The sequence below is a fragment of the Streptomyces sp. NPDC051211 genome (assembly GCF_040689505.1).
GTDB lineage: Bacteria > Actinomycetota > Actinomycetes > Streptomycetales > Streptomycetaceae > Streptomyces.
This window is the reverse complement of the sequence record NZ_JBFBAV010000005.1, coordinates 169,945-227,615: the sequence shown is the minus strand read 5'-3', so window position 1 is coordinate 227,615 and position 57,671 is coordinate 169,945. Positions and strand designations below refer to the sequence as shown.

The 57,671-nt window shown below is 72.7% G+C and carries 46 protein-coding genes, 1 tRNA gene and 1 pseudogene (2 of these 48 only partly in view); 22 read left to right on the top strand and 26 right to left on the bottom strand.

The annotated features are described in order from the left end of the window. Both AB0447_RS08455 and AB0447_RS08450 read left to right on the top strand, forming a co-directional pair. Positions 1-179: the final stretch of a bifunctional 5,10-methylenetetrahydrofolate dehydrogenase/5,10-methenyltetrahydrofolate cyclohydrolase gene (locus AB0447_RS08455; RefSeq protein ID WP_366475769.1), read on the top strand. Its footprint begins 685 nt before the window's first position; 179 of the gene's 864 nt are visible here — the last part of the coding sequence; its start codon lies beyond the left edge, outside the window; its stop codon occupies positions 177-179. 192 nt (positions 180-371) lie between these two features. Further along, positions 372-788 carry a hypothetical protein gene (locus AB0447_RS08450; RefSeq protein ID WP_366475768.1) on the top strand — a complete coding sequence of 139 codons (417 nt, stop codon included), beginning with the start codon at positions 372-374 and terminating at the stop codon, positions 786-788. Here AB0447_RS08450 and AB0447_RS08445 read toward each other — a convergent pair. Both AB0447_RS08445 and AB0447_RS08440 read right to left on the bottom strand, forming a co-directional pair. Further along, entirely contained in the window at positions 774-1,565 is a 792-nt protein-coding gene (locus AB0447_RS08445; protein ID WP_366475767.1) for a helix-turn-helix transcriptional regulator, read from the bottom strand. The genes AB0447_RS08450 and AB0447_RS08445 overlap by 15 nt on opposite strands. Before the next feature lie 35 nt (positions 1,566-1,600). Next, complete coding sequence (locus AB0447_RS08440; protein WP_366475766.1) at positions 1,601-3,412, bottom strand: FAD-dependent oxidoreductase; 1,812 nt, start codon at positions 3,410-3,412, stop codon at positions 1,601-1,603. A 231-nt stretch (positions 3,413-3,643) separates the two neighbouring features. Here AB0447_RS08440 and AB0447_RS08435 point away from each other — a divergent pair, with 231 nt between their 5' ends. Continuing rightward, positions 3,644-3,949 carry a 4a-hydroxytetrahydrobiopterin dehydratase gene (locus AB0447_RS08435; RefSeq protein ID WP_366475765.1) on the top strand — a complete coding sequence of 102 codons (306 nt, stop codon included), beginning with the start codon at positions 3,644-3,646 and terminating at the stop codon, positions 3,947-3,949. Positions 3,950-3,960: 11 nt separating this feature from the next. Further along, positions 3,961-4,704 carry a class I SAM-dependent methyltransferase gene (locus AB0447_RS08430; protein WP_366475806.1) on the top strand — a complete coding sequence of 248 codons (744 nt, stop codon included), beginning with the start codon at positions 3,961-3,963 and terminating at the stop codon, positions 4,702-4,704. Between the two features lie 170 nt (positions 4,705-4,874). Here AB0447_RS08430 and AB0447_RS08425 read toward each other — a convergent pair whose 3' ends face one another. The 6 genes from AB0447_RS08425 to AB0447_RS08400 all read right to left on the bottom strand — a co-directional run bounded on the left by AB0447_RS08425 (position 4,875) and on the right by AB0447_RS08400 (position 13,247). Then, a complete protein-coding gene (locus AB0447_RS08425) occupies positions 4,875-5,306 on the bottom strand; it encodes an RICIN domain-containing protein (RefSeq protein ID WP_366475764.1) in 432 nt (143 codons plus the stop codon). A gap of 11 nt (positions 5,307-5,317) precedes the next feature. Next, entirely contained in the window at positions 5,318-6,166 is an 849-nt protein-coding gene (locus tag AB0447_RS08420) for an aldo/keto reductase (protein WP_366475805.1), read from the bottom strand. A gap of 165 nt (positions 6,167-6,331) precedes the next feature. After that, on the bottom strand, positions 6,332-7,084 hold the full coding sequence (locus AB0447_RS08415; RefSeq protein WP_366475763.1) for an ABC transporter ATP-binding protein: 753 nt from the start codon (positions 7,082-7,084) through the stop codon (positions 6,332-6,334). Further along, entirely contained in the window at positions 7,081-9,987 is a 2,907-nt protein-coding gene (locus AB0447_RS08410) for an ATP-binding cassette domain-containing protein (RefSeq protein ID WP_366475761.1), read from the bottom strand. The genes AB0447_RS08415 and AB0447_RS08410 overlap by 4 nt, the downstream gene beginning before the upstream one ends. Before the next feature lie 18 nt (positions 9,988-10,005). Further along, positions 10,006-11,277 (bottom strand): ABC transporter substrate-binding protein, encoded by a 1,272-nt coding sequence (locus AB0447_RS08405; RefSeq protein ID WP_366475760.1) that lies wholly within the window; start codon positions 11,275-11,277, stop codon positions 10,006-10,008. Positions 11,278-11,423: 146 nt separating this feature from the next. Beyond that, positions 11,424-13,247: a long-chain fatty acid--CoA ligase gene (locus AB0447_RS08400; protein ID WP_366475759.1), complete on the bottom strand. Its 1,824-nt coding sequence runs from the start codon at positions 13,245-13,247 to the stop codon at positions 11,424-11,426. A gap of 221 nt (positions 13,248-13,468) precedes the next feature. Between AB0447_RS08400 and AB0447_RS08395 the strand changes: the two genes are divergently transcribed. Continuing rightward, positions 13,469-14,515: a hypothetical protein gene (locus AB0447_RS08395; protein WP_366475758.1), complete on the top strand. Its 1,047-nt coding sequence runs from the start codon at positions 13,469-13,471 to the stop codon at positions 14,513-14,515. A 126-nt stretch (positions 14,516-14,641) separates the two neighbouring features. Here AB0447_RS08395 and AB0447_RS08390 read toward each other — a convergent pair whose 3' ends face one another. After that, positions 14,642-15,493 (bottom strand): LysR substrate-binding domain-containing protein, encoded by an 852-nt coding sequence (locus tag AB0447_RS08390; RefSeq protein WP_366475757.1) that lies wholly within the window; start codon positions 15,491-15,493, stop codon positions 14,642-14,644. Positions 15,494-15,628: 135 nt separating this feature from the next. Between AB0447_RS08390 and AB0447_RS08385 the strand changes: the two genes are divergently transcribed. The 3 genes from AB0447_RS08385 to AB0447_RS08375 all read left to right on the top strand — a co-directional run bounded on the left by AB0447_RS08385 (position 15,629) and on the right by AB0447_RS08375 (position 17,955). Further along, positions 15,629-16,786, top strand: coding sequence for a bile acid:sodium symporter family protein (locus AB0447_RS08385; protein ID WP_366475756.1), 1,158 nt, complete (start codon positions 15,629-15,631; stop codon positions 16,784-16,786). Further along, positions 16,786-17,223: a (2Fe-2S) ferredoxin domain-containing protein gene (locus tag AB0447_RS08380; RefSeq protein ID WP_366475755.1), complete on the top strand. Its 438-nt coding sequence runs from the start codon at positions 16,786-16,788 to the stop codon at positions 17,221-17,223. Before AB0447_RS08385 ends, AB0447_RS08380 begins: the two co-directional genes overlap by 1 nt. A gap of 159 nt (positions 17,224-17,382) precedes the next feature. Beyond that, complete coding sequence (locus AB0447_RS08375) at positions 17,383-17,955, top strand: CAP domain-containing protein (protein ID WP_366475754.1); 573 nt, start codon at positions 17,383-17,385, stop codon at positions 17,953-17,955. A gap of 1 nt (position 17,956) precedes the next feature. Here AB0447_RS08375 and fdhD read toward each other — a convergent pair whose 3' ends face one another. Next, positions 17,957-18,805, bottom strand: coding sequence for a formate dehydrogenase accessory sulfurtransferase FdhD (gene fdhD / locus AB0447_RS08370; RefSeq protein WP_366475753.1), 849 nt, complete (start codon positions 18,803-18,805; stop codon positions 17,957-17,959). A 253-nt stretch (positions 18,806-19,058) separates the two neighbouring features. On the opposite strand from fdhD, the gene AB0447_RS08365 reads away from it, so the two are divergent. Continuing rightward, the gene (locus AB0447_RS08365) at positions 19,059-20,006 is read left to right on the top strand and encodes a beta-ketoacyl-ACP synthase III (protein WP_366475752.1); all 948 of its coding nucleotides are present in this window, start codon (positions 19,059-19,061) and stop codon (positions 20,004-20,006) included. On the opposite strand, the gene AB0447_RS08360 is transcribed toward AB0447_RS08365, so the two are convergent. Then, a complete protein-coding gene (locus tag AB0447_RS08360; RefSeq protein WP_366475751.1) occupies positions 19,993-21,138 on the bottom strand; it encodes a low temperature requirement protein A in 1,146 nt (381 codons plus the stop codon). The genes AB0447_RS08365 and AB0447_RS08360 overlap by 14 nt on opposite strands. A gap of 116 nt (positions 21,139-21,254) precedes the next feature. Here AB0447_RS08360 and AB0447_RS08355 point away from each other — a divergent pair. Beyond that, a tRNA-Leu gene (locus AB0447_RS08355) sits at positions 21,255-21,339 on the top strand. A 70-nt stretch (positions 21,340-21,409) separates the two neighbouring features. On the opposite strand, the gene AB0447_RS08350 is transcribed toward AB0447_RS08355, so the two are convergent. The 3 genes from AB0447_RS08350 to AB0447_RS08340 all read right to left on the bottom strand — a co-directional run bounded on the left by AB0447_RS08350 (position 21,410) and on the right by AB0447_RS08340 (position 25,645). Further along, a complete protein-coding gene (locus AB0447_RS08350) occupies positions 21,410-23,065 on the bottom strand; it encodes an HEXXH motif domain-containing protein (protein ID WP_366475749.1) in 1,656 nt (551 codons plus the stop codon). Between the two features lie 253 nt (positions 23,066-23,318). Continuing rightward, the gene (locus AB0447_RS08345; RefSeq protein ID WP_366475748.1) at positions 23,319-24,467 is read right to left on the bottom strand and encodes a caspase family protein; all 1,149 of its coding nucleotides are present in this window, start codon (positions 24,465-24,467) and stop codon (positions 23,319-23,321) included. Further along, entirely contained in the window at positions 24,464-25,645 is a 1,182-nt protein-coding gene (locus tag AB0447_RS08340; protein ID WP_366475747.1) for a hypothetical protein, read from the bottom strand. The genes AB0447_RS08345 and AB0447_RS08340 overlap by 4 nt, the downstream gene beginning before the upstream one ends. A 97-nt stretch (positions 25,646-25,742) precedes the next feature. Between AB0447_RS08340 and AB0447_RS08335 the strand changes: the two genes are divergently transcribed. Then, the gene (locus AB0447_RS08335; RefSeq protein WP_366475746.1) at positions 25,743-27,059 is read left to right on the top strand and encodes a cation:proton antiporter; all 1,317 of its coding nucleotides are present in this window, start codon (positions 25,743-25,745) and stop codon (positions 27,057-27,059) included. A gap of 53 nt (positions 27,060-27,112) precedes the next feature. Here the strand turns inward: AB0447_RS08335 and fxsT are convergent, their stop codons facing one another. From fxsT to AB0447_RS08310, 5 genes are all read right to left on the bottom strand, one after another. Continuing rightward, positions 27,113-31,489, bottom strand: coding sequence for an FxSxx-COOH system tetratricopeptide repeat protein (gene fxsT / locus AB0447_RS08330; protein ID WP_366475745.1), 4,377 nt, complete (start codon positions 31,487-31,489; stop codon positions 27,113-27,115). Then, entirely contained in the window at positions 31,489-32,505 is a 1,017-nt protein-coding gene (locus tag AB0447_RS08325; RefSeq protein ID WP_366475744.1) for a MoxR family ATPase, read from the bottom strand. The genes fxsT and AB0447_RS08325 overlap by 1 nt, the downstream gene beginning before the upstream one ends. Next, positions 32,502-33,929 carry a hypothetical protein gene (locus AB0447_RS08320; RefSeq protein ID WP_366475804.1) on the bottom strand — a complete coding sequence of 476 codons (1,428 nt, stop codon included), beginning with the start codon at positions 33,927-33,929 and terminating at the stop codon, positions 32,502-32,504. The genes AB0447_RS08325 and AB0447_RS08320 overlap by 4 nt, the downstream gene beginning before the upstream one ends. Before the next feature lie 299 nt (positions 33,930-34,228). Beyond that, complete coding sequence (locus AB0447_RS08315) at positions 34,229-36,046, bottom strand: IclR family transcriptional regulator C-terminal domain-containing protein (RefSeq protein ID WP_366475743.1); 1,818 nt, start codon at positions 36,044-36,046, stop codon at positions 34,229-34,231. Then, positions 36,043-36,771, bottom strand: coding sequence for a sigma factor-like helix-turn-helix DNA-binding protein (locus AB0447_RS08310; RefSeq protein ID WP_366475742.1), 729 nt, complete (start codon positions 36,769-36,771; stop codon positions 36,043-36,045). The genes AB0447_RS08315 and AB0447_RS08310 overlap by 4 nt, the downstream gene beginning before the upstream one ends. A 313-nt stretch (positions 36,772-37,084) precedes the next feature. Between AB0447_RS08310 and metG the strand changes: the two genes are divergently transcribed. The 3 genes from metG to AB0447_RS08295 all read left to right on the top strand — a co-directional run bounded on the left by metG (position 37,085) and on the right by AB0447_RS08295 (position 41,079). Then, positions 37,085-38,803 (top strand): methionine--tRNA ligase, encoded by a 1,719-nt coding sequence (gene metG, locus AB0447_RS08305; protein ID WP_366475741.1) that lies wholly within the window; start codon positions 37,085-37,087, stop codon positions 38,801-38,803. A gap of 164 nt (positions 38,804-38,967) precedes the next feature. Beyond that, positions 38,968-40,239 carry a hypothetical protein gene (locus AB0447_RS08300; RefSeq protein WP_366475740.1) on the top strand — a complete coding sequence of 424 codons (1,272 nt, stop codon included), beginning with the start codon at positions 38,968-38,970 and terminating at the stop codon, positions 40,237-40,239. A 114-nt stretch (positions 40,240-40,353) separates the two neighbouring features. Next, positions 40,354-41,079, top strand: a complete 726-nt coding sequence (locus AB0447_RS08295) for an antibiotic biosynthesis monooxygenase (RefSeq protein WP_366475739.1) — start codon at positions 40,354-40,356, stop codon at positions 41,077-41,079. Positions 41,080-41,095: 16 nt separating this feature from the next. On the opposite strand, the gene AB0447_RS08290 is transcribed toward AB0447_RS08295, so the two are convergent. Together AB0447_RS08290 and AB0447_RS08285 are read right to left on the bottom strand one after the other, a co-directional pair. After that, complete coding sequence (locus AB0447_RS08290; protein WP_366475738.1) at positions 41,096-41,755, bottom strand: response regulator transcription factor; 660 nt, start codon at positions 41,753-41,755, stop codon at positions 41,096-41,098. Beyond that, positions 41,743-43,026: a sensor domain-containing protein gene (locus AB0447_RS08285; RefSeq protein ID WP_366475737.1), complete on the bottom strand. Its 1,284-nt coding sequence runs from the start codon at positions 43,024-43,026 to the stop codon at positions 41,743-41,745. The genes AB0447_RS08290 and AB0447_RS08285 overlap by 13 nt, the downstream gene beginning before the upstream one ends. 261 nt (positions 43,027-43,287) lie before the next feature. Here AB0447_RS08285 and AB0447_RS08280 point away from each other — a divergent pair, with 261 nt between their 5' ends. Then, a complete protein-coding gene (locus AB0447_RS08280; protein WP_366475736.1) occupies positions 43,288-43,929 on the top strand; it encodes a hypothetical protein in 642 nt (213 codons plus the stop codon). A gap of 29 nt (positions 43,930-43,958) precedes the next feature. Beyond that, a complete protein-coding gene (locus tag AB0447_RS08275) occupies positions 43,959-44,723 on the top strand; it encodes a hypothetical protein (RefSeq protein WP_366475735.1) in 765 nt (254 codons plus the stop codon). 30 nt (positions 44,724-44,753) lie between these two features. Here AB0447_RS08275 and AB0447_RS08270 read toward each other — a convergent pair whose 3' ends face one another. From AB0447_RS08270 to AB0447_RS08255, 4 genes are all read right to left on the bottom strand, one after another. Continuing rightward, the gene (locus tag AB0447_RS08270; RefSeq protein ID WP_366475734.1) at positions 44,754-46,166 is read right to left on the bottom strand and encodes a pyridine nucleotide-disulfide oxidoreductase; all 1,413 of its coding nucleotides are present in this window, start codon (positions 46,164-46,166) and stop codon (positions 44,754-44,756) included. Next, entirely contained in the window at positions 46,163-47,350 is a 1,188-nt protein-coding gene (locus AB0447_RS08265; RefSeq protein WP_366475733.1) for an MAB_1171c family putative transporter, read from the bottom strand. Before AB0447_RS08265 ends, AB0447_RS08270 begins: the two co-directional genes overlap by 4 nt. Continuing rightward, positions 47,347-47,904, bottom strand: a complete 558-nt coding sequence (locus AB0447_RS08260; RefSeq protein ID WP_366475732.1) for a toxin-antitoxin system, toxin component — start codon at positions 47,902-47,904, stop codon at positions 47,347-47,349. Before AB0447_RS08260 ends, AB0447_RS08265 begins: the two co-directional genes overlap by 4 nt. 65 nt (positions 47,905-47,969) lie before the next feature. Continuing rightward, complete coding sequence (locus tag AB0447_RS08255; RefSeq protein ID WP_366475731.1) at positions 47,970-48,644, bottom strand: helix-turn-helix transcriptional regulator; 675 nt, start codon at positions 48,642-48,644, stop codon at positions 47,970-47,972. A 218-nt stretch (positions 48,645-48,862) separates the two neighbouring features. Here AB0447_RS08255 and AB0447_RS08250 point away from each other — a divergent pair, with 218 nt between their 5' ends. The 6 genes and pseudogenes from AB0447_RS08250 to AB0447_RS08225 all read left to right on the top strand — a co-directional run bounded on the left by AB0447_RS08250 (position 48,863) and on the right by AB0447_RS08225 (position 56,009). After that, positions 48,863-49,861, top strand: a complete 999-nt coding sequence (locus AB0447_RS08250; protein ID WP_366475730.1) for a helix-turn-helix domain-containing protein — start codon at positions 48,863-48,865, stop codon at positions 49,859-49,861. A 90-nt stretch (positions 49,862-49,951) separates the two neighbouring features. After that, entirely contained in the window at positions 49,952-51,304 is a 1,353-nt protein-coding gene (locus tag AB0447_RS08245) for a 6-phospho-beta-glucosidase (RefSeq protein ID WP_366475728.1), read from the top strand. A 109-nt stretch (positions 51,305-51,413) separates the two neighbouring features. Continuing rightward, a complete protein-coding gene (locus AB0447_RS08240) occupies positions 51,414-53,510 on the top strand; it encodes an MDR family MFS transporter (RefSeq protein ID WP_366475727.1) in 2,097 nt (698 codons plus the stop codon). Between the two features lie 170 nt (positions 53,511-53,680). Then, on the top strand, positions 53,681-54,352 hold the full coding sequence (locus tag AB0447_RS08235) for a GPP34 family phosphoprotein (RefSeq protein WP_366475726.1): 672 nt from the start codon (positions 53,681-53,683) through the stop codon (positions 54,350-54,352). A 91-nt stretch (positions 54,353-54,443) separates the two neighbouring features. Then, positions 54,444-55,232: pseudogene (locus tag AB0447_RS08230) on the top strand (serine/threonine-protein kinase); the annotation flags it as partial. Positions 55,233-55,445: 213 nt separating this feature from the next. Next, a complete protein-coding gene (locus tag AB0447_RS08225) occupies positions 55,446-56,009 on the top strand; it encodes a TerD family protein (protein ID WP_366475803.1) in 564 nt (187 codons plus the stop codon). A 27-nt stretch (positions 56,010-56,036) separates the two neighbouring features. On the opposite strand, the gene AB0447_RS08220 is transcribed toward AB0447_RS08225, so the two are convergent. After that, positions 56,037-57,671, bottom strand: partial view of a prolyl oligopeptidase family serine peptidase gene (locus tag AB0447_RS08220; protein ID WP_366475725.1) — the 3' portion only. The gene runs 519 nt beyond the window's last position; only the last 1,635 of its 2,154 coding nucleotides appear in the window; the start codon falls outside the window, past its right edge — the gene reads right to left on this strand; the stop codon is at positions 56,037-56,039.

Below are 57,671 nucleotides of genomic sequence, written 5' to 3'. Positions count from 1 at the left end.
TGGTCCTCGACGCCGGCTACAACGAGGGCAACGTCGGCGACGTGCACTTCCCGTCGGCGGCCGAGCGCGCCTCGCTGATCACCCCGGTCCCGGGCGGCGTCGGCCCGATGACCATCGCCGTCCTCCTGGAACAGACGGTCACGGCAGCCGCCACCCAGGCGGGCCTCGACCTGTCCTGAGGCCTCCCCGGCCGGCGTGATCCGCGCCGGCCGCAGCACGCCCGAGGCCGCGGACGGCACGCATTACCCGGGAGGTAATCGACCCGCGGGCGAGGCGGCGACAGAGTGGGGGCATCGGGTTCCGGGGTGGCGCACTCCACTCCGGGGCCCGGGTCCTCGTCCCCGCTTCGACCTCGATGGAGGCTGGTTCCCATGTCCGCGACCCTGCTCGGCAGCATCGCCCGGACCACCGATCCGCAGACCGTGCTCCGCCGGTTCCTCGCCCTGGACGCCGTGGTGACCGGCGCCAACGGGCTCGCGTACGTCGCCTTCTCGGCGCCGCTCGGCCGGCTGCTCGGGGTCGGGCAGGGGCTCCTGCTCGGGCTGGGCGTCCTGCTCGCGGTGTACGGGGCCGCGGTCGGGTGGCTGGCCGCGCGGCGACAGCCGCCGGTGCTCGCGGTGCGGGCCGTGATCGAGACCAACTACGCCTGGGCCGCCCTGAGCCTGCTCGCCCTGCTGGTGTGGTTCTCGCCGACCGCCGCCGGGACCGCCTGGATCCCGGCACAGGCCCTCACCGTCGCCTCCTTCGCCGTGCTGCAGCAGCTGGCGCTGCGCTCAGTGAGCCAGTGAGCGCAGGTACTTCACCGTCGCCGGGTCGGCCGGGAGCATCGTCTCGATGGCCAGCTCGGCGACGGTCACGTCCATCGGCGTGTTGAAGGTGGCGATGGACGACACGAACGACAGCAGCTGCCCGTCGTGCTCGATGACCAGTGGCAGCGCGAAGTACGGCACCGGCTCCTCCGGCGCGGTGTCGCCCGGCCGGTCCGCCACCGGGTAGGCGGCGACCTCCTCGTACAGGGCGCGCAGCGGCTCCGACCGGGCCAGCGCGATCTGCCGCTCCATCTGGGCGAGCAGGTGTCCGCGCCACTCCTTGAGGTTGTGGATCCGCGGAGCCAGGCCCTCCGGGTGCAGGGTGATCCGCATGGCGTTCAGCGGCGGGGTCAGCAGGTGCTCCGGCAGCCCATCCAGCAGCATGGTGATGCCGCGGTTGGCGGCGACCACCGTGTACGTGCTGTCCACGACCAGCGCCGGGTACGGCTCGTAGCCGGTCAGCAGCCGTTCCAGCCCCTCCCGCAGGGTGCCCAGCGACGGGTCGTCCAGCGGGGTCTGGGCGTAGTGCGGGGCGTAACCGGCGGCCAGCAGCAGCGCGTTGCGCTCGCGCACCGGCACGTCGAGGCGGTCGGCGAGCCGCAGCACCATCTCCTCGCTCGGCCGGGACCGGCCCGTCTCGATGAAGCTGATGTGCCGGGAGGAGGAGTCGGCGCGGCCCGCCAGCTCCAGCTGGCTGATGCCGCGCCGCTCCCGCCAGGTGCGGAGCAGGGATCCGACGGAGCTCGTGGTGGTCATGCTCCCGACGGTAACCGAGGGGGGACGGGCGGGGCTCAGCCCAGGTCGAACACGTTCCGCAGGCCGAGACGGTAGCGCCACTGGTCGTGCCGCTTGAGCTCCTCGATCTCCGGCGCCCGGTACAGCTTCTTGACGGTGCACCGGGGCTCGGACGAACCGTCCCGGTCCAGCAGGGCGTTGACGGCGGCCCGCGCCGAGGCGTTCGCGCCCTCCATCGTCGCCAGGTCGATGTCGACGGCCACGAAGTCCCCGCTGAGGAAGAAGTTCGGGATGCGGGTGCCGGCCGACGGCCGGTGGTGGAAGGTGCCCGTGGGGTGGATCAACAGCTCGTCCTGGTTGGTGGGGTTCGGGGTGCCCAGCCCGTCCACGCCCGGATCCAGGAACCAGGAGTGCAGGGTGCTGTCGCGCAGCAGGGTCCGGCCGCTGTCGTTGAGCGAGGCCTTCAGCTGCGCCCACACCTCGCGGGCGACCTCGTCCCGGGTGCACTGCTTGGCCGTCTTGCCGTACAGGATCCCCGGCTTGTCCCACTCCGAGATGTCCACCGACAGGCAGTCCACGGCGGCGCCGTCGCCGTAGTCGGCGGGGAAGTCGCGGGCCGGCCAGTGCTCCGCCTGCTGGATCGCCGTCAACGACCAGGGCGAGTCGATGCAGTTGAGGTGGCCGTGGACCAGCGGGGCGCGCTCGGTCAGATAGAACTGGATGCCGGTCATCCAGTCGGTCTGCAGCTTGTCGCAGCGCCCCAGCATCGGATCGGCGGCCCGCAGGGCCGCGCCCCAGGTGCGGCGGGCGTGCTCGACCGGCAGGGCGGACACGTAGTGGTCGGCGGTGACCGTCTGCCGGGCCCCGGCCGGGTCCTCCACGGTGACCCCGCTGACCCGCCCGTCCCCGTACAGCACCTCGCGTACGGTCCAGCCGATCCGGAACTCCACGCCCAGGGAGCGCAGATGGGCCTCCCACGGGTCGATCCAGGCCTCGTTGGTGGGCAGGTTGAGGATCCGGTCCGGCGGGCCGTCCGCGCCCCGGCCCAGTGCGTTGAAGACGAAGGCCTCGCCGAGGGTGCCGACGGTCCGGGTGGAGGCTTCCTCGGCCTTGGTGGCCACGATGTTGCGGGTGACTCCGATGGCGAGGATCCGCTGGTACTCGGCGGACATCCGGCCCGCCCGGGTGAACTCCCACCAGGGGGTGCGCTCCCAGACCTCGTCGCGCCGCTCGTCGCAGCTGGTGAGGAAGACCAGGGCGCGGTCGACGAAGTACGCCGTCTCGTGCAGCGGCAGCCGCACCAGGGTCTGCAGGATGCCGGTCAGGGCGCGGCGGATCTCGTCCGGGGTGAGTACGGCCGGCGCGTGGTCCTGCCAGGGGATGGGGGCGCGCAGGTCCTCGCGGCCGCCGGCCCGGGCGAACATCATCTCGCGCGGGGCGACCAGGTTGTCCCACACGCCGTTGGCGTTGCCGGGGAAGGGGATGCGGCGCATCGTGTCCGGCAGGTTGTGGTAGATGCCGGGGATGAAGCGGAAGCCGTGCTCGGCGGGGAGCGGGCGGCGGCCGCCGCGGGCGCTGCCGGGTACGTCCATGCTGCGCGCCTTGCCGCCGAGGGCGCGGCGCTCGTACACGGTCACGGCGTAGCCGCGTTCGGCGAGTTCGTGGGCGGCGGTGAGTCCGGCCACGCCGCCGCCCAGTACGGCGACCCGGCGGGTGGCGCCGGTGCCGTCGGCCGACAGGGCCGTGGCGGCCGTGGCCGGTGCCGGTGCCGGCGCGGCGTCGGCCGGCCCGGCGGCGGCCAGGGCCCCCGCCGTTCCGGCTGCCGCGCCCGCCATGAACGTACGCCTGGAACTGCCTGTACGAGCCATTCCGTGCCCCCTCATTACCGCCGGTAACAGTCACGTCCGGCGCAGGAGCATAGGGGCGGCCCCCCTGTCGCGGAAGGCGCAGAAGCACCCGCCCGCACTATGGCGCGAAACCTTCCCTCCGCCGTGCGCTGTGGGAACCTTGACTGCACGTCACGGTCACGGACACGGTCATGGGTCGTGGTCGTGGTCGTGGTCACGGCCAGGGTTACGGTTACGGAGAAGGAGCCGCTGATGCCGAGTGAGCCGCTTTCGCAGAAGGAGATCGAGGACCGGTTGCGGGAACTCCCCGGCTGGGCCTTCGAGGACGACCGGATCATCCGTACCTACCGGCTGGGCACGCACTTCGCCGCCAGCGCCCTGGTCGCCCATATCGCTGCCGTCCAGGACGAGTTGGACCACCACTCCGACCTGACCCTCGGCTACAACACGGTCCGGCTGTCGGTGAACACCCACAGCGCGGGCGGCGCGGTCACCGAGACCGACTTCGAACTCGCTCAGCGGGTGGAGGGCATCGCGCCCGCCCACGGAGCGAGCTGACCGTGAAGCTGCTGGTCGACTACGACGCGGAGGCCGAGGCGTACGACGCGACGCGCGGCGGCCGCCCGCGCGCCGAGGCGGCCGCCCGCGCCGTCCTCGGCCTCCTCCCGCCGGACACCGCGACCCTGCTGGACCTGGGCTGCGGCACCGGCATCGTCACCACCCGGCTGACCCGGCCCGGCCTGCGGGTGTTCGGCCTGGACGCCTCGCCCGGCATGGCCCGGATGGCGGCCGGCCGCGGCGTCCCCGTCGCTCTGGCCTCGGCGGCCGCGCTGCCGCTCCCCGACGCGCGGGTGGACGCGGTCAGTGCGGTCTGGCTGCTGCACCTGCTGCGCGACCCCGGCGCGGTCGCGGCGGTGGTCGCCGAGGCGGGCCGCGTGCTGCGGCCGGGTGGAGTGTTCATCACCACCGTCGACAAGGACGCGGGGCACGACGTGGGCAGCGACGTCGACGAGGTGTTGGCCCCGCACCGGTGGGCCGGCGCGTCCGACGAGGCCGGGGCGGTCACGGCGTACGCGGCCGCGGCAGGGCTGCGGCCCTCCGGCCGGGCCCGCTTCCGCGGCCACGGCCAGGGCCGCACCCCCAGCGCGGTCGCGGCGGGCGTGCTGGCCGGCCGCTACGCCTCCCTGCTGGACCCGCACGGCACCGGTCCGACGGCGACGGAGGCCCTGGCGGCCCGTCTGAGAGCCCTCCCCGCCCCGGACACCCCGCGCGGCGAACCGACGTACGACCTGCGCGCCTTCACCCGGATCTGACCGGCCACAGGCCGCCGGACGCACCGACCGGGGCCCGGACCCCCGACCGGGGCCAGGACCCACCGACCGGGGCCAGGACCCACCGACCGGGGCCCGGCCGCACCGACCGGGGCCCGGCCGCACCGACCGGGGCCCGGCCGCCCCCACCGGGCCGGACCTCCCGACGGGTATCAGGCGGGCTGGAGGAGCCAGCCCTGGGAGGCGGCGTCGGTCTCCTCCCACTGGCGGGCGTACCCCTGCTCGTCCACGTCCAGCGGCAGCCCGCTGATGCACGCGATCAGCGAAACCACGCCGGGCGCGTCCAGGTGCTCCTCCAGCAGCCATTCCTGCGCGCCGAAGCCGTTCGCCTTCCACAGCTGGATCCGGGTGCCGCTCTCCGTGGCGGCACCCGCCACGTCCAGGCGTTTGCCGCTCAGCGCGTTCACGACGTGGCAGGTCCCCGCTCCCGGGTGCACCGGCACGATCTGCCACTGCTGCGCGCCCGGGACGGCCGGCGGGCCCTCCGGGCCCACCCGGACCCGCGTACCACTGCCCGTACGGCCGCCCTCAACTTCCAGTACCAGCCCGCTCGCCGCGTTCCGGAGCAGGTACACGCCCTCCACGCGCGTCCCCTTCAGACGTCGAAGACGGCCGGGTCGGGGCCGATCCGGCGGGCCGCCGAGCCGGTGCCCAGGGCGTCCAGCGCGGCCAGGTCCGTACCGTCCAGCTCGAAGCCGAAGACGTCCAGGTTCTCGCTGATCCGGGCCGGGGTCACGGACTTCGGGATCGCGATGACGCCCCGCTGCAGGTGCCAGCGCAGCACCACCTGCGCGGCGGACCGGCCGTGCTTCTCCGCCACGGCGGCGACCGCCGGCAGGGTCAGCAGTTCCTTGCCCTGGCCCAGCGGGGACCAGGCCTCGGTGGCGATGCCCAGTTCGGTGTGCACCGCGCGGAGTTCGGTCTGCGGGAACAGCGGGTGCAGCTCCACCTGGTTCACGGCCGGCACCAGCTCGCTCTCGGCACGCAGCCGGCGCAGATCGACCGGGCGGAAGTTCGACACGCCGACCGCCTTGGCCCGGCCGCTCGCGGCGATCTCCTCGAAGACCTTCCAGATGGCGAGGTAGTCCTCGCGCATCGGGCGCGGCCAGTGGATCAGGTACAGGTCCACGTAGTCCAGGCCCAGCTTCTCCAGCGAGGCGTCGAACTCGCGCAGCACGTTGTCGCGGTTCCACGTCTCGGACGGGCCGTTCCACAGCTTGGTGGTGACGAACAGCTCCTCGCGCGGCAGCCCCGAAGCGGCGACGGCCTTGCCGGTGCCCTTCTCGTTGCCGTAGATGGCAGCCGTGTCGATGCTGCGGTAGCCGGCCTCCAGCGCGGTTCCCACGGCCTGCTCGGCCTCGGCGTCCGGCACCTGCCAGACGCCGTAGCCGAGCTGCGGCATGAGCGTGCCGTTGTTGAGCTTGATCTTGGGGATCCCGGGGATGCCGGGGACCTGGTGGGCGTTGGCCTGAGTCACGTCTGGTCGTTCCCTCGCGGTCGGTGGGCGGTGGTCTGTGCCGTACTCCCGCCGACAACCGGCCGCAACACCGGCCTATTCCCGCAACGGCCGCCCCTCGCCCGGGCGGCACCTGCGACGGCAAGGCACCCTCTAGGGTGCGGAGCCCAGGTAGGCCTCACGCACCAGCGGGTCCGCGCGCACCGCCGCCGGCGGACCCTCCGCCAGCACCGTACCCAGGTCCAGGACCACCACCCGGCTGCACAGCTCCATCACGAAAGCCACGTTGTGCTCGACCAGCAGCACCGCACAGCCCTCCTCGGCCAGCCTCCGCACCACCGCCGCCAGCTGTTCCCGCTCCGGCGCGGACATCCCCGAGGCCGGCTCGTCCAGCAGCAGCACCCGCGGCGGGTCGGCGATGGCCCGCGCCAGTTCCACCATGCGCGCCCGGCCCACCGGCAGCCCGGCCGCGTACGTCCCACCCAGCGCGGAGAGCCCGCAGCCGGCCAGCACCTCCCCGGCCCGGGCGCGCCGCTCGCGTTCCCGGCGGCGCCGGTCCCGGATGCCGCCGCCCCGCCACTCCTGGGCGACGAGCAGCTGGTCGGCCACGCTGAGCTGGCCGAAGAGCTGCTGCCGCTGGAAGGTCCGGCGCATGCCGTGCCGGGCCCGCCAGACGGGGGAGCGGCGGGTGATGTCCGCCCCGTCCAGCAGCATCCGGCCCCGGTCCGGCCGCCGGATCCCGGACAGTACGTCGAACAGGGTGGTCTTGCCGGCCCCGTTGGGCCCGATCAGCCCGCACACCTCCCCGGCGCGGATGCCGACGGACACGTCGGTGAGTGCCCGGATCCCGCCGAACCGCACCCCGATCCCGGCCGCCTCCAGCACGTACGCACTGCTCTCGCTCATCGGGACATCCCCAGGTAGGCCTCGGTCAGCCGGTCCGTCTCCACCTCGGCGCGCGGGCCGCACCAGGTGACCCGGCCCTGGGCGAGGTAGGCGACGGTGTCGGCGATGCCGAGGATCTCCGCGGCCTTCTCCTCCACCAGCAGCAGTGCCGTCCCGGCGTCCCGGAGCTCGGTGAGCAGCACGTACACCTCGTCCACGATCCGCGGGGCCAGGCCGAGCGAGGGCTCGTCGGCGATGAGCACCTCGGGCGGGCGCTGGAGCAGCGGGGCGAGGGCGAGCATCTGCTGCTCACCGCCGGACAGCGACCCGGCGGGGACGCCGCGCCGCTCCGCGAGGCGGGGGAACCGGTCGTAGACGGCGGTGCGGGCGTCGGCATCGTGCAGGTACAGGGCGAGGTTCTCCTCGATGGTGAGGGCGGGGAAGATGCCGCGGCCCTCGGGTGCGAGGAGTACGCCGGCCCGGGCGCGGCTGACCGGCCCGTCGCGGGTGGCGTCCCGGCCGCCGATCCGCACGGTGCCCTCCGTGACCGGGAGGAGGCCGGCGGCGGTGCGGCAGGCGGTGCTCTTGCCGGCGCCGTTGGGGCCGAGCACCGCCAGGATCTCGCCGGGGCGCACCGCAAGGTCCACCCCGTGCAGAACGAGCCCCCCGTCGTACCCGGCACGCACCCCCCGCAACTCGAGCGCAGCCTCGCCGACACCCGGCGGCTGCGCGGGGCCTTCCCCCACCCCGCCCCTTCCCGAAACCGGGCTCTGCCCGGACCCGCGCCGCAAACGCCGGCGGGGCTGGGCGGGAACCGCCCGGCGGGCTGGATTGCCGTAGGCAACTCCAGCCCCGCCGGCGTTTGAGGCGCGGGGGTCCGGGGGCGGAGCCCCCGAAGGCGGGGTCCGGGGCGGAGCCCCGGTTACGGGAAGGGGCGGGGTGGGGGACGAGCCGCCCGCAGGGCCGCCCCCACCCCCGACAGCCGGCTCCGGGACGGGGCCGCGCTCCGCAGTGAGCGCCGCCCGCCGCCTGGCCCTTCGTACGGCCACCGCCGCGCAATACCCGTCCGGATCGTTCGCCAGCGCCAACCCCGCCAGCCCGAACAGGATCACCGGCAGGTGGGCCGACTCGGTCACGTAGTCGGCGAACAGCGTCGGCATCACCGCGAACACCAGCCCCGCCACCACTGCGTACTGCGGCCGCCGCACCCCCGCCGCGACCGCCACCGCCAGCCAGACCAGCCCGGTCATCGCGGTGAAGTCGGTCGCGGTGATGCGGGTGTTGTACGAGGCGTACAGCACGCCCCCGAATCCGGCCAGCCCGGCCGACACGGTGAACAGCAGCAGCTTCGTGCGCAGCACCGACACGCCCGAGGCCATCGCCGCGGCCGGAGCGGACCGTACGGCGAGCATGGCGCGGCCCGCCGGAGAGTGCCGCAGGGCGGTCAGGGCGGCCGCCACCGCGGCGGTGACCAGCACCAGCGCCACGCCCAGCGCCCGGTCGTCGCTCAGGTCCACCGGCCCGATCACCGGCCGCGGGATCACCCACCCCGAGTCGCCGTTGCGCAGCCAGCGCAGCTGGAACAGCACCTGGTCGGCGAGGAAGGCCAGCGCCAGGGTGGCCAGCGCGAGGCTGCGCCCGCCCAGCCGCAGCGCCGGCAGGGCGACCAGGGCGCCCAGCAGTGCGGCCGCGCAGGTGCCGACGGCGAGCGCGGCGACGAACGGCCAGCCCCGGCTCATCAGCAGCCCGGCGACCAGGGCCGCGCCCGTCACGAACGTGGCCTGGGCCAGCGACACCATCGCGCCGAGCCCGGTGACGACGGTGAAGGACATGAACACCAGGCCGATCGCGAGGCCTTGGGCGAGCAGCCCGCTCCAGAAGGGGGTGGTGACGGTGTAGAAGGCGGTGCACAGCAGGACTCCGCCCGCCGCCCACACCCCCCACCGCCGCCCCCACGACGCCGCGGCCAGATGGTCGAGCGGTGCTTCGTCGGCCGCCGCGGTGCCGGCCGCCCGCTGCCGCCGGGTGAGGACGAGCAGCCCGCCGAACAGGATGAGGAAGGGTACGGCGGTCCGGAACCCGGTGATCCCCTCGGCGAAGGTGGCGTACCCGGCGACCAGGTTCTGCAGCACCCCGAGGCCCAGCCCGCCCGCGAAGGCGAGCGGCACGGAGGCGAACCGCCCGATCACGGCCGCGGTGGCGGACACGAACAGGAACAGGGTGAAGTCGTGGGCGGAGAGCCCCAACAGCGGGGTGGCGAGTACACCCGCCAGCCCGGCCAGCCCCGACGCGATCATCCAGGCCAGCGAGGACAGCCGGTCCGCGCTGATCCCGCGCAGTTCGGTCAGGGAGCGGTTGTCGACGGCGGCCCGCAGCTGCAGCCCGAGCCGGGTGTGCCGGAGCAGCACCCACAGGGCGACGGCGACCACCGCCGTCACCACCCAGGTGATCAGCTGGTCGGAGTCGATGCCGACCCCGTCCGCGATCTGCCAGGACTTCGCCGGGCTGGGCCCCACCCCCGGCAGCCCGAACTGGTTCTCGGCGGGTTTCACGGGCGCGCCCGCCTCCGCCAGCAGCTCCACCAGCCACAGTCCGGCCGCCGGCAGGGCCACCAGCAGCCCGATGGTGGCCACGATCTGCGCCGTCTCGCCGACCCGCGCCAGCTTGCGGAACATCAGCCGGTCCAGCCCCCAGCCGAGGCCGGGGGCCAGTACGCACACCACCAGCAGGGCGGCCGGCACCGCCGGCCAGCCCAGCCCCGAGTGGAGTTCGTAGAAGGTGAGCGCGGACACGTACGCGGTGGCTCCGTGCGCGAAGTTGAACAGCCCGGACGCCGAGTACGACAGCACCAGCCCGGTCGCGAGCAGGGCGTACAGCGCGCCGGAGACCAGGCCGCTCAGCACGAAGACGAGCAGATCTCCCATGGGTGCGGACCCCTGCCCCTACTTGAAGGGGATGGGCTCGTGGCACTTGAAGGGGACGGAGACCTGGTACGCCCCGTTCTTCAGCACCACCAGCGCCCCGCAGCCGAAGCTGTCCTTCTGCCCCTTGGGCAGGCTCCGGTCGCCGACCAGGGTGCCGGTGTCGGAGAAGCCCTGCGCGGCGGCCTGGAAGGACTCCACGGTCAGTTCCTTGCCGGCCTTCTGGGCGATGGACAGGAACAGGTCGGCCGACATGTAGCCGGTCAGCATGTGCATGTTCAGCGGCACTTCCTTGCCGCCGGCCGCCGCCTTGATGTCGGCCTTGAACTGCGCCATCTTCGGGTTGTCGGACTCGAAGGGCTCGAACTGCAGCAGGACGTGGACCCCGTCCAGGGCCTGCTTGGTGGCGTCCTTGGCGAGCAGGCCCGGGTCGTAGTCGGTCGGATCGGACAGCACGCCCTTGAAGCCGGCCCGCTTGAGGGCGGTGAACAGGCCGATGTTGTTGGGCGTCTGCATGACCGAGATGACGGCGTCCGGTGCCTTGCCGCCGTTGCCGGAGAGGATGTCCTTCACGTACGCCGACCAGTCGCTGGGGACGGCGGTGGCGGGGACGCTCGCCTTGGCGTAGGCCACCGTGAAGCCGGCGCTGGCGAAGCCCTGCTGGAAGGTCCGGATGCCGAACTTGCCGGCGTCGCTGTCGTTGGCGATGACGGCGACGGACTTGCCCCGGGCGCCGCCGAGGACGGTGGCGATGCCTTCCGGCCAGGTCTGGTTGAGGGTGCCTCCGGGGGAGGGGACCAGGCAGCCGTTGAACCCGTAGATGTACTTGGGGCCGCAGAAGGACGGCAGGGTGCCCCAGCCGAAGGTGGGGACCTTCTCCTGCTCGAGGAAGTCGGCACCGGAGAAGGTGACGGAGCTCATCGGGGCGACCGCGAACACCTTGTCCTGCTGGACCAGTTTGCGGGCGGCCGCGTTGTTCTTTCCGGGGTCCTGGCCGTCGTCCTCCGCGCCCAGGTAGTCGATCTTCCGGCCGTGGACGCCGCCTTCGGCGTTGGCTCTCAGGTAGCGGGCCTTGGCGCCGAGGTCGGTGTCCTTCTTGCTGTAGCCGCTGCTGGTGGTCATGGACACGATTCCGCCGACCTTGATGGAGTCGGCGGTGATGCCGCGGGTGTTGCCGGCCGAGGGCTGCCCCGGCTTGCCGGGGCGGGTCCCGTTGTCGGAGGCGGAGTTGCAGGCGGAGACGAGGGCGAGCGCCGCCGCCGCGGCGGCCAGGGTGCGGATCGGTCGCAACATGTTCGGGTACCCCTCCGGTCGGAATTCCCGCATTCTGTGTGCGACCTGACGAACCGTCAAGAACTCGTGCAGTTGTAATTGACGGCACGTCAGATGATGGGTGGGGCGGGGGGACCGCTGCGGCGGGCCGGTGGAGCGGGGGTGCGTCAGGGCTGGTAGAGGGCGGCGATCTCGTGCGCGTACGCCTGCTCGATCGCCCGCCGCTTCAGCTTCAGCGAGGGCGTCAACAGCCCCCGCTCCTCGGTGAACTGCTCGGCCAGCACCCGGAACGAGCGGATCGACTCCGGCTGCGACACCCGGCTGTTGGCGGCCGTCACCGCCCGCCGCACCTCCGCCGACAGCTCCTCGTCCCGCACCAGCTCCGACGCGGCCATCTGCGGCCGCCCCCGCATCGACAGCCAGTGCGCCACCCCCTCCGGATCGAGGGTGACCAGAGCGGAGATGTACGGCCGGTCGTTCCCGACGAGCACGCACTGCGAGACCAGCGGATGCGACCGCACCCGCTCCTCCAGCGCACCGGGGGAGACGCTCTTGCCGTTGGAGGTCACCAGGATCTCCTTCTTCCGCCCGGTGATCGTGAGATAGCCGTCCTCGTCCAGCCGCCCCAGGTCCCCGGTGGCCAGCCAGCCCCCGCGCAACACCTCCTCCGTCGACCGCGGATCGTTGAGGTACCCGGCGAACACATGGCCGCCGTGCAGCCATATCTCCCCGTCCTCCGCGATGTGCACCGTACTGCCCGGGATCGGGCGCCCGACCGTCCCGTACTTCGTCGCTCCCGGCGGATTCGCCGTCGCCGCCGCGCACGACTCGGTCAGCCCGTACCCCTCGAACACGGTGATCCCGGCTCCGTCGAAGAACAACCCGAGCCGCCGGGACATCGCCGAGCCGCCCGACATCGCGTACCGGACCCGGCCGCCCAGCGCCTCGCGGACCTTCCCGTACACCAGCCGGTCGAACAGCTGGTGCTCCACCCGCAGCGCGGCCGAGGGCCCTGGCCCGGTGCCGAAGGCCTTCTGCTCGCGCGCCTCGGCGTACCGTACGGCGGCCTCCACCGCCCGGTCGAAGGGGCCGGTGCGGCCCTCCGCCTCCGCCTTGCGCCGGGCGGCCGCGAAGACCTTCTCGAACACGTACGGCACACCGAGCACGAAGGTCGGCCGGAACGCGGCCAGGTCGGGCATCAGCTCGGCGGCCGCGAGCACCGGCTGGTGGCCCAGCTTGACCCCGGACCGGACGGCGGCCACCTCCACCATCCGCCCGAACACGTGCGCCAGCGGCAGGAACAGCAGCGTGGACGGCTCCTCCCCGGGCCCGCCCGAGAACACCGACTCCCACCGCCGCACCATGGTGTCGGTCTCGTACATGAAATTGCCGTGGGTCAGCACGCAGCCCTTCGGCCGCCCCGTGGTCCCCGAGGTGTAGATCACCGTCGCCACCGCATCGGGCGTGACCGCCGCCCGGTGCCGGTGCACCACGTCCTCGTCCACGTCCGCGCCGTCGGCGGCCAACCGCTCCACCGCGCCGGTGTCCAGCTGCCAGAGCCGGCGCAGCATCGGCAGCCGGTCGACGACCGAGCCGACGGTCATCGCCTGGTCCTCGTCCTCCACCACGCAGGCGGTGCACTCGGAGTCGTACAGGATCCAGTGCACCTGCTCGGCCGAGGACGTCGGATAGACCGGCACCGGCTGCGCGCCGACCGCCCACAGCGCGAAGTCGAACAGCGTCCACTCGTACCGGGTCCGGGACATGATGGCGACCCGGTCGCCGAACCGCACCCCCTGCGCGAGCAGCCCCTTGGCCAGCGCGAGCACCTCGTCCCGCAGCTCCGCCGAGGTCACGTCCCGCCACACCCCGCCGGTCTTCCGCCCGAGCACCACCCGGCCGGGCTCCTGCCGGGCACGCAGGAACACCGCATCCGCCAGCCCCCCGGCGGGGGCGGCGGTGACCACGGGTGGAACGCTCAACTCGCGCAAGGGCTCCGCTCCTCTCCGTATCGGCGCGGTGACGCTACCGCCACACCCGCCCCCACCAGGCCCGTTCGCCGAAAACCTCCACGAGATCCACTCACCGCCGTGTGTGTGATCCCTTCCACCGTCCGGCCCCGGGGCCCGGCATGTCACCACGGACCCGGCCGCCGCCCGTGGTGCGCTGTCGGGCGTCCCTCCCCACGGCCGAACCGAAAAGGTGGTCATTGATGCACAAAGCACGCATCCTCGCCGTCGCCGTACCCTCCCTGCTCGCGGTGGCACTGGCAGGGGCGCCCGCCCAGGCCGCTTCCACCCTCCGCCCGCCCACCCCGCACTGCCTGTCGCCCGAGGGCGAGGACCTCAACGAGCTGTTCCACGTCAAGGAGCGCATCATCGGCCCGCAGGCCTGCCGGACGGCCTTCGCCAAGGAGAAATGGGTCCGGTCCTCGCCGGCCTGGGAGACGGCGCGCGACCGTGCGACGGCCGTGTACCCCGCGGGGTACGAGACCACCCTCAGCTCGATCGAGGACCTCAAGTCCAAGCTGGTGAGCGTCACGTACGTGCAGGACATCGGCACGCCCGGCGAGGAGGCCTTCACCTTCGGCAAGCAGAAGGTGCTGCGCACCGGGGTCGGCCCGACCGGATACCCGTACGCGGCGTTCGTCTCGCCGCCGTTCGAGCCCCTGGACATCGGCTCGCACACGTCGACGGTGTTCGTCACCCTCAGCGCGGAGCACTGCGACGGCCTGGGCACCGACCGGGAGGAGAACTGCCTGCCCGAGGGCACCACCGCCTACACCGGGGACGACCCCTTCGAGGTCATCCCGCGGCCCAGGGACCAGCACTCGCCGCACGACAAGAAGCCGGAGAACGGGAAGCCGGAGTACGGCAAGCCGGACCTCGGCATCCCCGAGTACGCGAAGCCGGATCTCGACATCCCCGAGTACGGCATCCCCGAGTTCTGGAAGCCGGAGCACGGCAAGCCCGAGCACGGGAGGCCGGACCACGGTAAGCCCGAGAACGGCAAGCCCGAGAACGGCAAGCCGGAGAACGGCAAGCCGGAGAACGGCAAGCCGGAGAACGGCAAGCCCGAGAACGGGAAGCCCGAGAACGGCAAGCCGGAAAACGGCAAGCCCGAGAACGGTAAGCCGGAGAACGGTAAGCCGGAGAACGGTAAGCCGGAGAACGGGAAGCCGGAGAACGGTAAGTCCGAGAACGGCAAGCCGGAGCACGGCGAGGCGGAGCACGGGAACTTCTGGCCCCTCGGCGCCTGACCGCTCCTCAACGCCTGACCGGCCCGCAACGGCCAGCGGTCCAGACGCTCACAGGCCGATAGGTCGATAGGTCGATAGCCCCACGGCCACACGCCCGCAGGCCCGCACGCTCAGCCGCCCGGCTGCTCAAGCCGGGCGGCTGAGCCGGTCGCCGCCCGACAGGATCGCCGCGGCCAGTGCGTCCGCGGCGGCCCCGCCCTGCGGTCCGCGCAGCAGCGCGAACTCGACCGGGCCCAGCTCGGGCAGGCCCGGCACCCGCACCAGGCCCGGCGGGATCAGCCCCCGCGTGTGCGCCATCACGCCCAGCCCGGCCCGGGCCGCCGCGACCAGCCCGCTCAGGCTGCCGCTGGTGCACGCGATGCGCCAGGCCCGGCCGTCCCGCTCCAGCACCTCCAGCGCCCGCGCCCGGGTGATCCCCGGCGGCGGGAACGCGATCAGCGGCACCGGGCGGTCCGCGTCCAGCCGCAGGCCCTCCGCCCCGATCCACACCATCCGGTCCCGCCACACCAGCCGGCCCCGCTCGTCGCCCGGACCGCGCCGCTTCGCCAGCACCAGGTCCAGCCGCCCCGCGTCCAGCCGCTCGTGCAGCGTGCCGGACAGCTCCACCGACAGCTCCAGATCCACCTCCGGATGCTCCTGCCGGAAGCCCTCCAGGATCTCCGGCAGCCGGGTCAGGACGAAGTCCTCCGAGGCCCCGAACCGCAGCCGCCCGCGCAGCCGGGTCCCGGTGAAGAAGGCAGCCGCCCGCTCGTGCGCGGCCAGGATGGTCCCCGCGAACCCCAGCAGCGCCTCGCCGTCCTCGGTCAGCTCCACGCGGTGCGTGTCCCGCAGGAACAGCGGCCGCCCGGTCGCCTCCTCCAGCCGCCGCACGTGCTGGCTGACCGTGGACTGGCGCACCCCGAGCCGGCCGGCGGCCTGCGTGAAACTGAGCGTCTGCGCAACGGTGAGGAACGTACGCAGCTGAACCGGGTCGTACATAGGTCTACCGTACGCCGCTCATCACGAATCCCGATGGCAGTCAGTGCGGTGAACGGGGTTCCCGATCACCGCCCGGCCCGCGACCATGGAGGGGACCGTGGACCGCCCCCGAAGCAAGTGAGCCGAGCACCACACATGCGCCGCCCGCAGATACCGGCCTGGCTGCCGCTGGACCCGTACATCCTGGCCCTCGTCGGCACCGTCGCCCTCGCCGCCCTGCTGCCCGTCCGCGGCACGGCGGCCACCGTCGCCGGAGGAGCCGCCACCGGCGCCGTCGCCCTCCTCTTCTTCCTCTACGGGACCCGCCTCTCCACCCGTGAGGCCCTCGACGGCCTGCGCCACTGGCGCCTCCACCTCACCGTCCTGACCTGCACCTTCGTCATCTTCCCGCTCCTCGGCCTGGCAGCGAAGGGCCTGGTCCCCACCCTCCTCACCGGCCCCCTGCACAACGGGCTGCTCTTCCTCTGCCTGGTCCCCTCCACCATCCAGTCCTCCATCGCCTTCACTTCCATCGCCCGAGGCAACGTGCCCGCCGCGATCTGCGCCGGCTCCTTCTCCAGCCTGGCCGGCATCCTCCTCACCCCCCTGCTCGCCGCCGTCCTGATGGGCGGCACCGCGGGCGGCTTCTCGACCGACTCCCTCCTGAAGATCGTTCTCCAGCTGCTCCTCCCCTTCCTCCTCGGCCAGGCCCTGCGCCCCTGGCTCGGCGACCTCCTGGCCCGCCGCAAGAAGGTGCTCGGGTACGTCGACCGGGGCTCGATCCTGCTCGTCGTGTACACCGCCTTCAGCGCGGGCATGGCCGCCGGGATCTGGCGGCAGGTCAGCCCGGCCCGGCTCGGCGCACTGATGCTGGTGGAGGCGGCCCTCCTCACCGTCATGCTGCTGCTCACCTGGTACGGGGCCGCCCGCCTCGGCTTCGGCCGCGCGGACCGGATCGCCATCCAGTTCGCCGGCTCCAAGAAGAGCCTGGCGGCCGGACTGCCCATGGCCAGCGTGCTGTTCGGCGCCCAGGCGAGCCTGGCGGTGCTCCCGCTGATGCTGTTCCACCAGATGCAGCTGATGGTCTGCGCGGTCCTGGCCCGCCGCCGCGCCCAGGACGCCGACCCCGAAGCCGACACCGGGGCCACCACCGACACCCGGGCCACCGCCGACACCGAAGACACCGCTCACACCGGGGGCACCGCCGACACCGGGGCCACCGGGAACCCCGGGAACACCGGCGGCAGTCTCCCCGATCCCCAACTCCCGCCCCACCGCGACACGGAGTCCGCGGATACCGCTACCGTGCGGTAGTGACCTGGATACGCCCCGCCCTCGCCGCCCACGGCCCCCGCCCCTGCACCCTGGTGGTCTGCCGCGGCTGCTGCTGCGGCACGTCCCGCAAGAACCCCGGTACCGACCACGCCGCCCAACTGGCCCGGCTCGAGGAGGCCGCGGCCGGCTCCGAGGGCCGACTGGCCGTCCGTACGGTCGACTGCCTCGGCCCCTGCGCGCAGGCCAACATCATCGTGGTCCAGCCCTCCACCGAGGCCCGCCGCCGCGGCGCCCGCGCCACCTGGTTCGGCTGGGTCCTGGACGACTCGGCCACGGACGACATCACGGCCTGGGCCCTGTCCGGCGGCCCGGGCAGCACCCCGCTCCCCCCGGCCCTCACCCTCCACCAGGTCGACCCGCCCACCCCGGCCCCCAACCCGGACCGCCCGAAGAAGCAGCGCCGCAAAGGCCGCTGACCCGAACACCACCCGCACGCCCCGGTCCGGCGGCCGGGGCCGGATGGCGAACAGCAGGGCGGGATGCCAGGCTGAGGAGAGAAGGCACAGCGCCGGGGCGCCCCTCCACACCGCTCGATACCACTGTTCGTGCTCGTGTTCGCGGGAGGTGGAACCTCCGTGAGAAGCCACGCATCACGCACCAGAACCGCACTGAGCCTGGCGGTGGCCGGAGTTCTGTCGGCCACGCTCGTACCCGTCACCGCGCCACCGGCCTCCGCCGTGCAGTGCCCTGCCGCAGGCGCCGATGCGGTCGTCTGCCTCATCAACGCCGAGCGCACGCAGCGCGGGTTGCCGGCCCTGACCGGCAACCCGGCCCTGACGAAGGCGGCCCAGCAGCACGCCGCCGCGGCCGTGCAGTTGAAGTGGTGGGGACCGGGGAAGGACTCGCACACCAACCCGCAGACCGGCTCGACACCGCAGAGCCGCATCAAGGCCGCGGGCTACTGTCCCAACCCCCGCTCCTGGGGCGTCGCCGAGATCACCTACACCGGATGGGGCGGCTCCGGCACCCCGAAGGCCGCCGTCAACTGGTGGATGAACATCAGCACATGGGGCCACCGCCAGACCATCCTCGACCCGTCACTGCGCGAGGTCGGCCGCTGGGCCCAGGCCGGTGCGGCAGATCCGGCCGGAGCGAATGCGAGCGGGGCCGGAACCTACGTCGTGACCTTCGGGCGCTGCCAGCAGTGATTCAGCTCGACGGCGTCGGGCCGTCCAGCGGAATGCGGTGTTCGCCCGCGTAGATGTTCATGTCGCCGCCCCGCAGGAAGCCCACCAGGGTCAGCCCCGATTCCAGGGCCAGGTCCACCGCCAGCGAGGACGGGGCCGATACCGCCGCCAGGACCGGGATGCCGGCCATCACCGCCTTCTGGGCCAGCTCGAAGGAGGCCCGGCCGGATACCAGCAGCACGGAGCCCGCCAGCGGCAGCAGGCCCGCCTGCAGGGCGCGGCCGACGACCTTGTCCACCGCGTTGTGCCGGCCCACGTCCTCCCGCAGGTCGAGCAGCTCGCCCTCGGCCGAGAACAGGCCCGCCGCATGCAGGCCGCCCGTCCGGTCGAAGACCTTCTGGGCCTCCCGCAGCCGGTCCGGCAGTTCGCCCAGGAGCCGGGCCGGAATCCGTACCGGGTCCTCGGCCAGGCCGCCGAACCGGGTCGCCGTACGGACCGCGTCCAGGCTGGCCTTCCCGCACAGGCCGCAGGACGAGGTGGTGTACACGTTCCGTTCGAGGGTGATGTCCGGCACCGGCACCCCCGCGGCCAGCTGCACGTTGACCACGTTGTAGGTGTTGGAACCGTCCTCCGCCGCGCCCTCGCAGTAGGTGACCGCCCGCACCTCCGACGCCGCCCCGAGGACCCCCTCGCTCACCAGGAAGCCCACCGCCAGCGCGAAATCGTCGCCCGGCGTCCGCATGGTGATGGCCAGCGGCCTGCCGTTCAGCCGGATCTCCAGCGGCTCCTCCGCCACCAGCGTGTCCGGGCGCACCCCGGCGGCGCCGCCCCGGATGCGTACCACGCGCCGACGCTCGGTGACCCGTCCCATGCCGATCAGTCCGTCCGTTCCGTGAATCGATCGGATCCGCGATGCCACCGCAGCCGCCCAAGCCGCCGAATGTGTCGGATCCGTCACCCGAGGCCCCCTGCGGGCCCGCGGCCTTCATTGTCCTTTACGCCAGGAAGGTCCTCAGGACTCTCCAAATTCCGGAGGCGGAATCCTGTCGGGTCACACGCACACGTACCCACCGGTAGCAGGCAAAGCTGGGTGATCCGACTGCCGACGAGGGGGGAAAGCGCCCATGACCGCTTCACGCGTGGTGGCGCTGGGGCACTACCAGCCCGCCGAGGTGCTGACCAACGACGACCTCGCCGCCATGGTCGACACCAACGACGAGTGGATCCGGTCCCGGGTCGGCATCAGGACGCGCCGGATCGCCGGCCCCGAGGAGCCGGTCGACGAGCTCGCCGCCCAGGCAGCCGGCAAGGCCCTGGCCGGCGCCGGGCTCACCCCCGACCAGATCGACCTGGTCCTGGTCGCCACCTCCACCGCGATCGACCGCTCCCCGAACACGGCGGCCCGGGTCGCCGCCAAGCTGGGCATGGGCGGCGCGCCCGCCGTGATGGACCTCAACGTGGTCTGCTCCGGCTTCACCCACGCACTGGCCACCGCCGACCACGCCATACGGGCCGGCTCCGCCACCCGCGCGCTGGTCATCGGCGCGGACAAGATGACCGCCATCACCGACTGGACCGACCGCACCACCTGCGTCCTGACCGGCGACGGCGCCGGCGCCGCCGTGGTCGAGGCCTGCCCGGACGAGGCGGCCGGCATCGGCCCGGTGCTGTGGGGCTCGGTCCCCGAGATGGGCCACGCGGTCCGCATCGAGGGCACCCCGCCGGTCTTCGCGCAGGAGGGCCAGTCCGTCTACCGCTGGACCACCAGCCAGCTGCCGCCGCTCGCCCGCAAGGTGTGCGAGAGGTCGGGGATCGCCCCCGAGGACCTGGCCGCGGTCGTGCTGCACCAGGCGAACCTGCGGATCATCGAACCGCTCGCCGCGAAGATCGGCGCGGTCAACGCGGTCGTCGCCAAGGACGTCGTCGACTCCGGCAACACCTCCGCCGCCAGCATCCCGATGGCCCTGTCCAAGCTGGTCGAGCGCGGCGAGGTGCCCTCGGGCGCCCCGGTCCTGCTGTTCGGCTTCGGCGGCAACCTCTCGTACGCCGGCCAGGTCATCAGCTGCCCTTGACCCCGCTCGTGACGGGCCGGCGCGCCTCCACCAGCAGCGTGCCGACCAGGACCGCCACCAGGGCCACCAGCTGCCAGGCCCCGCTCAGCCGGGTTCCCGCCGGGACGGTGGCCACCACCAGGACCAGCGCGGCCGCCCGGTACCGGACCGGCCCGATGTGCAGGGCCCGGCGGAACAGGATGTCCCCGGCCAGGTACAGCGCGACCCCGCCGGCGAGCGCCGCCGCCGGCCCCGTGTGCAGGTGCTCGCCCAGGTGGCCGATGGTCTTCTTCACCCCGGCGGCGAACGCGGCGATGCCGAGCAGCATGGGCAGGAAGGCGTAGTAGTACGCCAGCATCGCCAGCTTGAAACGCTGATCGGGCTCGGTCTCGGCGAACACCTCCTCCGCCCGGCCCTCGTCCCCGACGAAGTACATCCACCACAGGGCCGAGGCCACCGCCAGCGCCAGGAAGGCGCCCATGGCGATCCCGAAGGTCAGCGGCATCGAGCCCACACCGATGCCGATGGCGATCACCGACTCGCCGAACACGATGATCAGCAGCAGCCCGTGCCGTTCCACCAGGTGCGCGGCGCTCATCCCGCCGAGCTGCTCGCCGACGGTCTCCTCGGCGGTGTCGTCCCCGGTGGCCGCCGCCCGCCGCACGATGACCGGCGTCGCGAACTGCAACAGCAGGGCCAGCACCCACAGGGCCCAGGCCGGAGCCCCGTCGAAGAACCCGGCGGCCGTCACCGCCAGCGCGCACAGCAGGTTCGGCAGCCCGAACCACGCCACCCCCAGGCCGTGCGCCTGCATGAACAGCGCGCTGTGCACGAGCACCACGACCAGGTAGCCCAGCCCGAAGGCGACCCCGCCGGCCCCGAACGCGGTCGGCACGGCCAGCGCGCACACCAGGAACGCGCCCATCGCGAGCATCAGGGCCACCCGCCGGGCGTTGCTGTCGGGCGGCACCTGGTTGGTGAGGTGCGCGTAGCCGCCGTACATCCAGAACAGCACGGTGAAGATCACCAGGACCTGGCCGGCGCCCCGGAGACTGAGGTCGCCCGCGAGCAGCACGGTCAGCTGGGTGACGGTGAAGACGAAGACGAGGTCGAAGAAGAGCTCCAGCGTGCTGACCCGGCGCTCGGTTTCCATCAGTGGCTCCCCCTAGTCAGCGCAGCGACCTGACCACGGGATATGCGGTCGAGGAGCACTGCGAACCCCTGCTATTGTTGTCCATGTCGCCGCGGGAAACCGGGGCCGACCACCTGGTCCGGGTGGCGGAATGGCAGACGCGCTAGCTTGAGGTGCTAGTGCCCTTTATCGGGCGTGGGGGTTCAAGTCCCCCCTCGGACACAACAACGGCGAGGGTCGTGACCATCTGGTCACGGCCCTCGCCCGTTCTGCGTGCGGTGTGCCTGCGCCTTCATTCGGCCGGCAGCAGGTGCTGCGCCCGTTCCGGGAGCCGGAGGGACCATCGGAGCCGGGGTCGCAGGGCAGCCGCGGACAGGAGCCAGCCCGCGCGGGCGTGCGCGTCCCGGGGGTTCCGGCGCAGCTGGGCGGCGTACCGGGGGAGCGCGGTGGATGGGCTGCCCGCGCAGAGGTGCTCGTCGGCGGTCTTTGGGGCGTCGAGGCTGCCGGGCGGCAGGGCGTACAGGTGCACCCGGTCGTCGGACCAGAGTCCCTGTTCGAGGCTGCCGGTGACCGCTGTCGTTCCGGTGGCCGGGTCCCAGCTCAGGTTGCGCAGCCGCCACTCGACCAGATGGCTGCGGGCCGCGGCGCGGGCCCGGAGGACGACAGCCCGGTCCAGCGGACGCCTCAGCCACCCGTCCAGGGTGCCCGCCAGGCCGCGCAGTAGGCGCAGCCCCGCCGCGGTGGGCTGCCCGTGCCGCAGCAACGTGCTCACGGCGTACCGGCAGTGCAGGCGGCGCAGGGCGAACTGGAAGGCGGCCCGGTCGTGGTGGGGGCCGTCGAGCCGGTCGTGCCAGAACCCGGTGACGCCGGTGAACGCGTACGCGCCGTGCAGCAGCCCCGTCAGATGCCGGGGATCGGGACGCCACGGGCTGTAGTACAGCTCTGCCCGGTCGTCCTCGAGCAGGGGGAAAAGGTGCATCAGCGCGCCGAGCTTTCCGTGCTGCAGCTCATGGACGAGCGTCTCGGCGAACGTGAGTCCGTCCGGGGGGCGAGACACCAGCAAGGAGCCGTAGGCGTCCGCCGTGGACGCGCTGCGGACCGGCACACCTTCCGAGCCTGCCTTCGCGAGGACCCCTCCCCAGGGGACGATGCAGCGTACGTCGGCCAGCAGCGGCCGGCCGGGCCCGGGCGGGGGGCGCTCCGCGCACTCCTCGACCGCCTCGTCGAACACCTGCCGCCAGGCCTCGAACTCGTCGGGGTCCAGCGGGTCGGCGGGCACCGGGTCGTCGAGGGCCCGGTACGGGTCGAGGTCGTCGAGCACCACCTTCCCGTGCCGGTCCACCGTCCGCAGGGCGAGCCAGGTGGCGGAGCGGCCGGGCAGCAGCGGTTCGACGGTCGTGGTGGAGCCGGCGACACGGAGGTGCAGGGAGCTGCCCCGGATTGTGGCCCGGGCCGTGGTGTACCCGGGCCCTGCCGTGTCTGCGCGGGCCAGGCCGAGCGTCGGCAGGGCGATGTCCCCGTCGCGGACGGGGACATCGATGACGGTGTCGATGCCGGCCCGCAGGCAGGCGACCACGGCGAGAGCGTGCAGATGCCCGGCATCCACCCATAGGGGCGGCCCGCCTGCCGTGCCGTGCAGACGTCGCAGGAGGTGCGCGATCCAGCTGCCGGTCTGCGGTGAGGCCAGCAGCTCCTCCACGGCCGAGGGCCGGTGCCGGGCGGCCCGGCCGATGATCTCCCAGGCGGCAGCGGCGGCCGGCAACGGGCCGAGCGATCCCGGTCGTTCCTCCAGCAGATCGAGGAGTTCGCCGAGGAGGAGCAGCCTGCGCGTCCGCTCGCCGCGGTACAGGAATGCGGACTCGTCGGCCGTCCCACCCCCCGAGGCGAGGGCGTCGAACCCCGCACCGGTGAGGGTGAGGTGTCGCCGCGCTCCATCGGCGACCGTCACTCCGCCCTGCCCGGCGGTGTGTCCACGGCGGCTCGGCCGCGGCCTCGTCGCACCTCGTCGAGCAGGCGGGAAGCCCGTAACGACCGCGGGACGGATCGCAGGGCGAAGATCTCGACTCGGTCCAGATCGGCCAGGTCCGACGTCAGGGCGTCAGTGCGCACCGGCTCGTCCACTCAGGGTCCCCCAATTCGTGCCGTGTCCTGACGTGTTCCCCATCATGGCGAAGCCCAATCGGAGGCGGAACCCCTCGTGATCATCGAGGTCGGCTCTGCTGCCCGGCCTCATACGCGAGGATGGCCGATTCCAGCCCGGCCGCCAGGGTTTCGTCCGGGTCGAGCAGGGTCACCGCGTCGTACCAGAGCCAGAGTCCGCCCGGTAGCCGCCGCAGGGCCACGTACACGGCCGTCACGTCCGAACGCGGGTCGCTGCCCCGGTTCATGGTCTGTACGGCCGGGGTGTCCAGCAATCTGACCATCAGCTCGCGCTTCGACGGATCCATCATGAACGGGTAGGCGAGCAGCGCGTCCAGCAGATCAGCCCTGGCCCGCAGGGGGCGCCTGGCGGGTGCGGACCCGGGGACCGGGTGGCCGGCGGCCACGGCGGGGGAGGGGGCGGAGCGGAGGATCTCCGTGCGGTCGGGGCCGTGCAGCACCAGCCGGGGCAGCTGGCCGGTGTGTCCCTCGAGGCGGAGTGCGGCCATCCGTTCGCGCACCGTGCCGAACAGCGCATCGGTGTCGGCGGGCCCGGCGGCCGCCCCGACCTCGGTCCGGTCCTGGAGTGTGTCGAGTACGGCGGCGGAGAACAGACCGGTCGCGCGGACCGGATCGTTGGCGGCCCGCTGGCCCCGATCGGCTGCCAGCATCAGCACCTGGTCGTGGACGTTCTCCCGCCCGCCGGCGGGCAACTGTTCAGCGGGCAGGGAGTGCCGGTGTGCGTGTTCCTCCGCGAACGTCTGGCAGGCGTCCACCACCCAGATCTGGCGGGCGAAGCCGGGAACGGCATCGCTGGACAGGAGGCGCCGCGCGGATTCCAGGTCCAGGTTGCGCTTGTCGGAGACCGTGGCGTCGGCGGTGTACAGGCGGATGTACTCGTCTTTGTCCAGGACGCCGTGCCCGCCCCACCAGACCCACAGCAGGTCGCCGTCGAGTGCGGGCAGGCGGTGGACCAGGTCGTGCCGGAGGGACCTGTGGTCGGCAGGCCCGTGGGAAGCCTGCGGTGTGAATCCCGCGGTGGGCGCGAGGTGCAGCAGAATGTTCCGCTCCGGCACACCGCGGGCGAGCAGCCAGTCCCGGAAGCGCAGGGCGTCCCGGGCCGGGCCGGGCAGGTCCCACGAGGGGCCGGCGGCGTACCGCTCGATGCCGACGACCAGGGCGAAGACCCGCTCGGGCGGCGGAGTGGTCACCTCAGTCCCCCCGCGATGGCCGTGTAGACGGCGGGATTGGTCCAGTAGGCGCTGTGGGAGGCGGGGAAGGGCTGGCGGTTGTCTATGAGGATGTCGTGGACCCGGCCGGGGAACAGCGAGCCGCCGACGTGCGAGAGAAGGTCACGGCGGTCGTAGAGATTCAGCCATGCCGGGAAGTGGCCGGGAAGCGCCGACGGATGGCCGAGACTGGGCAATGCCCCGATCTCGTACAGGAAGGGAGCCTGGGACCCGACGGTCACCAGAAGCCGCACCTGCGGATGAGGATCGCGTACGAGGGTGTCGAGCGCGATGATGCCGCCCAGGCTGTGGCCGACGATCGCGACCGGGCCTTCGAGGCCCGCCAGCACCTTCCGCAGCCCGGCCCGTACCGGCTCGCCGTGCGCGAGGTAGCGCAGTACGTCGCCTGCGGCCGGGTGCGCGGCCTCGGTCAGGGCTCGTCGGCGGCTCACCGCGTACCCGGAGGCGACACGGGCGACGGGCTGCAGCAGGAACGAGCCCAGACCCCGGTCCGAGCCGGCGGCCGGAGCCCCCATGGCGGTCGCGAGCTGCTCCACGGCCCGGTCGCGCATCTCCCCGTCGGGGATGACCGGTACGTCCGCCTCGAGCAGGTCGCGCAGGCAGGTCGCAGCGACCGCGCGGGCCAGCACCCGCTCCAGGACGCCGCTGCCGGCGTCGGCCAGCACCGGGGCGGCGCGGCCGAGCAGCGGGCTCCGGGCGACCTCGGAGGCTGCGCGGCGGATCCCCGGCAGGGCAGTGTCCTCGACGGACGGCGAGGCGCCCAGACGGGCGAGCAGCCGGCGGGGGAGCTCGGCCGGGTGGACGGCGCCCGGCGGGAGTTCGGCGGCCGGTCCCGCGGGCGCCCGGCCCGCGGCGGCGGCCGCCGCGAGCTCGCCCAGCGGGTCCCGGTACAGCAGTTCCCACAGCCGGGTCTCCTCGTCGAGGTCCGGTTCCGGCGTGGACCGCGAGGCGCCGTCGGTCTCGGCCGGCAGGCTCGCGCCGTCAGCGGCGAGGCGCGCGCCGTGTTCCGTACCCCAGTAGTAGGGGACGACGGTATGCCCGGAAATGCTCCCGGAGAGCCCCTCGCCGAAACGCCGGATGAGCTCGGAGAACCCGGTCTCCCGAACTCCCGTGCCATGGACGAAAACAACTGCTGTCATGCGCTCCCCCAGCGATAACGCACCGTCAGTTTGGTTGTATTCTCGGAAAGATACTGTGCCGGACGTCGTCCGTACCTCCCTACCGCAGAGGGACCACATGAGCTCGGACGCGATGATCACGCATTTCGTCGGCGCGGCCGCGGTCGTCATCGTCGTGGCCCATGTCTCCGGATGGGTGGCACGGCTGCTCCGCCAGCCCGTCATCGTGGGACAGCTGGTCGCCGGTATCGCCCTCGGGCCGACCCTGTTGGGAACCCTCGCCCCGGAGGTTTCGCGGCAGCTGTTCCCCTCCGAGATCGACCCGATGCTGAACGCCCTGTCCCAGCTCGCCCTGGTCGTCTTCCTCTTCGGAGTGGGGTACGAGCTGGACCTGTCGATCCTGCGGCAGCGTGCACGCACCGTGGTGACCGTCTCCCTGGCCGCCTTCCTCGTCCCCATGGCTGCAGGCGCCTGTGTGGCGCTGCTGTTCCAGGAGGAGCTCGTACGGCTGGGCGCCCCGGCGGGAATGCCGCTGTCCGCCGTGCTTTTTCTGGGCGTGGCCCTGTCGATCACCGCGGTGCCGGTTCTTGCGGCCATACTCCGGCAGAACGGTCTCGCGGGAACGCTGCCCGGAGTGATCGCCATGGCAGCGGCAGGACTCATCGACGTGATGGGCTGGTCGGTTCTCATCGGCGCGCTCCTCGAGGCGGGCGATCACAGCGGCCTGCACTGGGCCGGGCGGCTTGCCCTGGTCGTCCTGTTCACCGCGGCGATGCTGCTCGGTGCCCGGCCGCTGCTGCGCCGGTTGCTCTGGCGCAGGCATCTGGACGCCTCCTACAAGCTGGCGGTGCTGGTCGGTTTCGCCTGTGCCTCAGCCTGGGTGACCAGTGCCCTGGGCCTGCACGTGATCTTCGGTGCCCTACTGGCCGGGGCGGTGGTGCCGCGGGGCGAGGGCGGGATGCTGGAACCCGAGCTGGTGCGGCCCCTGAACGACGTCGCGGGGCTGCTGCTGCCCTTCTTCTTCGTGATCTCGGGTGCCAAAGTCGCGGTCGGTTCGCTGGACACCTCGGCTCTGGTCGTCCTGCTGCTGGTCACGGCCCTCGGCGTGCTGGCCAAGGTGGGCAGCGGCATGGGAGCGGCCCGCCTGTGCGGGGTGGGCCGGGACGACGCCCGCACCATCGGCGTGCTCCTGAGCGCACGCGGCCTCACCGAGCTGATCGCGCTCAACGCGGGCCTGCAGGCCGGCCTGATCGCGGGACCCCTCTTCACCGTGTTCGTCCTGATGGCCCTGGCCACCACCATCGCCACCCAGCCCCTGCTCGCACTGGTGCGATGGCTGGCCTCCCGCCCCGGACGCGAGCCCGATGGTGACGCAGGAGAAGGAAGCCGGGAACGCGCGGGTCCGGTCCCGACCTCCGTCCCCGGCTCCCCCTGATACGAGCGGTGCACGGGACGGGGCCGGAACTCGCCGGCCCCGTCCTCCGACTGCTACAGCGGCATCGGCGCGATGTCGCACTCGATGCGGCGGTGCGCCTTGGCGGCCTCCAGCCAGTAGTGGCCGGCACGCACGGCACGCGACAGCGTGGCCACCGCCGTGGTGTGCAGCTCGTCCGCCTCCCGGCCCCGTCCGAGCCCTCGCAGGTCCAGCGCCAGGTTGGCCCGGCAGCACTGGGTCACCGGGTGATCCGGACCGCAGACCTCCTCCAGACCCGCCAGAGCCGCCGAGTCCACCTCGTGCGCGGCGGCGAAGTCGAGTCGCGCGTAATGGTTGTTGGCCATGCTCAGGTCGCCGATGAGGGTGGTCACGTGCCGCTCGCCCAAGGTGGCGCGCAGCCGCTCGCCCGCCTCCACGTCCAGCTCCTCCGCCCTCGCGTGCCGCCCCCGGGCCCGCTCGGTGGCCGCCAGATTGATCATGGCGGCCAGTGAGAAGGGATGGTCGGGGCCAAGCGTCGCACGGTAGCGGCGCACGGTGTCCTCACCGAGCTCCTGCGCGGAGTCCAGGTCCCCGCGCAGCCGGCGGTCGACCGAGACGTTCATGGCGGTGGCCAGCGTGTCACGGAAGTCCAGACCGTACCGGTCGGTGAACCGCTTGAGCGTCTCCTCGCTCAACTCGGCGGCCTCGGCAAGCGACCCGTCACGGCGGCGGCACACCGCCAGGTTCCGGGCCGCACGCACGGTCGCGGCGTTGTCGACCCCGTTGACCGCCACGCTCACCCGGTAGGTCTCCTCCTGCAGCTTCCGGGCCGCCGGATAGTCCCCGCCCTCGCGGATGTCGATCGCGAGGCCGTTGAGGGTGTTGAGGGTGAGGCCGCTATTGGGGCCGTAGAGCAGGTCCCACTGCCGTACGGTCTCCTCGTCCAGCTGCCTGGCCAGCTGGAATTCGCCGCACAGGCGGAGCGACACCCCGTAGCTGTGTGCGGCCTGGAGCGCCCCGGGGTCCTCCGGCCCGAACAGGTCCATGGCGCGGCCGGTCGCCTCGACGTCCAGGTCGCGAGCCGCGTAGAAATCGCCCCGATAGCGCAGGGCGCCCGCCATCTGCCACATGGAGTCGATGAGCTCCTCCTCGGGCACTCCCGGGCGCCGGGAGATTTCCAGTGCCTGTTCGTTGAGCGTGTGGGCCTCCTCGCCGCTGCCGAGGAGGCGGAGGAAGTAGGCGAGCAGCTTGCTCATCTGGAGGACCTGGGTGTCTTCTTCCCCGGACTGGCTGAGCCAGGCGGTCCACGCCTCCCGGGCGAGTGCGGCGCCCGTCTCGTGCGCACCCCAGTAGTACAGGTAGAACACCATGTCGTTGATGAGCTCGCGGACCCACGGGTCGTCGCTGCGCACCGCCCCGGAGACGACCACGTGGGGCAGCAGGCTCTGGTAGGCGCTCCACTGGTCGGACGAGTGCGGGGCACCCGGCTTGGCCGCGGCGAGCAGGACATGGGCCGCGTGCCGGGTGCGCGCGGACTGCTCGGCGGACATCGACTCCTGGAGCACGGCCTGCATCAGCCGGTGCATCTGCAGGGTGCCCGTGCCGTGGTCGAGCTTGATGAGCGAAAGCCGGTTGAGGTCGCGGGTGGCCCGCCCGATCAGCACCGGGTTGCGGAGCACCGGATCGAGTTCCGGGGTGATCTCGATGGCCCGGGAGGCGCGCAGCGCCGAGATCGGAATGGGCTCCGGCGACATGCAGGCGCAGATGTCGAGCAGCTGCCGGGAGGCCGGATTCGACCCGGCCAGACTCTCGAGGGAGATGTTCCAGGCGGCGGCCACCGAGACGGGGTAGTCGGGCGCGGGGTCGAGCTGCAGGATGCCCGGCGTCCGCTGCTCCAGGAGCTCGACGTACTCCGCGACCCGCATTCCGGTCGCGGCGATCCAGGCGCCGGCCTGCTCCACGGCCAGCGGAAGGTCGCCCAGCGCGTCGGCCAGCCGGTCGGCCTCCTCCGCGGACATGCCCCGGGCCCGGCGCTGGAGCAGTGCCACGCTCTCCGGCCGGGTGAAGACGTCCACGCTGAGCGGCGGGACGATCCGCTCCCATTCCCGGTTGCGCGAGGTGATGAGGATCTTTCCGGGGCCGTCGGTCGGGAAATAGCGGCGTACGGTGTCGATGTCTTCCGCATTGTCGAAAACCAGGAGCCAGTTGTCGTACGGCTTTCCGCTGCGCAGCGCCTCACGAACGGCCGGCACGGTGGTGTTGGCCTGGGGGCCGACGTCGAGTCCCAGCCGGCGGGCCAGGTCGGAGAGGGCGCCGAGGATCAGGCTCTCCTGCTCCGACGGGATCCACCAGACGACGTTGTACTCGTGGCTGTGTCGGTAGATGTACTCGATGGCGAGCTGGGACTTTCCGACCCCGCCCATGCCGTGCAGGGCCTGGGGCAGCACGGCGGTGGTGCCGTCGCCGCGCAGCTGCTCCTCGATGACGCCGAGCAGGGCCTCCCGGCCGGTGAAGTTCGGGTTCTTCTGCGGGACGTTTCCCATGACCGCGGGCCGGCCGGTCCGGATGATCCGGATCTCCGATGTATCGCGCTCCATGTGAGGTTCAGCCTTCCGGTCCTCGGTGATCTGGGATGTCGGGTGCACAACGTCTCCTGGAATTTCGGGCGTGCCGGAAGTGTCCGGATCATTCGCTTCGTTCATTCCCAATGAAGATCCTTCGCTATCCCCTGACCCTCCACCGGGGGTGGCGCCGGAGGCGCTCACTGGGTGAGTCGCGCGCCGGGCGAGCTCCGCGGCGCGTGGTGCGTATGGTCCGGACAGTGCGCGCAGGACCGCGAGCTCCACCCGCAGCCAGGATTGCCCCGATTCCGAGAGGTCCGGCAGCGCGGCCGATCCGGGGTCCCGCAGGACCGCCTTGAGTCGGCCGCCGAGTTCGCGTCCGCCTCTGAGTTCGGCAAAGTTGCTGACGACGCGGGCGAGTTGACTGCGGGTTCCCAGGGCCAGCAGCGCCTCGCGGACGCCCTCGGCGAAGTCCGGCCCGCCCTGGGCGGGCGGGCGCCAATCGATGAGCCCGCCCATGAGAATCTCCGAGAGATGGGCCGGCGACGCCTCCGGTACCATGCGACGCCGTAATTGCTCCATCAGCTCGAATTCGAAGGGCAGGGCAGCGATGTGGGCGGCCAGGCGGCGGGCGGTCGGGGTGGCGAGCGACTCGAATCGCCGGACGGCGCGGGCCGCGGCGGCGGGCGTGTCCGTCCGGGGGGTGCGAAGTCCCGGCGCCGCAGTGCCCTCTGACAGCTCGCCGGGGAACACCACGGGAAGCTGTCTCGTCAGTCCGGGTTCCCCGGCCACCAGATCAGCCCATTGGGCGAACGAGGCGGGCTTGAGACTCAGGACGGGCACCGGCAGCATGCCGCCGGGCACGTCCCGCTCGGGCAGGGGGCGCGACATGTCGCCGCCGGAAGGCGGATCACCGTACCCCAGGGCCTGATTCGAGGTCCCGAAACCGCCTGCGCTGAGCCGGCCCGGGCGAGGGCGGACCGAGGAGCGGTGCCACAGGTAGGTGGGTAGCAGATGCACCAGCGCTGTGGGGCCGGCGGCGGATAACTGGTGCAGGAGCCGGCGTGCACCGTCCCCGGCCCACTCCGGCCGGAGGCCATCCGTCACCACGAGGAACACCCGTGTGCCGCGGCCGTCGAGGAGCTCGGCCGGTTCGACGGTGCCGCGTCCGGTGCGCCGCAAGGCGGCCTTGTCCCGGGTCAGGACCAGGCGTACGGTCCGCACGTCCCGGAAGGCGCCACTCTGCTGGGCCTCGGCGGCGATCCGTTCCACTTCCCGGGCCCAGACCGGCATGGTCGGGCCGTCGTCGGCCACCACCACCAGGTCGAAGGCCCGCTCCGAGGCCGGTTGCAGGTAGGGAATCCACTGGCCGTCGATGATGCCGTGCCGGGCCGTGCGGTCCTCGTCCAGTTCCGTCCGGAACCGGGAGGGCACCCGTCGGCCCAATCGGCGCAGGGCCTTGGCCAGCAGGGACTGGTTCCGCGGTGTGGCCTGGGATACCGGTTCGGGCCGTCCGCCGGGAGCGGGGGAGCGGACTGCGACGGTCAGCGGGCCGTGCTGTTCCTCCGGGCTCGGCGGGCCCTTCCCTCCGGGCGGTGGGAGCGGTGCGTCGGCTGCGGTGTCGTCGACGGACTCGGGCGGGGTCTTGGTGCCCGTGTCAGCAGGGTGCCCGGCGTCCTGGACGGGCTCGGGCCGTTCCACCGAGGGAGGGGGCGGCTGGGGCGCCGGAGGCGCGACCGTTTCGCTCTTGAGTCGCGCGGCGGTCAACCAGACCGCGTCGGCGTACTCCAGCCACTCCGGGGCGTCGGAACCGGGGCTGTCAGGGAGGCGCCGGCGGTGCTCCAGTGCGTCGCTGAGGACAGCGGCTCGCTCCCTGGGGGTCCCGGTCATCAGCGGCCTTTCGCGAGGTCGCGAAGGAGTATCTCAACGAGCTTACGCCCCGCTTCGTCGTCCTGGTAACCACCGGATGTGGTCAACTGCACGGCATTCAGCAGCTGATCGACGGTCTGTGTGCCGCCCGCCGCCACGCTCTTCTCGAAGTGGTCCAGAAGCGCCTCGATGCCCTCGGGGCGGCGCTGGAGATGGCTCACGACGATGGACACGAGTTGCTCGCGGCTGGGCGGACGCAGCTCCAGCGGCAGGCAGCGGCGGCGGAAGGCCGCCGGGAACTCGCGCTCGCCGTTGCTGGTGATGATCACGACTGGGAACTCCCGGCACTCCACCCGGCCGCCGTGGACCACGGCCCGACCGTTGGGGTCGTCGGTGACGACCGTAGCCTCCGGTTGGGGGTTCCGAACGAGTTCCGGGATGTCGTAGCAGCCGTTCTCCATCACATGGAGCAAGTCATTGGGCAGGTCGATGTCGCTTTTATCCAATTCGTCCACAAGGAGGACGCGGGGGCGCTCGTAGGCCAGCAGCGCGGTGCCGAGGGGGCCGAGGGTGACGTAGTCGCCGATCGCGGGCGCTTCCTCGCGCTCCTCGCCGGCCCGCCAGGCGGCGATCGCCTGCGCTCGGCCGATCGAATCGTATGCGTACAGGCCGTCCCTGAGTGTGGTGCGGCTGACCACGGACCAGGCGAGGACCCGACCCAGCCCGAGTTCGCGCGCCACCAGATAGGCGAGAGTGGACTTCCCTACGCCGGGCGGGCCGCTGACCAGAATCGGCCGGCGGAGCAGCAGCGCGGCATTGACCAGGTCGATCTCCTCCGCCCGTAACTGCGGCCTGGCCTGGGCCGTGCCCAGCCTTCGCTCGGTGGCTCGGGGATCGTCCTCGGGCGGTGGCTGGACCGGCCGGCCGCCGAACTCGCGCCAGGGCGGTGGCGCCGGCAATTCCACGGGCCCGTCGACAGGGGCGTCTCCCGTGGCATGGAAGACCCGCCAGTCGTCCGGAGCGGATGCTTCTGTCATGCCAGGATCCCCTCTTCGTCGTGGTCGTGCAGGGTGTCGCGGTCGACGAGCCGGAACGGGTCGTCCCACAGGACCGCTATATGTCTGCCCAGTTGTCCTGCTCCGTCCGCATCAGCGGCCGCGGCGATCCGTTCCCGGTACACCTGATACGGCAACTGACGGATGGCATGCGACAGCAACTGGCGGATGGTGGCGCCCGTCTCCGCGGGCCAGGTGTCCCTGCGGTCCCAGAGGGCGACGCCGATTCCTTCGTAGACGGCCTCCCGAAGTGCAGGCAACGCCTGGCCCTCCACGGCCGCTCCGCGCAACTCGATCACGGCGATCCGGTTCTCCGCCCGCAGTCTGGCCAGCCAGCCGGCCTGCCCCGCATCCTGCTGCCGCCAGATCAGACGCTGGGCGATGTCGCCGCTGTGCGCGACCCGCCAGCGCTCCCGCCACAGGCGCATCTGGCGGGCGCTTGCGTGGCGCATCCGCTCCAGGCTGCGCAGATGGACGCCGTAGGCCAGGCCCAGGGGGAGCGGGGCCGCGCCGCCCTCCGCGACATCCAAGGCGGCCATGTCGAGGTTGAGCAGCTCGAAGGGCAGGACGAACTCGACGAAGGCGGGGATCTCGTGATCCGAGTCCGGAGTCCGGGCCCACAGTGTGTCGCCTTCGGCGAGGGCCCGGCCGACGGCGCGGTGCAGCCGGTCCTGCGTGACGGTCTCGCATTCGCCCTGGCGCGGTGCCCACAGACCTGCGACGTCGTTGATCCAATGGCGTACGTGCAGCTCGCCGCTGCCGTCGTCGGCCGGCTCGACCATCACCACCAGGCACTTTGGTACCGAGGGGTCGGTCTGGCTGTCCGACATCTCGGCCCGGCGGGCGGCGAGGGCCTCGGTCGAGCCCTGCTTCTCCGCCCACTCGTCGCAGGCCAGGCGCAGCAGCGAGGCCGTTCCGGGGTGCACCCTGGCGGCGCACTCGAGGAGGACGACGGCGGGCGGTACGCCGTCGGGCTGGGCCGCGTGATCGAGGAGGGCGTCGAAGAGCTCGGGTGCCGGCCGGTCCCAGGCCGGCTGCAGTCCGGTCCAGCGGGCGGTGAGGTCCCGCAGACGCCGGGTGTCGGCTTCCCCGAACTCCGCCAGTGCTTCGCGCACGCGGTGTTCGGTGGAGTCGTCGAAGACGCCGGCGGGCAGCACGGGCGGGACGAGGGTGAGCAGGACGGTCTCGGCGGCCTGGTCTCCGCAGAGCAGCTGCACGGCGCTCACCAGAGCGTCCACGCCGCCCGGCTGGGTCAGCGCATCGCGGGTGATGTGGAGGAAGTCGACGCGCATGGTCCTGCGCCGGCACTCGACCGGCCTGTCCACGCCCTCACTGACCAGCTGGGCGAACAGCACGCGCTGCTCCGGGTCGTTGGCGAAATCGAGCTCGCACAGCACGCCGACCACGGCGCTCAATGCAGCATGAACCGTTCGTGATCTCTCGGGCATACTCGACCGTCCCCCCCCCGCCTGGCCCTACCCCCAGCGCGTGCACTGAATGATCAGCAGAACTCCCTTTGCATGACGCAACTGTGACGACAAGTCAACCATGGGATCGGCGCTCGGAGTTAAGGGTCTGCGGGCATTCGGCGAGTCGTCTGCGGGGTCCGTCGCCCTACCGACGCCGGAGGCGGACCCTGCGGTTGCGGCGAGGGAGGGCCAGTCCCGTCACCCCCGCGCGAAATGCCTCGCGCGGGGGACGGCTGTCACATGCCCAGGACGAGGAGTCCTTCGCCGGTCACCTCCGGGGGGGCGAACGGGGAGAAGGCGTGGGGCAGGGCGAGGGCCGGGTGGCCGGTGCCGGTGTCCGGGTCGGGGGCGTCGAAGAGGTAGGCGGTCGCCGAGGACGCATCGCTCACCAGGTGCGGGCCCGCCGACACCGCCGCCGCCTCCAGCGGGGTACGGAAGACACTGCGCAGGTGGCGCAGGGTATCCGGGATGGACCCGGCAGTGGCTTCGTCCGGCGGCAGTGCCCCGGTCAGCAGCAGCGCCAGCAGCAGCGGCACCGTTTTGCGGCGCAGTGCCCGGGTCGCGGCCGGCAGCCGGTGCGCGTGCGCGGCCGGCATCGACAGGGCCAGGCTGCCGGCCTCGCCCCCCGTGGTGATCGGCACCGCCGAACAGACCACCCCCGGGGAGTACTCCCGCAGGTCGAAGACCGGGTCGCCGGGCGCCACCGCGTCCAGGGCGTTGAACAGCACCCGGCTGTCGGTGATGGTGCGCGCGGTCAGTCTGGCCGGCTTGTGGCGGGCCACGTGGTCGGCCCGGCCGTCGTGGTCGAGCTGGGTGAGCAGGCACTTGCCGACCGCGCTGGCATGCGCGGCCATCTTGAAGTCGAACCACTCGTTGACGGGCGGCGCGGCCGGGCCGTCCGCCATCTGCGTGATCCGGACCTCGCCCTCCACGTAGCGGCTGAGGTACACGGCGGCCCCGGCACTGTCCCGGGCCAGCGCCAGGGTGTGCTGGAGCTGGGCCGCCAGCCCGTGCCCGCCGGGGGCGGCCAGCCGGTCCAGGGCCGGCCCGGGCGCGAACACGCCCTCGGCCGGCCGGTGGGCGAACTGCTCCTCGCAGAGCATCGCCAGCACCCGGCCGAGTTCCGGCCCGGCCAGGCCGGCTTCCCGGCCGAGCCGGTCGCCGCGCACGCCCTGCGGGTGCCGTCCGAGGATCCGTACGACGTCCAGCGCGCGGCGGGCTTCGGCTGCCGAGCCGCCCCCGCCGTCGCTCACCGAGGTCCGCCGGGCCGCGGCCGTCAGGGCCGGGTGCCGGAGCGGGCCGGGGGAGTGCCGGCGGTGTGCGGTCCGGACCGGCCGTGCGTGCGGCGGGAGGAGGGCGCGCATCGCCTGCTCCAGTCCGGGTCTGGGCAGCGGGACCAGGCCGAGGTCGGGGTCCTCCCGCCGGTCCACGTACCGCAGGACGGCGGACTGCCCGTGGACCCGCGGCTCCGCGGGTTCCCGGCCGGCCGGCGGGCTGAAGCCGAGGCGGGCCAGCTGCCGCGCCCAGACGCCGGCGTCGTGGTGCTCGCCGCGCCGGGAGTGGTCGAGGAACAGGCAGTAGGCGGCCTGTCCGGTCCCGGCTCCGGCGCTGAACTGCCACCAGAAGCGGGCGCCGTCGTGCAGCCCGGTGAGGTGCAGCAGGCAGGCGAAGACCTGGGCCCCGGCCGGGTCGGCGGGGCCGTCGGCAATGAACCGGGCCAGCTCGGTCCCGGCCCGGGGCGCGCACACGGTGGCCATGGCGGCCGCCTTGAGGTCCCGCCAGGCGCGCTCGGCGTCGACCGGGGCGTCGCGGGCGGGATCGGACCAGCCGGCCGGTGCGGGCTCCGGTCCGGGGCGGCCGCCGCCGGCGCCGGGGTCGGGGGTTCCGCCGGCCCGCGGGCAGGCGGTGGGCCGGGTGGCCCGGGCGTGCAGCAGGCGGGCTTCGGCGGCGGCGAGGTCGTAGTGCTGGTAGCGGTCGCGGACCCCGGCCCGGGCGAGGAACTCGGCCAGCGAGCGGGGGCGGGGGGTGCCGTGCTGGGGGTACCGCTCGCTCATGACCCGGCCTCCCCGCTGCGCGCGCCGTACCCGGGCTCCCCGTAGCCCTTCCGGTAGTCCTGGTTCCGGTAGTCCTGGCCCCCGTGGTCCCGGTTCCCGTGGTCGTTGTTTCCGTAGTCCCGGTCCCCGTACCCGAGCTCCCGGTCGTACGGTTCGTACGGTTCGTAAGGTTCGTACGGTTCGAATTCCGGGTCCTCGTCCGGGGCCCCCGAACCGTGCGCGTCGAGGAGCCGGGCGAGGCGGCGGTGGGCCTGGCTGAGGTGGGAGCGGACCGCGGCCTCCTCCATCCCCATCACGGCGGCGGCCTCGCCGGCGGTGCAGTGCAGCCCGTACCGCAGCAGCACCGCGTCCCGCTGCCGCTCGGCCAGCCGGGACACCGCGGAGTAGAACTGGATGGTGTCGGTCAGGACGTCGTAGGGGTCGACCACCGCCTCCTTGAGCGCCGCCTCGAAGGCGGTGATGTCCATCGGCGCCGGCCGCCGGTCCCGCCTGCGCTGCTGGTCGACGATGCGGTGCTTGAGGACCGTCCAGGCGTACGCCTCCAGCCGGTCCATGTGCAGCATCCGGAGCCACTCGTTCATGATCGCGTCGAACGTGGCGTCCACCGCGTTCTCCGCGTCCGCGTCCGATCCGAGCTGCAGGTACGCGAACCTCATGTACGCGGGCCGCCGGTCGGCGTGGAAGGCCCAGTACGACAGGCGCGCGCTCGGTTCCCACTGGCTCATGGGCGTGGGCTGCTGTCGCTGTCTCCGGCTGGGCAGTCCCACCGCCCCACCGGACTCCTCCGGTCCGCCATCGCTCAACGTTCCACCTTCCCCTCGGGGCACGGGAGGCATCTGCCGCCAGCCTTCCAGCGTCGAGGAGTCCAGGTGGCCCGTAGCGAAAACCTGGTGACAATCCGTTCCCCAATGGTCACTCTGGGACCGTATCGGATCGGTCCCACCCCGTGGGCACGGATCGGGCGGCTCCGGCGGTTCGATACGATGAGCCCCTTCACGACCGGTCACACACCGCACATATGAAATGGAGCATCCCAGGATGGCTCGACACCTGATCACCAGCGCGCTTCCCTACATCAACGGGATCAAGCACCTGGGCAACATGGTCGGGTCGATGCTTCCGGCGGATGTGTACGCGCGGTACCTCCGCCAGCGCGGCCACGACGTCCTCTACATCTGCGCCACCGACGAGCACGGCACCCCCGCCGAGCTCGCCGCCAAGGAGGCCGGTCTCTCGGTCGCCGAGTTCTGCGGCCAGGCGCACGACGCGCAGAAGGCGGTCTACGACGGCTTCGAGCTGTCCTTCGACTACTTCGGCCGCAGCTCCTCGGAGCAGAACCGCGAGATCACCCAGCACTTCGCGCGGCAGCTGCAGAAGAACGGCTTCATCGAGGAGCGGGCGATCCGGCAGGTCTACTCGCCGGTCGACGGCCGCTTCCTGCCGGACCGCTACGTCGAGGGCACCTGCCCGCACTGCGGCTACGACAAGGCTCGCGGCGACCAGTGCGAGAACTGCACCCGCGTGCTGGACCCGACCGACCTGATCGACCCGCGTTCGGCCATCTCCGGCTCCACGGACCTGGAGGTCCGCGAGACCAAGCACCTCTTCCTGCTGCAGTCCAAGCTGCAGCACGAGGTCGAGGCCTGGGTCGCGGAGCACGAGGAGGAGTGGCCGCAGCTGGCCTCCTCCATCGCCCGCAAGTGGCTGACCGAGGGCCTGCACGACCGCGCCATCACCCGCGACCTGGACTGGGGCGTCCCGGTCCCGGCCGACACCTGGCCCGAGCTGGCCGCCGAGGGCAAGGTCTTCTACGTCTGGTTCGACGCCCCGGTCGAGTACATCGGCGCGACCAAGGAGTGGTCGGACGCCGACCCGGAGAACCGCGACTGGAAGTCCTGGTGGTACCAGGCCGAGGACGTCCGCTACACGGAGTTCATGGCCAAGGACAACGTCCCCTTCCACACGGTCATGTTCCCGGCCACCGAGCTGGGCGTGCGCGAGCCGTGGAAGATGGTCGACTACGTCAAGGCCTTCAACTGGCTGACCTACTACGGCGGCAAGTTCTCCACCTCGCAGAAGCGCGGCGTCTTCACCGACCAGGCCCTGGAGATCCTGCCGGCCGACTACTGGCGCTACTTCCTGATCGCCAACGCCCCCGAGTCGGACGACTCCTCGTTCACCTGGGAGCACTTCACCGCCACGGTCAACAAGGACCTCGCCGACACCCTCGGCAACTTCGTCAACCGGGTGCTGTCCTTCTCCCGCAAGCGCTTCGGCGACGACGTGCCCGCGGGCAACGCGGCCGGCGAGGCCGAGGCCAAGCTCGGCGGGCAGATCGCCGAACTGCTGGCCGAGTACGAGGGCCACATGGAGACCCTCCAGTACCGCAAGGCGGCCGCAGCGCTGCGCGCCCTGTGGTCGGCGGGCAACTCCTACCTGGAGGAGAAGGCCCCCTGGCTGGAGATCAAGACCGACCCGGAGGGCGCGGCGCTCACCCTGCGCACCGCGATGAACCTCATCCACCTCTACTCGGTGGTCTCCGAGCCCTTCATCCCGGCCTCGGCGCGCGCCATGCGCACCGCCTTCGCGCTGGACGGCGACACGGCCGCCTGGGTCACCCCGGAGCAGGCCCGGTCCCTGGACGCCGTCCCGGCCGGCACCCCGTTCACCGTCCCGCCGGTGCTCTTCGCGAAGATCACCGAGGAGGACCTGGACGCCTACCGGGAGCGCTTCGGCGGCTCGGTCGACGCCGGCTGACCCGTCCGAGAGTGTGCTGAGGGGCGCGATCCGCAAGGATCGCGCCCCTCGCGCGTGTCCGTGCCGGGCACCACCGCCCGTTCACCGCAGTAGGGGAAACCCCACTCCCACATGTCCACTTGGGCGTGCAGACCGGGACCGGGGCCGGCGGCTGCAATGGCCGCATGACGATTTCCCGTACCTCCTGGGCGGTGGCCGGCTGGCTGCTGGCAGCCGCCTGGGCGCTCTCCTTCCCCCTGCTCTCGACACTGGAGCCGCACCGGCTGTGGGGCTGCTGCGCGGCCGCCGGGTACCTTGCTGCCGCGGCCGCCCACGGGTTCCGGCGGCCGCGCGCCGCCCTCGGCCTGGCCCTGGCCGGGGCGGTGGCGGCCCCCCTCCTGTGGCTGGTGCTCACCGGGCAGGGGCAGTCCGAGGTCGCGGTGATCGAGCGCTCGGGCCGGCTGCTGCTGGAGACGGGCAGCCCGTACGTCGACCGGCCCGAGCGGGTCGGCGAGTACACCCCGTACCTGCCCGGAATGGCGCTGCTCGGGGTGCCCAGGGCGCTGCTGGGGGACACGGGCTGGGTGGTGCGGCTGCTGGGGGACGCCCGGATCTGGTGTGCGGCGGTGCTGTTCGGCGGCATGTGGGGCGGACGGCGGCTGCTGGGCGCCCGCGGTGTCGTGTTCCCGGCGCTCGCCGCCTCCCCGGTGATCGCGCTGCCGCTCGCCGTCAGCGGCGTGGACCTGCCGCTGGCCGGCCTGTGCTGCCTGGCCCTGGGCGCTGCCGCGGCGGGGCGGCCGGTGCTCGCCGGGGCCGTGCTGGCCGCGGTGTGCGCGCTGAAGTGGACGGCCTGGCCGGCCGTTCCGGTCGTGGTGGCGCTGATGGCGTGCCTGTGGGGGCGGCGGGCCGCCGTGCGCTGTGGGGTGCTCGCGGTGGCAGGAACGGCCGCGCTGGTCCTGCCGGCCGCCCTGCTCCAGCCGGCCGAGCTGGTCCGGCAGGTCGTGGCCTTCCCCACCGGGCGGGGGGCCGTACCGACCCCGGCGAGCAGCCCGCTCCCGGGGCGCCTGCTGACCGAATTCGTGCCCGGGGGCTGGTACGTGACGGTGGGTCTGCTGCTGGCCGGGGGACTCGCGGTGGGCCTCTCCCTGGTGCTGCGGCCGCCGCGCAGCCTGGTGGCGGCGGCGGACCGGCTCGCGCTCGGCCTGACCCTGGCGTTCCTGCTGGCTCCGGCGGGCCGCTTCGGCTACCTCGCGCTGCCGGTGCTGCTCGTGCTGTGGGCGCGTACGGCGGCACGTGCGGCGACGCCGGCCCATGCGGCGGCGGCACCTGCGGCGACGGCGGCACCTGCGGCGACGCCCGCCCTTGCAGCGGCGGCGCCCGCGGCGACGGGCTCGCGGATCGTGGCCGGCGGCGCCGGCCGGCCGCCCGTACCGGCCGGTTCCCCGGCCCGCCCGTGACTCCGCTTGACCTCGAGGGCACTTGAGGTCGGAAGATCAGGACACGGAACGAAACCCGGGACGGAAACCGGGACCGAAACCGGGAAACCGAACGGGAAAGGGACCACCATCACCATGAACGCCGTCGCCATCGCCACAGCCCTGCCGGATGCCCGCCCCGACCTCGCCCGCCCCCAGGTGGGCATCGTCAAGGTCAGCACCTGGCGCGTCGGCACCCCCGAGCGGCAGCGCGCCGCCGTCGACGCCATCGCCCGGGCCTGGCAGAGCCGCCCCTGGCCGGCCGTCGGACTCCTCTCGTACACGGTGCACATCGGCACCGACGGCGACACCCTCCTGCACTACTCGCAGTGGACGGACGAGGCGGCCTACGAGGAGTTCTTCCGCACCTTCCGGGACGACCGCAACGCGGAGATCGACGCGGCGGTACCCGGCATCGAGCGGGTCGGCCTGCACTTGTACACGCCGTACCGCTCGACGGGGCTGGGTGCGCGGACGAAGGCCCCCGGCTGCGTGGTCGCCGTGGACGCCGAGTTCGAGGGCACCGACCCGGGTGCGGCGCAGGCCTGGGTGGACCTGGTCCTCGATGCCCTGGCGAGCGACCCGGCCCCGGCGCCCGGCGGGATCTCCGGCACCTTCCACATCGGTACGGACGGGCGGCGGATGTTCAACTACGCCGAGTGGGAGAGCGAGCAGGCCCACATCGACGCGCTGGCCGCGCCCGGCCGGGGCATCGGCTCGGCCACGCCCGAGTGGCGGAAGGTCCTCGGCTTCCCCGGGGTGACCGGCAACGTCTTCCGCCGCTACCTGCCCGCGCTGAGCCTGGCCCCGGGCACCGAGTAGACCGGCAGGGGCGGCCTCAGGGGGTGTCCCCGCCACGCAGGTGCGCCAGCACCGCCAGCACCCGCCGGTTCCCCTCCGCCGGGTCCAGGTCCAGCTTCATGAAGATGCTGCCGGCATGCTTCACCACGGCCGCCTCCGTGATGAACATCCGGGCCGCCACCGCCTGGTTGTTGAAGCCCTCGGCCATCAACGCCAGCACCTCCCGCTCGCGCGGGGTCAGCCGGCCCAGCGGGTCCTCCGCCGGACGATGGCTCAGCAGCACCCGTATGACCTCGGGGTCGATGACCGTCTGGCCGCCCGCCACCCGTTCCAACGCGTCGAGGAACTCGTCGACTTCGCCGACCCGGTCCTTGAGCAGGTAGCCCAGCCCGGCCGCCGACCCGCCGGTGAACAGCTGGGTCGCGTACGCGGTGGCCACGTACTGGGACAGCACCAGCACCGGCAACGAGGCGTCCACGGCCCGCAGTTCGAGAGCGGCCCGCAGCCCCTCGTCCCGGAAGTCGGGCGGCATCCGGACGTCCGTGACGACCGCGTCGGGCCGCTCCGCGGCCACGGCCCGCCGCAGCGCCGGGGCGTCGCCGACCGCCGCGATGACCTGGTGGCCGCTGCGCGTGAGCAGTTCCACCAGCCCGGCCCGCAGCAGGACGGAGTCTTCGGCCAGGATCAGCCGGAGCACGGCACCTCCACACGCAGTTCGGTCGGCCCGCCGACCGGACTCGATACCACCAGTCTGCCCCTCAGCATCGCCACCCGGACCGCGAGCCCCGCCAGACCGGCCCCCGCGGAGGGGTCGGCCCCGCCGCGGCCGTCGTCGGTGACGGCGAGGGTCAGCATCCCGTCCGCCACCCGGCCGGCCACCTCGACCCGCGAAGCACCGCTGTGCTTGGCGGCGTTGGCGAGGGCCTCGGTGACCGAGAAGTACGCGGTCACCTCGACCGGTTCGGGCAGCCGGGGCACGTCCAGATCGACCGTCACCGGGACGGGGTGCCGCAGCGCCACCTCCGCGACCGCCGCCGCCAGCCCGTGATCGGTCAGCACTTGCGGATGGATGCCCCGTACCAGGTCCCGCAGTTGCGCCAGGGCCTGCTTGGCCTCGCCCCGGCCGCGGGCCACCAGCTCGGCGGCCGCGGCTGCCGCCGGGACGCCGCGCAGTTCCCGCTCGGCCAGCCCCAGCGTCATGCTCAGCGCCACCAGCTGCTGCTGCGCTCCGTCGTGCAAGTCCCGTTCGATCCGCCGCCGTTCGGCCTCGAAGGCGTCCACCAGCCGTACCCGGGACCGGGTCAGCTCCAGCACCCGGCCGTCCTCCTCGCGCGGCCCCAGCAGCAGCCGTGCCACGCGCACCTGCGCCCGGGCCAGCAGCCCCCCGGCGTACGCCGCCGCCACCAGCCCCACCAGTCCGGCGGCGGTACCGCCCAGGCCCTCCAGGGGCCCCGACACCGCACGGCCGGGTATCAGCATCACGGTGTCGGGTGCGATGGCCCACACCGTCACCGGGGTGGCGACCAGGATCAGCGAGAAGGCCAGCAGGACGGTCACCCCGAACCCGGCCGGGCCGAACACCACCGCGAGCAGGCCGGCGTAACCGAACTCCCGCCAGGTGGCCCGCTCCCGCAGCCGGGTCCGCAGCCAGGCGAACGGCCCGGCCCCGGCCAGCGCCCCGTGCGGAGCGGCCACCGGTGCCGGCTCCACGAACCGGAGCCTCCGGCGCTCCAGCGCCCCGACCGGCACCCCGGAGACGGCCGCCGCGGTCAGCAGCAACAGGCCGATCCCGAGCAGCGAGGACAGGATCCCGACGCCGATCAGCACGACCAGTGCGGCCAGCACCGCATACCCGAGCACGGCCCCCGAGGCGTGGTACCCCCAGCACCGCCAAGGCCACCAGGACAGCAGGAACCGCCGGGGCCCGCTCCGCATCACCGACCCGAGGGCGTCAGGGGGTTCGGGCATGCGGAAGACCTCCGGATTCGGGTGCGGGCGGTCTCCGAGCCTACGTCAGACCGTCACGACACCACCGCGCCCGGCCGACCGGCCCGGTGCCCGCCCGCTGACCCATCCGCCGACCGCCCGCTGACCCGTCCGGGGACCGTCCGCTGACCCGTCCGGGGGCACGGCGTGTCGTAGTCGCTCCGTGATCGTTTCTCCAGCCGAAGGACCGTATCGGCAGGTCGGTTCGGCGGCCGATGACTCGGGAGGACGGGTGGGATCGCGGTGACCGCTTGGCAGTTGCTGGCGGGCGTGGGCGTCGCCGCGGCGCTCTGTCCGCTGCACGGTTTCGTGGACGTGGGCGACGGCGCTGCCCGCGTCGACGCGTGCGTACCGGCCACCCCGCTCCCGCCCTTGGCCTCGGTCATCCCGGTCGCCCCGTCGGCCTCGGCGCCCCCATCGGTCCCCGGACCCTCGGCGAGTGCGCGTCCCGCCTGCCCCACCGTCCGCCACAGCGGCCGCGCCTGCGGCCCGCCGCTGCGTACGAGCGGCCGCCCCACCCCGGTGACCGGACCGGCCGCGGCTCGCCCCGCCCCGCGGGCCCGCATCCCGGTCACCGGCCGGCCCGCGCCCGCTGCCGGGCCGGGGCCGGCTGCGGACACCCCGCCGGGGGCGGCCCCCGTACCGGCGGCGGACCGCGCGAGCCCGCCCGCCGAAGCCACCGCCCCGGCCGGTCCTGCCGCCCGGGCGGCGGCCGCTGCGGCCCCGGCGGACCCGCGGTTCCGGTTCCGCCCCTACCGCTCCGCCGCCCTGCCGCGGCGCGGCCAGGACGGCCTGTCCACCATGATGCTCATGGCCGTCGTGACCACCCCGGCCGTGCTCGCGGCCGCCGCCCTGCGTCCGCGATCCAAGAGCCGCGGCGCCTGATCCTGCAACCCCAGAACGGGAGCCCCCTCGTGTCCGAATGGCTGGTCCTGGCCATCGCCATGGCGCTCGCCTGCGCCCTCGTCCTCTCCATCACCGCGATCCGGCACCGCCGGGTGTCCGAGGACGAGGACACCAGCGAAACCCCCGACGTCATCGAGTACATGACGATGATGGTCGGCGTGGTCTACGCGATCGTGCTGGGCCTGGCCATCGCCGGAGTCTGGGAGGCGCGCGGCGCCGCCGAGGACAGCGTGCGCCGCGAGGCGCAGGCCCTGTACGAGGTCACCCAGCGCGCCGACGTCTACCCCGCCGCCGTACGCGACCGGATCCGCGGCGAGGTCGACGCGTACGTCGCCCACACCGTCAGCGTGGACTGGCCGCGGCTGACCTCCGGCGAGACCCCCAGCGAGGAGGGCGCCACCCTGCTCGCCAAGCTGCGGACCGACGTCACCCACCAGAGCCCGGCCACCGAACTCCAGGCCCAGGCCTACCAGCCGCTGCTGGACCACATCGCCGCCGCCGACGACGCCCGGCACTCGCGGACCCAGAGCTCGGAGGCCACCCTGCCGGGCGTGGTCTGGTTCGGGCTGCTCACCGGGGGAGTGGTCACCGTCGGGCTGATCTTCACCCTGCAGATCCGCCGCTCCGGCCGGGAACTCCTGCTGGCCGGCCTGTTCAGTGCGCTGATCGTGTTCCTGCTGTTCCTGGTGTGGAGCCTGGACGCACCCTACGGCCGGGAAGGAATCGATTCGGCGGCCCCGTTCCAGGACCTCTTCCCCGCCTTGAAGATCTAGGCGCTGTCCGGCCGCTGGGCGTGGGAGCCGTTACGGGGTCTCCGTGAACCGCCGCTCGTCCTCGGTGAGCGGCGGTGCCGTCAGGGGCAGCCGCTGCGGGCCGCGGGCGACCGCGAAGGCCACCTCGGGCTTCAGCAGCGCGTGCGCGGGGGCCGACAGGGTCATCACGTCGAACAGGGTCTTGGTCACCAGCGGGCGGCTGGTCGCGGTGAGCATCAGCCGGTCCACGTACCGCCGGAGCAGGAACGAGGAGCGGGCGGGCTGCTTGCCCTTTGCGCCCGGGTAGAGGATGTCCTGGGCCACGGCCAGGTCCCAGGCCGTGGCCACGGGTCCGGCGATCGCGCGCTGCACCCGGCGGGCGAACCCCGGCGCGCCGAACCCGCTGCGCACCAGCTCGTCGCGGAGCGCGAGGACGCCCTGTGCCGCCACCGTCATGCCGTGCCCGTAGACCGGGTTGTAGGTGGCGACCGCGTCACCGATGACGACGAAGCCCTCGGGCCAGTTCTTCACCCGCTCCAGGAAGTGGCGGCGGTTGACCGTCGAGCGGGTGACCACCACGTCCGTCAGCGGCTTGGCCCGCGCGATGAGCTCGCCGACGACGGGGTGGCGTACCCCGCGGGCGAAGTTCTCGAACTCGTCCACCGATGCCGTGGGCTGCCCGCCCCGGGTGCCGGAGAGGGTCACCAGCCAGCGTCCGTGCTCTATCGGCATGACGGTGGCGGTCTGACCGGGGACCGGGACGCGCGGGTCGGACTGGACGTTGACCACCGGGTAGTCCTCGGTGCCCTCAGGGGCCTGGAAGATCCGGCTGGCGTAGGCGAGTCCGGAGTCGACCTCCTCGCTGTGCACGGGCCCGACCCCGATCTCGCCGAGCAGGTGCGGTGCCCGTGAGCCGCGGCCACTGGTGTCGACCACGAGGTCCGCGTGGAGGACCCGTTCTCCCGTGTCCTCGTCCCGGATGCGGACTCCGGTGACGCGCTCCGCGGTGCCTTCCAGGCCCAGCAGCTCGGTGCGGTGAAGCACCGTCACCGAGGGACGGTGCACGATCTGCTCCCGTACCGTCCAGTCGAGCAGGTCACGGCTGCAGGCGATGAGGAACTGCATTTCGGGGAAGCGGCGGAACCAGCCGCTGGCCGACATGGAGACCAGGCCGGTGGGCAGGGGTATGCGCCGCGCCCCGGCGTCGAGCCAGCGGTCCGTGGTGCCGGGGACCAGCTGCTCGATGGCCCGGGCGCCGCCCGACCACAGCAGGTGGGCGTGGTGGGCCTGGGGCAGGCTGCGCCGCGGTTCGGGGGAGTCCGGCAGGGTGTCCCGCTCGACGACCGTCACCCGGTCGAAGTGTGCGTCGAGCGACGCCGCGGCCAGCATGCCGGCCAGGCCGCCGCCGACCACCACGGCGTGCCGGAGGGAGGGGCCGTCGTGGTCTCTGTGTGCTTCGCTCATTGAAGACTGCTCCCTGCCATGGCCGCGCGACTGCGGGCTGCTGCTACTACCGGTGAATGGCGCAGAGCGTGGGAAATACGGACCAGGTCGCGGGGGCCTTCGGCGGTATCGAGCACACTCTCCTGGCTCGATCCTATGATCTTGCCTTCCGGATCGGCCGCGCACGCCCGCACCGCGGCCGCGACCATGGCGGCGTCGGCGACGGCCCGGGCGGCGTCCTCGCCGAGGTCCGCGGCGACGGCCTGCCGGTACGCCCAGGCGCGCAACTCCTGGTCGAAATAGGGACCCAGCTGGAGGAATCCGTCGTGGATGTCGGACTCGCGCTGGATCACGCGCAGTTCGGCGGGTGACCACCAGGGCATCCGTACGCCGGGCGTGCCGACGGATCCGGCGGCCCGCAGTTCCTGCCACAGGGTGCGGAGCCGGCAGTACGTCGACCAGGCCATCCAGTTGTCGGTGAGGTGCTGGCAGAGCAGGGGCAGGACGAAGCCGATGGCGCTGATCAGCGCTCCGATGGAGGCGATCGGCGGGGCGGCGTAGGTGCTGAGGTGGTCCAGGTCGTGGCCGGTCCAGCGGGCGAAGACCGCGGTCAGCTTGGTGACGTCGTACCCCAGGTTGAAGAGGTAGCCGATCACGATGACCGTCAGGCCCAGGCGCAGCCAGCCGCGCACGCGCAGGGACCACCGCCAGCACATGGCCGTCATCACCACGGCGGCCACGGTGTGGGCGGCGAGGTAGAGCACGATCATCTCGCGGATGAAGGGGGTGCGCGCGTAGAACGTGTCGAGGTCGCGGAGCCGCTCCTCGGGTGCCTCCCCGAGCGCGAACAGCACGATCAGCGCCACGATCACCACGCCGTAGCCGAGGATCCAGCGCCTGGATATGCGCCGGGTCTGCTCGGGCGGCCCGCCGCGCCAGTTGACGATGAGCACCAGGCAGGAGGCACTGAAGGCGGTGATCAGGCAGTACACCAGCGGGGCGGAGAAGTTGGCGATCCCGGTCCAGCGGTTCACCGCGGCGATGGTGGGCGGGGCGGCGAAGGTGAAGACCGCCCCGGCCAGGATGAGCAGTGCGCAGACGGACCGCAGCAGCGGATCGCGCCAGTTGTGCCGCAGGGCCGGCAGTTTGAAGGCGAGAGAGATCGCCATCGCCGCGGCCGGTATGTAGTAGTCCTGGCCTTTCAACGATCGGCCCTGTGTCCCCGGTATCCGAGGGAGGCCTCGATGCGGCCGGCCAGCTCGTCGCGCTGGGCCGGGGCCCGGTGGCTCGCCGAGCCGGCCAGCCACGGGCGGCACTTGCTGCCCAGCAGCAGCCCGAACGACTCCGCCTCGGTCTCCTCCCGTACGTCGGCCCGGGTGCGGGCCGCGACCCGGCGGACCGTCTCGCTGAGGTCGGCCTCCTCGGACAGCAGCCGGGCGGCGACGGCCGCGCCGTCGACGTGGTGGCTGCAGTGGCCGGCCTTCATGTGCCACAGCTCGTGGCCGAGGATCACCAGTTGGTGGTCGGCCGCGGTCCGCTCCTCGACGACGACCAGGTCCCGGTCGGCCATGTCGAGCCAGAGCCCGCTGGCCGTGCCCGGCGGGAACGAGGCCATGCGGAAGTCGACCTTGCGGCCCCGGTGTCTGCTCATGCCGTCGCACAGGGCGGTGTAGAGGTCCACGGGTTCCACGGGGGCGGACAGCTTGATACCGGCCACCAGCTCCGCGCACAGCCGCCGCTGCTCTCTGCCTATGCTCACCGTTCTCCCCGTCGGAGCGGATCCGGATCAGGACTTGAAGGATCAGACCCAGATGTTCGACTGGGTCAGGATTCGGTCGATTTCACGCTTTCCAGCAGCAGGTCCAGCCATTCGGTCACCTTGTCCCGGTGTTTGTCGCTGGGAAGTTGAGCGGCCCGCCAGGCGATGCCGCGGACGCCGTGGTCCTGCAGCAGCCGGGCCAGCGGATCGTCCGTCTGCGAGGCGGTACTGCGGGCGGTCTCCCGTTCCCGCTCGCGGACCGCGAAGTCCTGGAGCAGCTGCTGCTCGGTGCGGAGCAGCGCGTCGGTGAGGGCGTCCGCGTCGTGGGCGGTCAGGAACCCGGCGTGCACCCCGAAGAAGCGCTGGATGGCGTCACAGTGCTCCATCGTGGGCCGTCGGTCGCCGTTGATCAGGGCGCCGGCCTGCTGACGGGACATGCCCGCGCCGTCCGCGATCTCCTGCTGGGTGTACCGGCGTCCGTTGGGCTTGACGCGGGTGCGCCGGAGCAGGTCCAGGCGTTGCAGGAACCGGGTCTGCAGGTCGGGCTCGCCGGCCGGGCGGCCCTCCAGCAGGGCTTTCACCACATCGGCCGGGACGCCGGAGGCCTCCGAGAGCCGGCGCAGGTTGAAGACCTCGCTCTGGTCGCGCCCGAGCTTGTCCGCGAGGTCGGCGACGCGCGCGACGGTGGCTGCCAGGGGCACGGTGGCCACCGCGACGGGAGCCGGGAAGCCGTCTGTCACCAGTGGTTCTCCTAGATCACGCGAGGTCGGTACGGACACGTGGTTGGCCCCTGGAGGCTAGCTGGTCAGCTGCCCGAGGGCTAGAACTTGCCACAGCTGTGGCGTGAATACGCTGTCAAGGGGCTGGAATTGCCACAATAGTTGACACTCGAATGATGTGGGTAGCAGGATCGCCACACGGAAACGAAGATCCAGACCGTGAGAAGGGGGAGCTCTCGGTGCCACATCTCGCAGCGGTGGGCCCGTCCGACGGCCTCTCCCGCGCCGTCCGGACCGGTGAGGAGCGCCCGGCGGGGGATGAGCCCGCCCGTGGCGCAGTGCGGCTGGAACGCCGCAAGGAGATTTTGCGCCAGCGCCGCGAGGAACTGGGCCTGAGCCAGGAGGACGTTGCCTCCCGCCTGCGCATCAGTGTGCGCGCGTACGGGAACTGGGAACGCGGCCTCGTCAAGGAGTGGACGGACCGCAAACTGCTCGCCCTGGCCGAGGCCCTGGAAATGAGCGAGCGCCAGTGCTTCTGGCTGTTCCGGGTCATGGTCGACCGCGACCCGCCGCCGACCTGGCGGGCCTCGGAGGAGAGCCGGCTGCCCCAGGACCCGGCGCAGCGCGACTACCTGCGCGACTACGCCGCCCTGATGGAGGCCGTCCCGTACCCCAGCTTCCTGGTGGACCACCGCTGGGACGTGGCGCTCACCAACTCCGCCTTCGACCAGCTCTTCCAGTCCGTCCGCCCGCACCCGACCGCGCTGCCGGACGACAACTTCCTCCGGTTCGTGCTGTTCCACCCGGACGCGGCCGCCGTACTGGAGGACCACGAGCCCGCCTGGTGCGTGCCGCTGCTGGCCCAGTTCGCCACCGCGCTCGCCGCCGACCCGGAGGACGAGGGCCTGCGGAGCATCCGTCAGGAGGTGGCCCGCGACCCGTTCATGGAAGCCGCCTACCGGTACGGGGTGCCGCACTGGCTCAGCACCTACGGTGCCGAGGCCGCCGAACGCGACGGCGCGGTCCTCGCCGTCCGCCACCCGGACCCGCGCCTCGGCCTGGTCCGCTGCCGGATCGTGTCCGAAAACGGCCGGATGCTCGACGCCATGGGACTCACCCGGATCACCCTGGTCCTGTCCACCCCGCAGGGGCTGCCCGCAGGCCCCGGACCCGGCAGCTCCGGCGCCCCGCGCCAGGCTGCTCCCCGGCTGCGCGCCGTGCCGCCGCTCGGAGAGTGAGCCGGTCGGCCACACTGGTGACACTGCCACCGCCCGCGACGCGACGGTGGTGGCAGCGGGTGCCGGGAGCTGACGAAGGGCGGTAGGGGCGTGCGGCTGACGATCCTCGGCGGAGGCGGATTCCGGGTGCCGCTCGTGTACGGAGCGCTGCTCGGCGACCGGGCCGAGGGGCGGGTGACCGGGGTGACCCTCTTCGACGAGGACCCCGGCCGGCTCACCGCCATCGCCCGGGTCCTGGCCGACCAGGCGGACGGAGTGCCCGACGCGCCGCCCGTGACCGCCACCAACGACCTCGACGAGGCCCTGCGCGGCGCCGACTTCGTCTTCTCCGCCATCCGCGTCGGCGGGCTCGACGGGCGCGCCACCGACGAGCGGGTGGCCCTGGCCGAGGGGGTGCTCGGCCAGGAGACGGTGGGCGCGGGCGGGATCGCGTACGGCCTGCGGACCGTCCCGGTGGCCCGCGCGCTGGCCCGCCGGATCGCCCGGATCGCCCCGGACGCCTGGGTCATCAACTTCACCAACCCGGCCGGCCTGGTCACCGAGGCCATGCAGGAGGAACTCGGCGACCGGGTCATCGGAATCTGCGACTCCCCGGTCGGACTGGGCCGCCGCATCGCCCGTGTGCTGGGCGCAGCCCGGCCCGCCGAGGCCTGGATCGACTACGTGGGCCTCAACCACCTGGGCTGGGTGCGCGGCCTCCACCTCGACGGCCGGGACGAGCTGCCCCGGCTGCTAGCCGACCCCGAGGCCCTGGAGTCCTTCGAGGAAGGGCGGCTGTTCGGCGCCGAGTGGCTGCAATCGCTCGGCGCCGTCCCGAACGAATACCTCCACTACTACTACTTCAACCGCGAAGCGGTCCGCGCCTACCAGGAGGCGAAGCAGACCCGCGGTGCCTTCCTCCGCGACCAGCAGCAGGCCTTCTACGCCGAGGCGGACCGCCCCGGGCAGCCGGCCGGTGCGGCCCTGGCCGCCTGGGACCGGACCCGGGCCGAGCGCGAGGCCACGTACATGGCGGAGAACCGCGAGGCGGCGGGCGCCGGCGAGCGGGAGGAGGGCGACCTGGAGTCCGGCGGCTACGAGCAGGTGGCGCTCGCGCTGATGCGGGCCATCGCGCGGGACGAGCGGACCACCCTGATCCTCAACGTCCGCAACCGCTCCACGCTGTCCGTCCTGGACTCGGCGGCCGTGATCGAGGTTCCCTGCCTCGTCGACGCGAACGGTGCGCACCCGGTGGCGGTCGATCCGCTGCCGTACCACGCGGTGGGGCTGGTCACCGCGGTCAAGGCGGTGGAGCGGGAAGTGCTGGAGGCGGCGTGGACCGGCTCCCGGGCCACCGCGGTCAAGGCCTTCGCGCTGCACCCGCTGGTGGACTCGGTGGCGGTGGCGCGGCGGCTGCTGGACGGGTACACGGCGGCCCATCCGGGCCTGGCGTATCTGGGCTGATTCCGGCCAGGGGCCGCCCGTACGGAACGGGCCGCGGATCGGGCCGGGGGCCGGGTCGTGGACCGGGTCGGGGACCGGGGTTGCGGTAGCCCGTACGGGCCAGTGCCGCATGCGGGGGTCCGGTCCCGCTGTGAGAGTGCGAGATGTGACCACTGCCCCCGCCGTCGCCGAGGCGCCCCCGGTTCTGGACCGGCGACGGCGCAACGTCGTCTTCGGGACGATCATGCTGGGTGTGCTGCTGGCCGCACTCGACCAGACCATCGTCGGCACCGCGCTGCCCACGATCGTGGCAGACCTCGGCGGAGCCGCCCACATGTCCTGGGTGGTCACCGCCTACCTGCTCGCGGAGACGGTGGCCACCGTCCTGGTGGGCAAGTTCGGCGACCTCTTCGGCCGGAAGGTCATCTTCCAGATCTCTGCGGTGGTGTTCATCACCGGCTCCTTCCTGTGCGGCCTGGCCGGCAACATGACCCTGCTCATCCTGTGGCGGGGCCTACAGGGCATCGGCGCCGGCGGGCTCATGGTCACCTCCATGGCACTGATCGCCGATGTGGTGCCGCTGCGCGAACGCGGCAAGTACCAGGGCGCGATCGGCGCCGTCTTCGGCGTCGCCACCGTCATCGGGCCGCTGCTCGGCGGCCTCTTCACCGACCACCTGAGCTGGCGCTGGGCCTTCTACGTCAACGTCCCGATCGCGATCCTGGTGGTCATCGCGGCCGCCCGCACCATCCCCTCGGTACGCTCCGCCGTCCGCCCGGCCATCGACTACCTCGGCATCGCCCTGGTGGCCGCCGGTGCGAGCGCCCTGATCCTGGCCACCAGCTGGGGCGGCAACGAGTACGCATGGGGCTCACCGCTCATCCTCGCCCTGTTCGCCGGCGGCGCGCTGGCCCTGGCCCTGTTCTGCCTGGTCGAGACCCGCGCCGCGGAGCCCATGCTGCCGATGCGGCTGTTCCGCAATCCGGTCTTCACGGTGTGCTCGGTGCTCAGCTTCGTGGTGGGCTTCGCCATGCTCGGCGCGATGACCTTCCTGCCCACCTATCTGCAGTACGTGGACGGGGATTCGGCCACCGTGTCCGGCGTACGGACCCTCCCGCTGGTCATCGGCCTGCTGCTGGCCTCCGTCTTCAGCGGCAACGTCACCGCCAAGACCGGCCGGTACCGGGTCTTCCCCATCGTCGGTTCCCTGGTCATGGGCATCGGCCTCTACCTCCTGTCCCTGATGGGGCCCGGCACCGGCGCCTGGACGGCGTCCCTCTACATGTTCGTGCTCGGCACCGGCATCGGCCTGTGCATGCAGGTCCTGACCATCGCCGTGCAGAACACCGTCGACTACGCCGACCTCGGCACCGCCACCTCCGGCGTGACCTTCTTCCGTACCCTCGGCAGCTCCTTCGGCACCGCCGTGTTCGGCACCCTGTACGCCAACAGCCTGGAACCGGGACTGCGGTCGGCGGTCGAAGAGGCGGCCCGGGCCACCGGTACCGACCCGGCCGCACTGGGGGAGGCCGCGCAGAGCCCGCAAGGGGTGCACGCACTCGAACCCGCCGCCGCCGGCCCCGTCATCGACGCCTACGCGGACGCCCTGCACACCGTGTTCCTGTGGACCGTCCCGGTGGCCGCGGTCGGCTTCGTCGTCGCCCTCTTCCTCAAACAGGTCAGGCTGCGCGACAGCGCCCGGGCCGGCTCCACGGACATGGGCGACGGCTTCGCCTCCCCGGCCACCGCCTCCGGGGACTCGGCCAAGCTGCTGGAACTCGCGGTCGGCAAACTCGTCCGCACCATGGGCCCGGAGACGGCCCGCGCCATCGTGAACGCCTCCGACACGCGGCTCGACATGGCCGGGGCCTGGACGGTCATGCAGGTGGACCTGCTGACCCGGACGGTCGGCCACGCCAGCCTCGGCCTGATCGCCGTGCGCCGCTCGCTGCCCCCGGAGGTGCTGCTGCCGGTGTTCGACCGGATGGTCGAGGAGGGCTATCTCAGCCGCGAGGGCAACTTCTTCTCGCACACCCCGGCGGGACGGCGGGAGGCCGAGGTCATCTCGCGGGCCTGGGCGGACTGGCTCGGCGCCCAGCTGGAGAAGGACCGGGGGCGGCCGAGCAGCAGCGAACTGCGGGCGGCGGCGGACGCGATCGCCAAACGGCTGCTGGCCGAGGACCTGGGCGAGGGCAACTTCGCGCCGCGGTCGGCGCTCCGGGCATAGGGGGCCGGCTGCCTGGCGGGCGTGCTGCCGGGTGCCCTGCCCGTGTCCTGCCGGTGTCCTGACAGGTGTCCTGACGGATGTCCTGCCGGGGGAACCACAGTGCTGCCCCACTCGTCTGAACTACTGGGTAACAGAGCATCACCAAAGCACAACGGATCGGGGGATCGGACATGGCCGGTACGCATGTCACGCTCGGCGAGGAGATCATGCTGCTGTCGCTGGACGACGAGTCCGGTACGGCGACATCGCGGCAGGCGGCCGGCTGGGCCGTCGCGGGCGGACTCCTGCTCGAACTGGTCATGGCGGGGAGGGTGTCGGTGACCGGCGCCTACCTCGGCGTGGTCGACACGACACCGACCGGCGAGCCGCTGATCGACGGCCGGCTGGCGCTGCTGGAGACCTGGATGAAGGGCCGCAGCAAGCGCCGGGTCACCGACTGGCTGACCAAGGACCAGGCCAAGGCCGTGGGCGCGACGCTGGAGCGGATGAGCGAGCGCGGCCTGGTCGTCGAGGAACGGCACAAGCTGCTGGGGCTGTTCCCGGTCCGCCGCTACCCGGAGGCCGACGGCTCGGCGGAACGCGAACTCCGCGACCGCCTGGCCGCCACCGTGCTGGGCAAGGCCGATCCGGACGAGCGTACGGCCGGGCTGATAGCCCTGCTGCACGCGGCCAAGCTGCACCGGCTGGCCTTCCCGGAGCTGCCGCGCCGGGAGGTCGCGCGGCGGATGGCGGACATCGCGGCCGGCGAATGGGCGGCGGAAAGCGTCCGCCTGGCGATCCGGGACATGCAGGCGGCGGTGATCGCCGTGACGGCGGCGACGGTGGCCGCTGCGGTGGCCTAGGCGGCCCGCGCGGAGCCGGCGTGGCCGGTGCCGTTCGCCGGTACGCTGCTGCTGCCAGGGCAGACCATGAGGCGAGCGGGGGCCGAGGACCGTGGAACGAGACGCGCAGGCAGGCCGGTTGGTCGGCTCGCGGTACCGGCTGGTCGAGACGCTCGGGTCCGGCGGTTTCGGGCAGGTGTGGAAGGCGTACGACGAGGCTCTGCAGGTCGACGTGGCGGTCAAGGAACTCCGGCTGCCGCCTTCGGTCACCGAATCCGACCGGGCCGAGCGGACGGTCCGTGCCGCCCGCGAGGCCCGCAAGGCAGCCGCACTGCGCGATCATCGGAACATCGTCGCGGTCCACGACGTGGTCGTCGAGGACGGGGTTTCGTGGACCGTGATGCAGTTGGTGGTCGGGCATTCGCTGCAGGACCGTCTCGACGCCCGGGGGCCGCTCTCGGTCACCGAGGCAGGGCACATGGCCGCCGCGGTCCTCAAGGCCCTCGGTGCGGCGCACGCCGCCGGGATCGTGCACCGGGACGTCAAACCCGCCAACGTGATGCTCGCCGACAGCGGCGAGGTGCTGCTCACCGACTTCGGCATCGCCGTCCATCCGCACGAGACCGCCCTGACCACGCCGGGGATGCTCGTCGGATCGGTGGAGTACATCGCACCCGAGCGCGTCAGGGGACAGGACGGTCAGCCGGCCGGTGACCTGTTCTCCCTCGGGGTGACCCTGTACCGGGCCATCGAGGGGGTCTCCCCGTTCAAGCGGGACGATCCGGTGACCACGCTGGCGGCCGTGCTGGCCCACGACCCCCCGCCGCCGCTGCGCGCCGGGCGGCTCGCGCCGCTGATCACCGGGCTGCTGGAGAAGGACCCGGCCCGGCGGCCTGCCATCGCCGAGGCGCTGGCGCTCATCAGCAGGCCCTCCACCCCTCCGGTGCCGCCCGCTCCTGTGCCGTCCGCCCCGGTGCCGCCCCCGCCGCTGACACCTCCACCGGGGCGACCCGCGCCCGTCCCGCACGGGTACGAACCCACCGAGGTCGTCGGTACGCCCGTACACGCCACGGCCGTCGCACCACCCCCGACGGGACGGCACGTACGAGAGCGCCTGTCCCGGGGGGAGACGATCAGGCTCGCCCGGCCCGACGGCCGTGCCCTCACCGCGGTCCGGATCGGGATCGGCTGGCAGGCCGCCCCGCAGCGCGGGCTGTTCGGCAGCCGCACCCCGGAGATCGACCTCGACGCGTCGGCGCTGCTCTTCGCCGACCGGCAGCCCGTCGACGTCGTCTTCTTCCGGCACCTCGTCAGCGACGACGGCTCGGTCAGGCACACCGGCGACAGCCTGGCGGCCGCCCGCGAAGGGGTCGATCAGGAGGCGATCCTGGTCGACCTGCCGCGCGTTCCGGAGCACATCGACCAGATCGTCTTCACCCTGAACTCCTTCCTCGGCAAGACCTTCTCCGCGGTCCAGAGCGCCCATTGCCGGGTGGTCGACGAGACCGTCGGCCGGGAACTGGCCCACTTCACCCTCACCGACATGGGCCCGCACAACGCGCAGATCCTCGCCAAGGTGGGCCGGGCCGGCGCCGGCTGGCGGATGACCGCCGTCGGCGCCCCGGCCCACGGCCGGACCTTCCAGGACCTGATCCCGGCGGTCCTGTCGCACCTGTGACGGCGCTGCTGCCGGGGTTCCGCTCGCTCAGTCCGCGCACTCCGTTGCCGCTCCCGCTCCCGCTCCCGCTGCCGCTTCTGCTTCCGCTTCTGCTTCGTCCGGCGATGGCGGTGTGAGGCCGAGCGCCCAGCAGTAGAAACTCAGCTCGTCGACGTCCTGTTCGATGAGGGCTTTCATCGTGGTGCCGCCACCGTGCCCCGAGGCACGGAGCGGCAGCAGGAGGTAGGGGCCGCCCGGCCCGCCTTCGGCCTGGAGCAGTGCGACCATCTTGAGCGGATCGTATGGCGGCGCGTTCCGGTCGTTCAACGCCGGCACGAACGCCATCACGGGATAGCGGCGATCGGGTCGGACGTTGTGGTACGGCGAGTACCCGGCGAGATACGCACCCTCGACGGGATCGTCGGGCGAGCCGTATTCGACGGTCGCCGACCCGAGGTGGCTGAACTTCGGAAACTGCAGCATGTCGAGGACGGGCACCCGGCAGTAGACGGCCCCGAAGGCCTCCGGCGCCTGCATGGCGGCGACGGCGACGAGCAGACCGCCGTTGCTGTTGCCGCGCGAGGCCAGCTTGGAGGGCGTCGTCCAGCCCGCCGAGACGAGCCGGCGCGCCGCGGCTATGTAGTCGTCGAAGGCGTTCTGCCGCTGGGTTTTGAGGGCCGCCTCGTGCCAGGTGCGGCCGTACTCGCCCCCGCCCCGGACGTTGGCGAAGGCCAGGACCCCGCCCAGTTCCAGCCAGGCGGCGTTGACCGCCGAATACCGGGGTTCCATCGGGATGTTGAAGCCGCCGTAGCCGCAGAGCCGCACGGGCCGGTGTCCGTCGCGCGGCAGGTCCTTCCGGTGGATGACGAACATCGACACCCGCGTGCCGTCGGGCGACTCGTACCAGACCTGGTCCGTCGCGTAGGCGGAGACGTCGAGCCCGACGTCGGGTACGTGGTACGGCGACAGACGGTCCGCTGCGTAGTCGTACCGGTAGAGCGACGGCGGCTGTACGTACGACGTGAAGCTCACGTACACCTCGTCACCGTGCCACGTGCCGCTGACGCCGCTGACGGTGCCTTCGCCCTCGTTGCGGTTCACCGAGCCGAGTGTGGGCAGCGCCAGGTCGCGAAGGTACGTACCGTCCTCCGCGTGGACCCGCACACGATGTGACGCGGCGTGCGAGTAGACGGCGTAGAGCCGGCCACCGACGCCGGCGACCGTCTGCAGCAGGTCCGTGCTTTCCGGGATGAGCGTCCGCCACTTCGTCGGTTCCGTCAGCGGCGCCACACAGAGCCGCCCGCGCGGTGCGTCGAGGTCCGTACGGACGAGCAGCGAGTCACCGATCACCTGGACCTGGTTCAGGGAGCGCATGCCGGGCGCCACCGGTATGAGCGCGTCGTCGGCGAGGCGCAGCAGGTGGACGGAGTTGGCGTGGACGTAGTCCCAGGTGTAGAGCACGGCGAAGCGGCCGCATTCACTGACCCTGACGGAGCACCAGTAGTCCTTCTCCCGGTCGTCGCCGAAGACTCGGCGGGCCGGCGTGCCCGCTCCGATCCGGTGCTCGTAGACGGCGTGCCAGTACGCCTCTTCGCCGGCCGGCACTTCGCCGGGTTCGGGGCACGCCGTATAGAAGAACCCTGAGGAGTCGGGCCGCCAGGCCACCGACGAGTGGCCCGTGCC

What these genes read in the sequence shown, in the direction of transcription:
- AB0447_RS08450 (WP_366475768.1), top strand. Translation starts at nt 372, where the DNA reads ATGTCCGCGACCCTGCTCGGCAGCATCGCCCGGACCACCGATCCGCAG.
- AB0447_RS08445 (WP_366475767.1), bottom strand. Translation starts at nt 1,565, where the DNA reads ATGACCACCACGAGCTCCGTCGGATCCCTGCTCCGCACCTGGCGGGAG.
- AB0447_RS08440 (WP_366475766.1), bottom strand. Translation starts at nt 3,412, where the DNA reads ATGGCTCGTACAGGCAGTTCCAGGCGTACGTTCATGGCGGGCGCGGCA.
- AB0447_RS08435 (WP_366475765.1), top strand. Translation starts at nt 3,644, where the DNA reads ATGCCGAGTGAGCCGCTTTCGCAGAAGGAGATCGAGGACCGGTTGCGG.
- AB0447_RS08415 (WP_366475763.1), bottom strand. Translation starts at nt 7,084, where the DNA reads ATGAGCGAGAGCAGTGCGTACGTGCTGGAGGCGGCCGGGATCGGGGTG.
- AB0447_RS08410 (WP_366475761.1), bottom strand. Translation starts at nt 9,987, where the DNA reads ATGGGAGATCTGCTCGTCTTCGTGCTGAGCGGCCTGGTCTCCGGCGCG.
- AB0447_RS08405 (WP_366475760.1), bottom strand. Translation starts at nt 11,277, where the DNA reads ATGTTGCGACCGATCCGCACCCTGGCCGCCGCGGCGGCGGCGCTCGCC.
- AB0447_RS08395 (WP_366475758.1), top strand. Translation starts at nt 13,469, where the DNA reads ATGCACAAAGCACGCATCCTCGCCGTCGCCGTACCCTCCCTGCTCGCG.
- AB0447_RS08390 (WP_366475757.1), bottom strand. Translation starts at nt 15,493, where the DNA reads ATGTACGACCCGGTTCAGCTGCGTACGTTCCTCACCGTTGCGCAGACG.
- AB0447_RS08385 (WP_366475756.1), top strand. Translation starts at nt 15,629, where the DNA reads ATGCGCCGCCCGCAGATACCGGCCTGGCTGCCGCTGGACCCGTACATC.
- fdhD (WP_366475753.1), bottom strand. Translation starts at nt 18,805, where the DNA reads ATGGGACGGGTCACCGAGCGTCGGCGCGTGGTACGCATCCGGGGCGGC.
- AB0447_RS08365 (WP_366475752.1), top strand. Translation starts at nt 19,059, where the DNA reads ATGACCGCTTCACGCGTGGTGGCGCTGGGGCACTACCAGCCCGCCGAG.
- AB0447_RS08360 (WP_366475751.1), bottom strand. Translation starts at nt 21,138, where the DNA reads ATGGAAACCGAGCGCCGGGTCAGCACGCTGGAGCTCTTCTTCGACCTC.
- AB0447_RS08340 (WP_366475747.1), bottom strand. Translation starts at nt 25,645, where the DNA reads ATGACAGCAGTTGTTTTCGTCCATGGCACGGGAGTTCGGGAGACCGGG.
- AB0447_RS08335 (WP_366475746.1), top strand. Translation starts at nt 25,743, where the DNA reads ATGAGCTCGGACGCGATGATCACGCATTTCGTCGGCGCGGCCGCGGTC.
- fxsT (WP_366475745.1), bottom strand. Translation starts at nt 31,489, where the DNA reads ATGACCGGGACCCCCAGGGAGCGAGCCGCTGTCCTCAGCGACGCACTG.
- AB0447_RS08325 (WP_366475744.1), bottom strand. Translation starts at nt 32,505, where the DNA reads ATGACAGAAGCATCCGCTCCGGACGACTGGCGGGTCTTCCATGCCACG.
- AB0447_RS08315 (WP_366475743.1), bottom strand. Translation starts at nt 36,046, where the DNA reads ATGAGCGAGCGGTACCCCCAGCACGGCACCCCCCGCCCCCGCTCGCTG.
- AB0447_RS08310 (WP_366475742.1), bottom strand. Translation starts at nt 36,771, where the DNA reads ATGAGCCAGTGGGAACCGAGCGCGCGCCTGTCGTACTGGGCCTTCCAC.
- metG (WP_366475741.1), top strand. Translation starts at nt 37,085, where the DNA reads ATGGCTCGACACCTGATCACCAGCGCGCTTCCCTACATCAACGGGATC.
- AB0447_RS08300 (WP_366475740.1), top strand. Translation starts at nt 38,968, where the DNA reads ATGACGATTTCCCGTACCTCCTGGGCGGTGGCCGGCTGGCTGCTGGCA.
- AB0447_RS08295 (WP_366475739.1), top strand. Translation starts at nt 40,354, where the DNA reads ATGAACGCCGTCGCCATCGCCACAGCCCTGCCGGATGCCCGCCCCGAC.
- AB0447_RS08285 (WP_366475737.1), bottom strand. Translation starts at nt 43,026, where the DNA reads ATGCCCGAACCCCCTGACGCCCTCGGGTCGGTGATGCGGAGCGGGCCC.
- AB0447_RS08270 (WP_366475734.1), bottom strand. Translation starts at nt 46,166, where the DNA reads ATGAGCGAAGCACACAGAGACCACGACGGCCCCTCCCTCCGGCACGCC.
- AB0447_RS08240 (WP_366475727.1), top strand. Translation starts at nt 51,414, where the DNA reads ATGCGGGGGTCCGGTCCCGCTGTGAGAGTGCGAGATGTGACCACTGCC.
- AB0447_RS08235 (WP_366475726.1), top strand. Translation starts at nt 53,681, where the DNA reads ATGGCCGGTACGCATGTCACGCTCGGCGAGGAGATCATGCTGCTGTCG.